Origin of the sequence: Marinifilum fragile JCM 15579, assembly GCF_001310955.1 — a bacterium.
GTDB lineage: Bacteria > Bacteroidota > Bacteroidia > Bacteroidales > Marinifilaceae > Marinifilum > Marinifilum fragile.
Map to the genome: position 1 here is coordinate 57,672 of NZ_BAZX01000013.1, position 57,671 is coordinate 115,342.

The 57,671-nt window shown below is 36.4% G+C and carries 40 protein-coding genes and 2 pseudogenes (2 of these 42 cut by a window edge); 22 read left to right on the forward strand and 20 right to left on the reverse strand.

Annotation, left to right across the window (positions count from 1 at the left end):
* A protein-coding gene (locus JCM15579_RS11110; RefSeq protein WP_054720021.1) for a T9SS type A sorting domain-containing protein crosses the window boundary here: on the forward strand, positions 1-1,147 show its 3' portion. Its footprint begins 944 nt before the window's first position; only the last 1,147 of its 2,091 coding nucleotides appear in the window; the start codon falls outside the window, past its left edge; its stop codon occupies positions 1,145-1,147.
* A 58-nt stretch (positions 1,148-1,205) separates the two neighbouring features.
* Here JCM15579_RS11110 and proC read toward each other — a convergent pair whose 3' ends face one another.
* On the reverse strand, positions 1,206-2,003 hold the full coding sequence (gene proC, locus JCM15579_RS11115) for a pyrroline-5-carboxylate reductase (protein ID WP_054720024.1): 798 nt from the start codon (positions 2,001-2,003) through the stop codon (positions 1,206-1,208).
* 202 nt (positions 2,004-2,205) lie between these two features.
* On the opposite strand from proC, the gene JCM15579_RS11120 reads away from it, so the two are divergent.
* The 3 genes from JCM15579_RS11120 to JCM15579_RS11130 are packed head-to-tail and all read left to right on the forward strand — an operon-like array spanning position 2,206 to position 5,489.
* Positions 2,206-3,204: a LacI family DNA-binding transcriptional regulator gene (locus JCM15579_RS11120; protein WP_054720027.1), complete on the forward strand. Its 999-nt coding sequence runs from the start codon at positions 2,206-2,208 to the stop codon at positions 3,202-3,204.
* 10 nt (positions 3,205-3,214) lie between these two features.
* Positions 3,215-4,372: an MFS transporter gene (locus JCM15579_RS11125; RefSeq protein ID WP_054720030.1), complete on the forward strand. Its 1,158-nt coding sequence runs from the start codon at positions 3,215-3,217 to the stop codon at positions 4,370-4,372.
* Between the two features lie 19 nt (positions 4,373-4,391).
* Positions 4,392-5,489, forward strand: coding sequence for an ROK family protein (locus JCM15579_RS11130; protein WP_054720155.1), 1,098 nt, complete (start codon positions 4,392-4,394; stop codon positions 5,487-5,489).
* Positions 5,490-5,607: 118 nt separating this feature from the next.
* Here the strand turns inward: JCM15579_RS11130 and JCM15579_RS11135 are convergent, their stop codons facing one another.
* Positions 5,608-8,136 (reverse strand): hypothetical protein, encoded by a 2,529-nt coding sequence (locus JCM15579_RS11135; RefSeq protein ID WP_054720033.1) that lies wholly within the window; start codon positions 8,134-8,136, stop codon positions 5,608-5,610.
* A gap of 396 nt (positions 8,137-8,532) precedes the next feature.
* Here JCM15579_RS11135 and JCM15579_RS11140 point away from each other — a divergent pair, with 396 nt between their 5' ends.
* The 13 genes and pseudogenes from JCM15579_RS11140 (at position 8,533) to JCM15579_RS11195 (ending at position 30,911) form a co-directional block, all read left to right on the forward strand.
* Entirely contained in the window at positions 8,533-11,685 is a 3,153-nt protein-coding gene (locus tag JCM15579_RS11140) for a SusC/RagA family TonB-linked outer membrane protein (RefSeq protein WP_054720036.1), read from the forward strand.
* An 18-nt stretch (positions 11,686-11,703) separates the two neighbouring features.
* Positions 11,704-12,957 carry a SusD/RagB family nutrient-binding outer membrane lipoprotein gene (locus JCM15579_RS11145; protein ID WP_083464647.1) on the forward strand — a complete coding sequence of 418 codons (1,254 nt, stop codon included), beginning with the start codon at positions 11,704-11,706 and terminating at the stop codon, positions 12,955-12,957.
* 5 nt (positions 12,958-12,962) lie between these two features.
* Positions 12,963-13,262: a SusD/RagB family nutrient-binding outer membrane lipoprotein gene (locus JCM15579_RS21965; RefSeq protein WP_054720042.1), complete on the forward strand. Its 300-nt coding sequence runs from the start codon at positions 12,963-12,965 to the stop codon at positions 13,260-13,262.
* 20 nt (positions 13,263-13,282) lie between these two features.
* The gene (locus JCM15579_RS11155; protein WP_054720045.1) at positions 13,283-15,142 is read left to right on the forward strand and encodes a LamG domain-containing protein; all 1,860 of its coding nucleotides are present in this window, start codon (positions 13,283-13,285) and stop codon (positions 15,140-15,142) included.
* A gap of 217 nt (positions 15,143-15,359) precedes the next feature.
* Complete coding sequence (locus JCM15579_RS11160; protein ID WP_054720047.1) at positions 15,360-17,636, forward strand: GH92 family glycosyl hydrolase; 2,277 nt, start codon at positions 15,360-15,362, stop codon at positions 17,634-17,636.
* 81 nt (positions 17,637-17,717) lie between these two features.
* Positions 17,718-20,013: pseudogene (locus JCM15579_RS11165) on the forward strand (GH92 family glycosyl hydrolase).
* Between the two features lie 318 nt (positions 20,014-20,331).
* A pseudogene (locus JCM15579_RS11170) lies at positions 20,332-21,554 on the forward strand (glycoside hydrolase family 125 protein).
* A 64-nt stretch (positions 21,555-21,618) separates the two neighbouring features.
* Positions 21,619-23,601: a kojibiose hydrolase gene (locus tag JCM15579_RS11175; protein WP_054720158.1), complete on the forward strand. Its 1,983-nt coding sequence runs from the start codon at positions 21,619-21,621 to the stop codon at positions 23,599-23,601.
* On the forward strand, positions 23,598-25,604 hold the full coding sequence (locus JCM15579_RS11180) for a glycoside hydrolase family 97 protein (protein WP_054720049.1): 2,007 nt from the start codon (positions 23,598-23,600) through the stop codon (positions 25,602-25,604). Before JCM15579_RS11175 ends, JCM15579_RS11180 begins: the two co-directional genes overlap by 4 nt.
* A 185-nt stretch (positions 25,605-25,789) precedes the next feature.
* Positions 25,790-27,334, forward strand: coding sequence for a GH92 family glycosyl hydrolase (locus tag JCM15579_RS11185; protein WP_218186143.1), 1,545 nt, complete (start codon positions 25,790-25,792; stop codon positions 27,332-27,334).
* Positions 27,217-28,029 carry a glycoside hydrolase family 92 protein gene (locus JCM15579_RS21970; protein WP_262493517.1) on the forward strand — a complete coding sequence of 271 codons (813 nt, stop codon included), beginning with the start codon at positions 27,217-27,219 and terminating at the stop codon, positions 28,027-28,029. The genes JCM15579_RS11185 and JCM15579_RS21970 overlap by 118 nt, the downstream gene beginning before the upstream one ends.
* A 19-nt stretch (positions 28,030-28,048) precedes the next feature.
* Complete coding sequence (locus JCM15579_RS11190; protein ID WP_054720051.1) at positions 28,049-29,929, forward strand: sodium:solute symporter family protein; 1,881 nt, start codon at positions 28,049-28,051, stop codon at positions 29,927-29,929.
* A 13-nt stretch (positions 29,930-29,942) separates the two neighbouring features.
* Positions 29,943-30,911, forward strand: a complete 969-nt coding sequence (locus JCM15579_RS11195) for a glycoside hydrolase family 130 protein (RefSeq protein ID WP_054720054.1) — start codon at positions 29,943-29,945, stop codon at positions 30,909-30,911.
* A 72-nt stretch (positions 30,912-30,983) separates the two neighbouring features.
* Here the strand turns inward: JCM15579_RS11195 and JCM15579_RS11200 are convergent, their stop codons facing one another.
* The 14 genes from JCM15579_RS11200 to JCM15579_RS11260 all read right to left on the reverse strand — a co-directional run bounded on the left by JCM15579_RS11200 (position 30,984) and on the right by JCM15579_RS11260 (position 46,985).
* Entirely contained in the window at positions 30,984-31,529 is a 546-nt protein-coding gene (locus tag JCM15579_RS11200) for a hypothetical protein (RefSeq protein ID WP_054720055.1), read from the reverse strand.
* Between the two features lie 640 nt (positions 31,530-32,169).
* Positions 32,170-33,858 (reverse strand): asparagine synthase B, encoded by a 1,689-nt coding sequence (gene asnB, locus JCM15579_RS11205; protein WP_054720058.1) that lies wholly within the window; start codon positions 33,856-33,858, stop codon positions 32,170-32,172.
* 247 nt (positions 33,859-34,105) lie between these two features.
* Positions 34,106-34,573 (reverse strand): TlpA family protein disulfide reductase, encoded by a 468-nt coding sequence (locus JCM15579_RS11210; RefSeq protein ID WP_054720060.1) that lies wholly within the window; start codon positions 34,571-34,573, stop codon positions 34,106-34,108.
* A gap of 10 nt (positions 34,574-34,583) precedes the next feature.
* The gene (locus JCM15579_RS11215; protein WP_054720062.1) at positions 34,584-35,531 is read right to left on the reverse strand and encodes a DUF5106 domain-containing protein; all 948 of its coding nucleotides are present in this window, start codon (positions 35,529-35,531) and stop codon (positions 34,584-34,586) included.
* A gap of 240 nt (positions 35,532-35,771) precedes the next feature.
* A complete protein-coding gene (locus JCM15579_RS11220) occupies positions 35,772-36,506 on the reverse strand; it encodes a peroxiredoxin (protein WP_054720064.1) in 735 nt (244 codons plus the stop codon).
* Between the two features lie 225 nt (positions 36,507-36,731).
* The gene (locus JCM15579_RS11225) at positions 36,732-37,112 is read right to left on the reverse strand and encodes a hypothetical protein (protein ID WP_054720067.1); all 381 of its coding nucleotides are present in this window, start codon (positions 37,110-37,112) and stop codon (positions 36,732-36,734) included.
* Positions 37,113-37,165: 53 nt separating this feature from the next.
* A complete protein-coding gene (locus tag JCM15579_RS11230) occupies positions 37,166-37,999 on the reverse strand; it encodes an FRG domain-containing protein (RefSeq protein ID WP_054720070.1) in 834 nt (277 codons plus the stop codon).
* 142 nt (positions 38,000-38,141) lie between these two features.
* On the reverse strand, positions 38,142-38,945 hold the full coding sequence (locus JCM15579_RS11235; protein WP_083464649.1) for a DUF4382 domain-containing protein: 804 nt from the start codon (positions 38,943-38,945) through the stop codon (positions 38,142-38,144).
* Between the two features lie 309 nt (positions 38,946-39,254).
* A complete protein-coding gene (locus JCM15579_RS11240; RefSeq protein WP_054720075.1) occupies positions 39,255-39,593 on the reverse strand; it encodes a heavy-metal-associated domain-containing protein in 339 nt (112 codons plus the stop codon).
* 36 nt (positions 39,594-39,629) lie between these two features.
* Positions 39,630-41,411, reverse strand: a complete 1,782-nt coding sequence (locus JCM15579_RS11245; RefSeq protein WP_054720078.1) for an efflux RND transporter periplasmic adaptor subunit — start codon at positions 41,409-41,411, stop codon at positions 39,630-39,632.
* A 49-nt stretch (positions 41,412-41,460) separates the two neighbouring features.
* A complete protein-coding gene (locus JCM15579_RS11250; protein ID WP_054720081.1) occupies positions 41,461-42,696 on the reverse strand; it encodes a TolC family protein in 1,236 nt (411 codons plus the stop codon).
* The gene (locus tag JCM15579_RS21450) at positions 42,693-44,840 is read right to left on the reverse strand and encodes an efflux RND transporter permease subunit (RefSeq protein WP_245625877.1); all 2,148 of its coding nucleotides are present in this window, start codon (positions 44,838-44,840) and stop codon (positions 42,693-42,695) included. The genes JCM15579_RS11250 and JCM15579_RS21450 overlap by 4 nt, the downstream gene beginning before the upstream one ends.
* Before the next feature lie 17 nt (positions 44,841-44,857).
* Positions 44,858-46,450 (reverse strand): efflux RND transporter permease subunit, encoded by a 1,593-nt coding sequence (locus JCM15579_RS21455; RefSeq protein WP_245625878.1) that lies wholly within the window; start codon positions 46,448-46,450, stop codon positions 44,858-44,860.
* Between the two features lie 160 nt (positions 46,451-46,610).
* Positions 46,611-46,985, reverse strand: a complete 375-nt coding sequence (locus JCM15579_RS11260) for an HYC_CC_PP family protein (protein WP_054720085.1) — start codon at positions 46,983-46,985, stop codon at positions 46,611-46,613.
* A gap of 259 nt (positions 46,986-47,244) precedes the next feature.
* On the opposite strand from JCM15579_RS11260, the gene JCM15579_RS11265 reads away from it, so the two are divergent.
* Positions 47,245-47,727 (forward strand): hypothetical protein, encoded by a 483-nt coding sequence (locus JCM15579_RS11265; protein WP_054720088.1) that lies wholly within the window; start codon positions 47,245-47,247, stop codon positions 47,725-47,727.
* Between the two features lie 156 nt (positions 47,728-47,883).
* The gene (locus JCM15579_RS11270) at positions 47,884-49,005 is read left to right on the forward strand and encodes a DEAD/DEAH box helicase (RefSeq protein WP_054720090.1); all 1,122 of its coding nucleotides are present in this window, start codon (positions 47,884-47,886) and stop codon (positions 49,003-49,005) included.
* Between the two features lie 211 nt (positions 49,006-49,216).
* Here JCM15579_RS11270 and JCM15579_RS11275 read toward each other — a convergent pair whose 3' ends face one another.
* Both JCM15579_RS11275 and JCM15579_RS11280 read right to left on the reverse strand, forming a co-directional pair.
* Positions 49,217-52,231 carry a S8 family serine peptidase gene (locus JCM15579_RS11275; protein WP_054720093.1) on the reverse strand — a complete coding sequence of 1,005 codons (3,015 nt, stop codon included), beginning with the start codon at positions 52,229-52,231 and terminating at the stop codon, positions 49,217-49,219.
* Complete coding sequence (locus JCM15579_RS11280; protein WP_054720096.1) at positions 52,228-52,716, reverse strand: subtilase family N-terminal domain-containing protein; 489 nt, start codon at positions 52,714-52,716, stop codon at positions 52,228-52,230. The genes JCM15579_RS11275 and JCM15579_RS11280 overlap by 4 nt, the downstream gene beginning before the upstream one ends.
* Before the next feature lie 1,288 nt (positions 52,717-54,004).
* Between JCM15579_RS11280 and JCM15579_RS11285 the strand changes: the two genes are divergently transcribed.
* Positions 54,005-54,742, forward strand: a complete 738-nt coding sequence (locus JCM15579_RS11285; RefSeq protein WP_054720099.1) for a DUF6261 family protein — start codon at positions 54,005-54,007, stop codon at positions 54,740-54,742.
* A gap of 76 nt (positions 54,743-54,818) precedes the next feature.
* On the opposite strand, the gene JCM15579_RS11290 is transcribed toward JCM15579_RS11285, so the two are convergent.
* On the reverse strand, positions 54,819-56,033 hold the full coding sequence (locus JCM15579_RS11290) for a S41 family peptidase (RefSeq protein ID WP_054720102.1): 1,215 nt from the start codon (positions 56,031-56,033) through the stop codon (positions 54,819-54,821).
* The gene (locus JCM15579_RS11295; RefSeq protein WP_157471442.1) at positions 56,008-56,511 is read right to left on the reverse strand and encodes a hypothetical protein; all 504 of its coding nucleotides are present in this window, start codon (positions 56,509-56,511) and stop codon (positions 56,008-56,010) included. The genes JCM15579_RS11290 and JCM15579_RS11295 overlap by 26 nt, the downstream gene beginning before the upstream one ends.
* A 390-nt stretch (positions 56,512-56,901) precedes the next feature.
* Between JCM15579_RS11295 and JCM15579_RS11300 the strand changes: the two genes are divergently transcribed.
* Positions 56,902-57,477, forward strand: a complete 576-nt coding sequence (locus JCM15579_RS11300; RefSeq protein ID WP_054720108.1) for an RNA polymerase sigma factor — start codon at positions 56,902-56,904, stop codon at positions 57,475-57,477.
* 45 nt (positions 57,478-57,522) lie between these two features.
* Positions 57,523-57,671, forward strand: partial view of an anti-sigma factor family protein gene (locus JCM15579_RS11305; RefSeq protein ID WP_054720111.1) — the 5' end (the start) only. Its footprint extends 289 nt past the window's final position; only the first 149 of its 438 coding nucleotides appear in the window; it begins with the start codon at positions 57,523-57,525; its stop codon lies off the right edge, out of view.

Sequence of the window (57,671 nt, forward strand, 5' to 3'; positions counted from 1 at the left end):
TTCAGATACTCCGCCTGTATCTTATACTCCATATTATGCGGGATGGGATAGATCAGGAAGAGTTCCGACGAATACAGTATGTATTCATCATCCGAGTGGTGATGCAAAAAAGATTTCCATTGATAATGATGCTCCTGTAACTGCTACTTATTCGGATGCTCGTTACACTTTTGATGAGAATACAAGTTGGCAAATATTAGATTGGGAAGTTGGAACAACAGAGGGAGGTTCGTCTGGATCGCCTCTCTTTGATGAGCACCATAGAATAATTGGTGATTTAACAGGAGGTGATGCATTCTGTGGTAATTCTGTTAATGATTATTATTCAAAATTTTCAGAAAGTTGGGCAAACTATTCTAACATCAATGAACAATTAAAACATTGGTTGGACCCATTGAATTTGGGAGTGGAAACTTTGGACGGATATGATCCATCTTTTAAGATTGATGTAACTAGTAGATGCGTTGGTAATGATTTTACGGTGGAAGCTATCGTTAATGAAGGAGCGGAAAATATGCTTTGGGATTTTGGTGATGATGCTATACCAACACAAGCTGTTGGACCTGGACCTCATAATGTATCCTACAGTTCTGTGGGGAATAAATCAATTCTGTTTAGCTATACCTCAAATGGTACAGATATTACAATCAGTAGGGATGTAAAAGTTATTGATATGACAAAACTTGTTTTTGATTATACAATACAAAAAAGAGAGCTAAGCTTAATTAACCAATCAATAGATTTTGATTCTTTTACTTGGAATTTAGGAGATGGAAATACCTCAGATGAAGTTAGTCCAAATCATGAATATCTTAATGTTGGAGAATATACAGTGAGTTTGACAGGTACAAACGATTGTGGAAGTACAAGTATCTCAAAACAGATTGAAATGAACTATGACAGGCTTTTGACCATTTATCCAAATCCATCTGTCGATAAATTTACAATTGATCTAAGTAAAATTTTATATAGCGAAATAAGTTGGAGTGTATATTCAAGTACTGGTATGGAAGTGAGAAATGGAATCATACCTAGTTTTAGTAATACTTTGGTATTTAACCTAAAAGGTCTTTCGGCTGGAGTCTATATTCTGAAGATGAATGTGGATGGTGAGATATTAAAGCGAAAATTACTTCTTGTGAAATAAACGATGAGTCATTCTGTTTGGGAATAACTCATCATTTATGGTGCGTAAAAAAAATATACTACTTTTCAATTTTTTCAAAAGAAGTTACAATTCCTCTGATCAATGATGAAGAGAAACCTTGATGCTCCATTTCGTTTAAACCAACAATGGTACAACCTTTAGGTGTTGTAACTTTATCTATTTCAGATTCAGGATGATTATTGTTTTCTTGTAACATTTTGGCTGCACCTTTTACTGTTTGAGAAACAATTTGATTTGCTGTGTTTGCGTCAAAACCAATCTGTATGCCTCCCTGAATCATTGCCCGAATGAATCGAAAAACAAAGGCAATCCCGCAAGCTCCCAGTATTGTTGCAGCTTCCATTAATTCTTCATTGATGATTAAACTTTCACCTATTGCATCAAATATAGATTTTACTTTTTGAGTATGTTCGGCGGATGAGTTCTTACTACAAATGCAGGTAATTGATTCTCTAATATCGGCAGCAATGTTTGGCATAGCCCTAAAAACCGGAATTTTATGATCTAGCATTTCAGAAATTTCATGAGTACCTAAACCTGTAGCCAGCGAAATCAATATGTGTTTCCCTTCTTTTATTTCAGGTTTAATTTCACGAATGATTTTATCAACATTATAAGGTTTAACGGCTATTAAAATGATATTAGAGTTTTTAACGGCATATAGATTATCAGTTGTAATTTCAGCACCAGAAGGTTTTAAATCTTCGATAAATTTGAGTTTTCTTCTAGTTGCAATAACGTTTTCAGAATTAAAATCCTGATGTTCCAATAATCCTTTGGCTATTGATTTTCCAAGATTACCACATCCAATGATACAAATTTTTTGGTTTTTCATCTGTTATAATTTATTTTATATAATCAGGTAAAAGGTGTGAAAATACGCTTGATAATTAGATAAAAATACAATTTATTTAAAAAAGCCTTACTTAATTATCAATTAAATGATATGAGTTTTGGGCAAAAATTTTCATTCTTTCAAAAAATGTTATACTTTTGATAAATCGATTTAGTAAAACGGTTTAGTAAAAATAAATATCTTGAAAAAGAAATCTATAAAAGATATAGCTCAGGAGCTAGGTTATTCAAAAACAACGGTTTCTTTTGTTTTAAATAACAAAGGAGACGAAAAGAATATCAGCAAGAAAACACAAGAAAAAATACTTGCATATGTTCGCGAAGTAAATTATCAGCCCAACCAGATAGCTAAAAGTTTAAAAAAAGGTAAAACCAATACCATTGGCTATTTGGTACCTGATATATCCAACCCGTTTTATGCCAAAATTGGACGCCTGATTGAAGATTTACTGGCAGATAAAGGATATCATTTGATCATAGGAAGTACTGATGAAACTCAGGAAAAAGAAGATTTGCTGTTAAATATGTTTGTGAACCGACAGGTTGATGGACTTATTCTGGCTTCATCTTTCGAAAATTTAGGAATGCTAAATACATTAACCTCTCAACGTTTCCCAATGGTATTTTTCGATAGAGAGCATCCAGATTTTTTGGGAAACTATATTCTTGTTGAGAATAAAAAAGCGATGAAGAATGCAGTCCAAAAAGTGATTCAGCAAGGAGCTAAAAAAATAGGATTACTTTCCATTACACCAAATGTTTATTCCTTAAAACTTAGGATTGATGGTTATCGTGAAGCTTTAAGCGATAGTAATATACACATTGAAGATCGTTTGATTAGAATTGTTGATAATAATAATCTAAAAGAAAGTACTAAAGCTCAATTACAGTATTTGATGGAAGAGCAAGTGGATGCTGTTGTATTTACCAATAACCAGATTACCGCTCAAGCAATTTGGGCAATGAATATATTTCACAAAGAGAAAATTGAGAATGTAAAGTTTGTGAGCTTTGATAATTTGGATTTGTTCGATTATTCCAAACCAAAGGTTACCTCTGTTGCTCAACCTATCGAAAAGATAGCCAACTATACCGTGGATATTCTTGAAGAAGTGATGAATGAAAAAGAACGCATAAGCAAAAGAATTGTTTTAGAACCAAAATTAATAGAACGTTTATAATTAACTATTTATGAAAGAAAAGTCTTCAATTGCGAAAATCCTTCCTGTGATGTTTGGGTTTTTTATTATGGGATTTGTAGATGTTGTTGGTATTGCAACGAATTACGTAAAATCAGATTTTCAGTTAAGCGACACATTGGCGAATATTTTGCCGGTTATGGTATTTGCATGGTTCCTGGTATTTTCTGTACCAACGGGGCTACTTATGAATAAAATTGGTAGAAAAAATACGGTTTTATTAAGTATGGCAATTACTTTTCTTGCAATGCTTGTACCATTGATTTCGTACAACTTTACAGTTATACTGGTTGCTTTTGCATTTTTAGGTATTGGGAATACCATTATCCAAGTTGCATTGAATCCTTTGTTAACCAATGTGGTGTCAGGAGAAAAATTGGCAAGTAGTTTAACTTTAGGTCAGTTTGTAAAAGCAATTGCTGCTTTTTTAGGACCTATTATTGCTGGGTTTGCGGCAGGAAGTCTTGGTAATTGGAAATTGATTTTTCCACTTTATGCAGGGATCACTTTGATTTCAACTTTATGGTTGTGGATGACCTCAATCGATAAGGAAGAACAGGAAGAGAAGAATGTGTCTGTAATTGGATGTTTTAGTTTGTTAAAAGACAAGTACATTCTTGCCTTTTTTATTGGTATTCTTTTGGTGGTTGGTATTGATGTTGGTTTAAATGTAACCATTCCAAAATATTTAATGGAAAGATGTAGTATTCCTTTGGATCAAGCTGCTTTAGGAATTAGTCTTTATTTTGTTGCACGTACTGTGGGTACTTTCTTAGGAGCTATTATTCTGGCGAAATACGCACCGGGTAAAATTTTCATTTACAGTGTGATTCTTGGTATTCTTGGATTTGTTGGAATGTTGGTGGTTAGTAATCTTGTATTGCTTTCGGTATTTATTTTTATTGTTGGATTTGCTTGTGCTAACCTGTTCTCAATTATTTTCTCTTATGCTCTTAAGAGACAACCTGAAAGAGCAAACGAGGTTTCTGGTTTAATGATCATGGGTGTTTCCGGTGGAGCAATTGCTTTATTTTTAGGTGTTGTTTCCGATGCAGTTGGAAGTCAAATAGGTGGTGTAATTGTACTGTTGGTATGCTTACTTTACTTCTTGTATTTGGGTAATCTTTTTGCAAAATCAGATAAAAAATAAATTCTTAAAGAAGAATAGAATGAACATTTGGAGAGATGAGAGAGTTGTAATGACTCTTGATGCTGGAGGAACGAATTTTGTTTTTTCGGCGATGAAAAGTGGGGAAGAAGTAGTTGAGCCCATAAGAAAACCATCTAATGCAGACAATTTAGATTTGTGTTTGCAAAATATTGTTGACGGGTTTCAAGAAGTGTCCAATAAATTGAATGAGAAACCAGTTGCAATTAGTTTTGCTTTTCCTGGACCTGCGGATTATAAAAATGGGATTATTGGAGATTTACCTAATTTACCTGCATTTAGGGGAGGTGTTGCATTAGGGGCAATGCTACAGGAAAAATTTGACATTCCTGTATTTATTAATAATGATGGTGACTTATTTGCATATGGTGAAGCATTAGGTGGTGTCTTACCTGAAATTAATAGCAAGTTGGTAAAGGCTGGAAGTCCAAAACGATATAAAAATCTTATAGGAGTTACTTTAGGAACTGGATTTGGTGGTGGTTTGGTCCACAATGATGAATTGCTAATTGGGGATAACTCAATTGCTACTGAGGTTTGGTTAACAAGTAGTCGTATTTACCCAGAACGTTTTGCTGAAGAGGGAATAAGCACAAGAGCTATACAAAGAGAGTTTCTATCTAATGCAAAAAGCGAATATCCTATAGATTTAATGCCAAAAGATGTTTACGATGTGGCAATGGATCAGAGCAATCCTGATAGTGATGCAGCATTGGAATCATTTAAAATTTTTGGAAAATGTTTGGGTGATAGCTTAGCTAATTTATTGACAATTACAGATGGAATAGCTGTTATTGGGGGAGGCCTGACAGGTGCTCATGATTTATACATGCCAGCTGCATTGGAAGAAATGAATGGCAAATGTTATACTTCAAGCGGAGATGCTTTACCAAGACTGGTTCAAAAAGTTTATAATATTGATAATGAAAATGAATTCGCTGAGTTTGCAGCAGATCATTCAACAGAAATAAAAATTCCTGGTACTGATAAAACGATAAAATACGATCCAAATCCACGTTTGGCTGTATGCTCTAGTAAACTAGGAGCAAGCAAAGCCATTGGTATTGGGGCTTATGCATTTGCATTGAAAAATTTGTAGTAGTAGTGTGATATCCGGATTGAGAAATTTAGAAAACTCTTTCCGGATTTCTCATACAATAGTGTTAAAGATTAGATTAAAAAAGCCTGACTCGTAATGTGTCAGGCTTTTTATTTGATTAATTTTCTTTCGATACAATATCCTTAAATGTAAATTGGTATTCCTCGTTGTAGAATTTCAGATATAGTTTCCTATAGTGCTCAAATGTTTCTATTGCCAAACTGTGTTTTCCTTGCGATGCCAACAAATGACACTTTGTTTTTAGGGCAGTTTCATTCATTTGATCAAATACGAATATTACGTTGGATATAGCGAGACTAATTTTTTTGTCAAGATTTTCATCTTTAAGAATTTCTTCCAAAGTGCTAACTATTAATCCTGTATTAAAGTCCTTGAATGAATCTAACCACTCAGGGAAGATATCTTGTAGCATTGAACCTCGCTGAAGGATGATAATGATTTCGGCTAAATTTTCAATATTACCTTGTTCTCTTATTAATTTTATAGTATTTCGCACATATTCTAAATCGCAGAATATATTTTCAGGAAGAATTATTTTCCAATAATTATTATCAAAAACAACTTCTGTACCTGGTAAATCTTCAAGAATACTTCTCAGCTTTTTGATATTAACACCTCTGTTATTTTTTGCATTACTTTCTGATTTGTCAGGCCATAAATATTCCTGTATTCTTTTGGAAGATATTCCTTTCCCTTCATTAATTGTATTTAAAAGGATCAACAGAAATAGTTCTTTCAGAGTTGGACTAAATCTATAAGTAATATCTTTCCCTCTATTATCAAAAACCTGAAAGCCTCCGAATAAAATAATGGCATTGTGTTTGGGTGCTTGATAATCAGATATTGGGTCTTCAAATATTTCGGTAGAAGTATAATTTGTTTTGAATTCATTCTTTTTACGATCCATTCTAACTTTCCTGATAATAAATAATCCAAGAAGAATGATACAAATAACAAGAATTGAGTAAAAAATCTTAACCGAAAGAGGCAAGCCTACTCCGTTAATATCAAAATTGTCTTTATTTCCAGGTTCGTAACTTATTGTATAGATATTAACTTCATAGGTCATATCTTTTTTTCGGTGAGAGGTAACGGCAATAAGTTTATTCTCACTATTCCAGTAGTATAGATCCGCAAAAGATTCAATATCAAGAAAATTATATGGGATACTATCTCCAATAAATGCAATGCCTGGCTCGTTGATAAAACCTTTAATAGCCCTTAAATAGGTATTTTGTTTTGTTGATGGAAACATTAAAGTGTAGAAACTACTATCTGTTTCAGTAACCTTCAGGCTGTTAATTGGCAGATACTGAAATTGTTCGTCACATTTGTAGTCCCATAAATATGTTATCTCTTGATTTTTAAAATCGATTTTATGCAAATCGTAATAAAATTCCTTTCCTAAGATTTGCTTGCCCATAGAATTTCCCAGACCGCCAAAAAGGTAGTAACAGTTTGGGTTTTTTCCAGACTGTCCTAACGAAGCAAGATACCTTGGTTTAATTGTATCTCCAGCAAACTTTAATTTATCCCAATTGTTAGTTTCAGGATTAAATGATAGGATATCATTGAAGTAAGAATAATACCCATATCCACAAATAGTTGTAATGTTTTTAGTTTGGGGATGTAACAATTTGTTGTGATGCCACAGTTTTGGAGTGTCATGCTCTGTAGACTCAATATTGTTGTTCCACGAGTTATTAACCGAATCATAAGTGGAAATCAAGTTATGGTTGAAACTGTATGTTGTTATATCTCCACTATTGTTATAAATAATTTGCTGAGCTTTTTCAAAACAAGGAAACCCATTAACCTTTTCATTTACTTTTGTTAGACTTTTGCTTAATGGATCAAAGTTCTGTATTGTTCCATTCATGAAAATGAAATTGATTTGTTCATTTTTCTTGTCGTACAACAACGAAGGCAATGAAGAAAAATTCAAACTTTGTATTTTTTTCCACTTGTTGTGATAATCAATTACCCAATCAGGATTGTAAACTTTAGCAGTTTTACTGGAAAGAATGTCTTTAACCAAGAAATTATCTGTTTTCTTGAATGGCCATAGATGTTTAGGTGCACCATCTATTCTAATGCTTAAATCTTTTATCGAAATAGAAGGTACTTCATCAATAAAGAATCCGTATTTATTGATGACACCCAATGATAATGCAAAATCAGAATTCTGAGGAAAATTAAGATCTGATTGCAGTTTTTTGTCAGCAAATTGCAAATTAATTTTATTATTAATCGCATCTATATTTAGCTCAAAATCAACCCATCTGTTATTCTGTATTTCTTCTTCCTTCAGGTCTATATGAAATTTGGTTTCTCGCTTATTGTATATCACAAATAAGTCTGGCATTCGATAAGTAACCTGAATTAGATTTTTATTATGAGTTTCCTTAAGAGAAAGTATTTCACCATAATGAGTTTCAGATTCCCGAAAGGATAAATTAAAATGAATGGTAAAGTTATTGGTATAGGAAATATTGCCATTGTGTGTAATATCAATGCCAGTTCTATTTTCTTTGCTTACTTCATTAGATTTAAAATAAACTCCATGATCTGCGAACAAATCTGGAATAAATACTAACAGAAGAATTAAGAAATTAATTAATCGCATGATTAAAAAAGAGAGAGTTGGTTAATAATTAAATATCCTTTGTGAAAATCAAAGATATTCAAATCTTATTACAGAATAAAGAAAGATGCTATAAAAAACTTGTAGAAGGCGCAATTTATATGGTTGTTTAAGGAATTCCTGCCTCTTAAATTCACATCCAATGTTCATCCTCCAGTTTAAATAATTATAAAAGCAATTCAATTCTTCAGATTTTCAAAAAACAAATCGGAATTAATGAATCTAATCTGCTGAAAACTAACTTGTAGTGCGGTGGTTAATGTATTTGATTTAGTGATTAATTCAATATTAATCGTGAATTAATACGTTTGCGCTAATATTGGCTCCAGAAAAAATCACATGATTTTGTTTTCATTGTATAATTAATATTTACTAACTATGAAGAAATGCTATTTAAGTAATCTTCATTCCATCTTAACTAACCCATTAAGCTTTGGAAGGAAGATTAGCAGTTTAGCTTTGCTAGTTGCAGTTTTAGGTTCGCCTTTTGCCGCAAATGCAAACGTTAACAGTTTATTTGAAGACAATTCAACCGTAGCTGTGCAGAAAACTGTGACAGGTACAGTTGTTGAAGAGTCTGGAATGTCACTGCCTGGTGTGTCTGTTGTTGTAAAAGGTACAACAGTTGGAACTGTAACTGATGTTGATGGTAAATTTCAAATTGCTGTCGATGAATCAAGTGTATTGGTATTTAGTTTTGTTGGAATGACAACACAGGAAATTACAGTAGGTTCTCAATCTGTAATTGACGTTGTTATGGCAGCTGATGCTTTGCAGGTTGACGAAGTTGTAGTAACTGCTTTAGGTATTAAAAGAGAAAAGAAAGCTCTTGGTTATGCAGTACAGGATGTAAAGGCTGATGATTTAACTCAAACAGGTAATGCTGACCTTGTTACTTCATTACAAGGAAAAGTTGCTGGTGTTCAAATTAGTCAATCTGGAGGAGGCGTTGGTGGTACTTCTCGTATCGATATTCGTGGGGCCAGTTCGTTGATTGGAAACGATGAACCTCTTTGGGTTGTTGATGGAGTGCCATTTGATAATGGTAACAGCCGCGATGGTAGTGTCTGGGGAGGTACTTCTCGTGCTGGTGGTGCATTCGATTTGAATCCGGAAGATATTGAATCGGTTTCTATCTTGAAAGGTCCTAATGCTGCTGCGCTTTATGGAGAACGTGGTGGTAATGGAGTTGTATTGGTTACTACTAAAAAAGGTACCAGAGGTAAAGGATTAGGTATTTCTTATTCAGGAAGCTATACTATTTCTGAAGCTGCATATATGCTTGATTTACAAGAAAAATATGGTCAAGGTAATAATGGAGTATATGATAAGAATTCAACGGCTTCTTGGGGACCAGAAATGACAGGTCAAATGTTAGAATCTTGGACAGGGGAAACAATTCCTTACGAAGTTCAAAAAGATCGCTTGAAAGATTTTACCAGAACAGGAACAAACCAAAAACATAGCTTAGCCTTTACAGGAGGTAATGATGAAGGTTCGTATCGCGTGTCTATTGGTAAAGATATCATGAATGGCATTTATGAAGATCATAAAGTTGAAAAGTTAACATTTGATTTAAGAGCCGATTACGATATTAATACTTGGTTAAATATTGATACAAAAGTATCTTTCTTCAATACAAAAGGTAAGGAGAGACCAGAAATTGGAAATTATAGTTATGTGTCTTATTTCAACACCATGCCAATGAATATTCGCAACCAGGATTTGGCTCCAGGTTATGAAATTCTTGGTGGTAATCACGTTGAAAAATTATATACTACTGCAAATGCAAACTATAGAAACCCATACTTTTTGCAAGCTCAAACAACAAACAATGATGAGAAGAACAGAACCTTTGGGTATGTTGCTGCTAACTTAAAATTGACTTCAGATTTAAAAGCCAAATTCAAATATGGTATGGATTTCTATCAATTTGAAGCGGTTGAAGGGTATATGTTTGCTGATAATGTAGATTCTAGTAGACCAAATTATAACCCATCTCAATCGAATTTTAAAGAAGAAAATTATGAGTTTTTATTGTCTTACAATAAAGAACTTAACGAAGATTTTACTATTGGTTTAAATGTTGGAGCTAATAGTATGAAAAACAGATTCAGAGAGTTAAAAGCTACTTCTGGACATTTATCTTCTGAGAATGATTTCTTTTTAGGAGCTGGATCAAACATTAATGCTTCGGAAAGTATTGTAGAGGAAGAGGTGAGATCTTTATATGGTTTTGGTCAAGTGGCATACAAAAATATGATATTCCTTGATTTTACAGCTCGTAATGACTGGTCTTCAACACTTACTTCTTCAACCTCAGAATTTGATAATTCTTACTTCTATCCATCGGTTAGTTTAAGTGGTTTGGTATCTGATATGATTGATATGCCAGAATGGGTGTCATTTGCTAAGATTAGAGGTTCATGGGCAAAAGTAGGTAAGGCTACTGATCCTTTGTTAACTGCACAAACCTATTCTATTGGTAACTGGAACTATGGTCAATCAACAGGTAATGTACCAGAGAATGGTGTACAAAATAACTTAAAGCCAGAATTATCAACTTCATATGAAATTGGTGCTGATTTAAGATTCTTGAATAATCGTGTAGGAGTAGATTTTACATACTACAATGAAAGAACTAAAAACCAAATTCTTCTTGTACCAGCGGTACAAAGTTCAGGATTTAAGAATATTCTTTCTAATGCTGGTTTAATTGTGAACAAAGGGGTTGAGTTAATGTTGACAACCGTACCTGTTAAAACAAATGATTTAACCGTTGGCTTGAACTTTAATTTTGCTAAAAATGAAGGGATAATGGAGGAATTAACCAAAGATGTTCCAAGATATCCTTTTGATATGTCAGTATACGCCTATCCAGGTCAAAAGCTTGGTCAGATTGTTGGTAGTGTTTATGATCGCGATGAAAATGGTGAAATTATTATCGATAACAATGGTTTGATGACTCTTGCACAGGAGGATGAGATTATTGGTAACCTTCAGCCTGACTGGACAGGGTCTATTAATTTAAATGTTGATTATAAAGGTCTTTATTTATCTGCTTTAGTTTCGATTCAGCAAGGTGGAGACATTCTTTCATCTTCAGAACAAGGAGCTGTAAGTGCTGGTACTGCTAAACGAACACTTGCAAATAACCGTATGGCTTTCTTCGCTGATGGAGTTTCAGTTGATGGCGGCCCTAATAATGTTATTATATCAGCAGAGGAATACTGGAGACAATTGTCAAAGGTAGATGAAGAATTTATGTACGACGCCTCGCATATGAAGCTAAAAGAATTGGCAATCGGATATAATATTCCAAAATCGATTTTGAGTAAAATCCCTCACAATCCTGTAAAATCAGCAAGAGTTGCATTAGTAGGTAGAAATCTTTTCTATTTCTATAAAGATACTCCAGGTACAGCTCCTGATGCAAGTGCTTTTAGTACTCTTTACCAAGCACAAGCATATGATTTTTCTCCAGTTCCTTCAACCAGAACATATGGGTTCTCGATTAATGTTGGATTTTAATTGATAAAGAAATTTGTTATGAAAAAAATTAATATAATATTATTCGCATTAGGGCTAATCATGTTGGGCAGTAGTTGTTCTGATGATTTTGATGACTTAAATGTCCCTTCGGATGCGACAACTTCAGTTGAACCGAAGTTCTTCTTTAGTCCTTTAGTTCAGGCTGTTTTTGATAACTACCAGCGTAATGTAAACTTATATCCTGATTTGTATTCACAGTATTGGGCGAATACAGTTAGTGGTTTTGGTTCACCACGCTATGAGTATGTAGATGGTTGGATTGGAAACCAATGGAGTGAGCACTATACAAAAGATTTACGTAGAGCGAATTCAATTCAAGATTTATTTGGAGAAGACCCTTCATACGTTGATGCGATTGCAATCAAAGAAATTTGGATGTGTTATTGGTGGTCTAGAATTACTGATACATACGGTGATGTTCCTTATTTTGATGCAAGTAGCGGCGAGGCTGTTCCTTATAATAATCAAAAGGATATTTACTACGATCTATTTGCAAGATTGAATACAGCAATTAATGCAATTACTGGTAATGCAGATCAATACACATATAATGATGGGTATGACCTAATTTATGATGGTGATGCAATGCAATGGCAAAAGTTTGGTAATTCATTGCGTTTAAGATTAGCAATGCGTATTTCAAATGTTGATCCAACAAAAGCGCAATCTGAAGCTCAAGCTGCTGTTTCTGGTCCAGGTGGTCTTTTAGCAAGCAATGATGATGTTGCAAGAGTTGGAATGTGGAGCCAAGGATGGTACGACTATTTGCATCAAATGGCTTGGAATTGGAATAACATTCGCATGTCAAAAACCATGTCTGATAATCTTTACAATCAATCAACTGCAGGAGAGGATCCTCGTACCCCAAGATGGTTTGCTTACCAGGTAGAAGGAAAACCAACAAGCAAAGAGGATGCAGGATTTGACCGTTATTACGGAATCGAGAATGGTTATAACCTTGTTCCTTCAGATGCAGACGAAAACTTTGCGACAATTAACCTGGAAGGTGGATATATTGACTTCGTTGGAAATGGTACTGATGATAAAATGTATTGTCCTGTAATGTTCTATTCTGAAGTACTTTTCTTGCAAGCTGAAGCTGCAATGAGAGGCTGGATTGCAGGTGATGCAAATGCATTGTACCTAGAAGGAGTTCAGGCTTCAATGGATTATGTAGGGGTTGATCCAACTGCAGCAGCTGATTATATAGCTGGTTTACCAGCCTATCAGGTGCAAATGAAGCCTCATTAAAGCAATTGATTACACAAAAATGGGTAGCAAATTTCCCAAATGGTGTTGAAGGTTGGGCCGATTTTCGTAGAACGGATTATCCTGATATTACTCTTCCAAAGGATGGTGTAAGTGGTAGTGCAACCGTGGCACCTGGAACTTGGGTGAAGCGTGTTAGATATCCAATTAATGAGCACTTGCAAAACAGTGAGAATATGCCAGCTACTCAAAATACTCCAGAAACAGATAGAATGGATATCAAAGTTTGGTGGGATACTGCTGACACTAAAACTAAAACAAGTGGTTTAATGAGTAGTAATTTTTAAATCTAAGTCTGTTTAAAAATATGAAAGCAATAAAATTAAATATAAAATCGTGGTCTTTCCTAGCTGCCTTTTTGATGGTATTTACCTTCACAGCTTGTGATGATGACGATAATAAAGGAGGCAACTTCAATACTGCTTCTATAGAGACATTAATTACCGAAGCTGAAACTCTAATCGAGACTACAGAGGAAGGAATTAATGCAGGTGATCAAAAACCAGGTTCAAAAGCTGAGTTACAATCTGTAATTGACTGGGTGCGCTGGAAAATAGAAAATGCAGAAAATCAGGAGGATATTTCTGATGCAGCTGTGAAATTACAGCGCTACATCGATATATTTAAAGCAAATATTGTTGCTGTTGCAATGCCATGGATTCAGCAAGAAAATGAAACCTGGATACAAATTTCGGATAATATCAAACCGATATTTAAGGAAAGTTTTACCATTGAAACTCAGATTTATGTTGTTGACTTGAACCAAAAAGGTTATTCAAATAATATTTTCGCAACTGAGCAAGATGGTCCTGATAGTGGTTTTGTAATCAGATACTTTAATGACGGAGTTATTCATCTTAACGTAGGTACAGCTGATGGTTGGAGAGATGTTAAGACTGATCCTGGTGTAATGAAATCAGGTGAATGGATGCAAATTGCATTTGTTAACGAAATTACAAGTCAAAAACTATATGTAAATGGGGTTGAAGTGTTGTCACAAACACAAACTTATTTGCCAGGTGCTGACAAGAGCTTTGTTATTGGTAATGGACCAACCTGGACAGACCGTGTTGTGAATGCTGTAGTTAAAGATGTTAGAGTTTGGAAAGGTGCTCGTACTGATTCAGAAATTGCTGATAATAAAACAGCTACTTTAACTGGAACCGAGGCTAATCTTGAAATGTTTTTACCATTAAGCGCTGATTTAGGTTCTGAATTTAAAGATGTTACTGGTAATTATACTGCAAAATTTCAGGGAAAAATAGAATGGGTTGCGGAACCACCAGTGATTGTTTTAGACAAAACAAAACTTGAAGCTGCCATTGTTGAAATTACAGAATTTAAAGCTGAAGTGGTAGAAGGTGATCAGGATGGTGATTATCCTGTTGGAACTATTGCTTACATTGATGAGTTAATTGCAGATGCTAATGAAGCGCTTGCTAAAGAAGGTCGTCAAACTGCATTGGATGAAAAGGCTGAAGGTTTACAAAGTGCAATTAAACTGATAAATTCTATGTTGGTAGCTGATACTGATGGTATTCTAGTTGATAGAGACGTACCTTCTGCTATTGGATTAAGAATTACACCAAATTATACCCCACAAGGTGATTATACTGTTGAGTTTAATGTTAAAGTAAAATCATTGTTTGGTTATGGAACAGGTGAATTCTTCAACAATGGAGAATATGGAGTTTGGGTATATGGATATGATGAATTGACTGAAGAGAATGTCCTTAAATCAGGTGGTTTGTGGAATTTCACAAATGCTGGAAACGGATGGCAAGGTCCTAAGACAGATCCTTTGGTTATGAAAACAGGAGAGTGGCAACATGTTGCTCTTGTTCATGATGATACTGCTCGTACTACCAAAATCTTTGTTGATGGTGTTGAAAAAGCCGTATTTGAAGACATAGGTGCTCCTAATGTATCTGGATGGGGTGAAATGTGGCTAGGTAATGGCTGGGGTAAAATGGATGGCTACATCAAAGACTTCCGTTTATGGGATGTTGCTCGCGATGCAGCTGATCTTGATTCAGAAATTACTGGTACTGAAACAGGTTTGAATGTTTACTTACCACTTAATAGAGTTAAAGGCGTGAAGTTTACTGATGAAACTGGAAATTACAAAGCACATATGAGAGGAATCTCATGGAATGTTGTTGAATAATAATTACTTACAATTTATTTGGGAGCTGCCTTCCGGTAGCTCCCATTATCAATATAGCCTAGGGGTAAAAATCAGAATGATAGGTTTGCTTCTACCTAATATAAAAAGAAGGATTGTTTTGTAGCCTTTTATCAAAAGGTGTATTAAATTAGACAAATATTAGAGCGATAAGCTTATTATATATCAACCTTATTACAGAACTTTATAGTAAAACCAAATGCAAAAATTTAAATCAATCAAAACACTAGGATTGTCATTGTTGTTGGGTGCATTCGCATCCTGCCAGCTAACTGATGGTAAGACAAATGATGATAGTTTAACTCAATATGTCGACCCATATATTGGATCAGGTGGACATGGTCATGTGTTTGTTGGAGCCAGTGTACCTTTTGGGGCAATTCAGGCTGGACCTAGCAATTTTCATAAAGGATGGGATTGGTGTTCATCTTATCACTATTCAGATAGTATTATTAAGGGATTTTCACATCTGCATTTGAGCGGAACAGGTTGTACCGATTTGGGTGAGTTTTTAATTATGCCAGCTGTTGGTGAATTGAAAATAAATCCAGGTTCTCAAGAAAATCCAGAAGAAGGTTATGCTTCCTATTACAGTCATGATACTGAAAAAGCCGAAGCTGGTTATTATAAAGTGTTTTTGGATACCTATAATGTAGGTGTTGAAATGACAACTACCGAAAGGGTTGCCATGCATCAAATTACCTATCCAAAATCAGAACAATCCAGATTGATTATTGATTTAAAAGAAGGTAATGGAGATCAGGCAACAGAAACTTTCTTTCATAAGGTAAATGATACAATTGTGGCAGGCTATCGCTTTTCAAAAGGTTGGGCTGCAGATCAACGTGAGTATTTTGCAATGGTTTTGTCAAAGCCAATAAAAGATATCGTGGTTTATGATGCAGATGAAAAATTAAAGGGAGATGCAGGAAAAGGGAAAGCTATCAAAGCCTTTCTTAATTTTTCCACAGAGTCTTTTGAGAAACTTCAGGTGAAGTTTGGAATGTCTCCAGTTAGTATGGAAAATGCTTTGCTAAATATCAAAACAGAAATGCCAAATTGGAATTTCAATGAGATTCTTGCCGCGAACAAAGCCAAATGGAACAAAGAACTTGAAAAAATTCATATTGAGACTCAAAGTGAGAAGGATAAAAGAGTATTCTATACTGCTATGTATCATACACTAATTGCTCCTAACATTTTCGATGATGTGAATGGTGATTACAGAGGAACCGATAAAAAGGTTTACAACAATACCAACAGTACCAATTACACTTTATTCTCATTATGGGATACTTATAGAACTGCTCATCCATTGTATACAATTACACAACAGGAAAGGGTACCCGATATGATCAATTCTATGCTTGAAATTTACAAGCATCAGGGTAAGCTCCCAATTTGGCATTTGAGAGGAAACGAAACCAATACAATGGTTGGATATAGTGCAGTGCCTGTGGTTGTGGATGCTTGCCTTAAAGGTTTTACTGGTTTTGATATCAATTTGGCATATGAAGCTGTAAAAACTACAGCAATGGGTGATTTTGAACCAGGAGTTAAAGAATTACAGAAGTATGGATACATTCCTTGCGATATGATGCACGAATCTGTTGCAAGAGCCATGGAATATGCGATTAGCGATTGGGGAATTGCCCAGTTGGCGAAAAAATTAGGTAAGCATGAAGATGCTAAGTATTTTACAGAACGAGCTAAAGCTTACCAAAAATATTTCGATCCAAATGACAAATTCATGAAAGGTAGAATGAAAGATGGTAGCTGGAGAACTCCATTCGATCCTGTATCAGCTCAGCACAGAGTAAATGATTACTGTGAAGGAAATGCATGGCAATACCTTTGGTTAGTTCCTCAAGATCCGGAAGGACTAATTCAATTGTTTGGTGGGGATAAACCATTTCTAACAAAACTAGACAGCTTATTCTCTATTTCTTCAGACTTGGAAGAAGGAGCTTCTGCGGATATTACTGGATTAATTGGACAATATGCTCACGGGAATGAACCAAGCCATCACATAACCTATTTGTATGCATTTGCAGGAGAACAGTATAAAACTGCTGATAAAGTAGATTATATCCTTAACGAATTGTATACCGATAAGCCTGATGGATTATGTGGTAATGAAGACTGTGGTCAAATGTCAGCTTGGTACGTAATGTCGTCGATGGGTTTTTATCCAGTAAATCCTTCTAATGGTGCTTATGTATTCGGTAGACCTTTATTTGATAAAGTAAGCATTAATCTAAGTGCAGACAAATCATTTACCATTCTTGCCAATAACAATAGTAAGGAGAATATGTATATCCAGTCGGTGAAATTAAATGGCCAGGATTATACCAAGTCATTCATTACTCATAAAGACATCATGAATGGTGGTGAGTTGGTGTTTGAAATGGGGCCAAAACCAAATAAAGAATTTGGTTCTAAAATGAAGGATAGACCGAAATCAGTTGTATACTAAGGAATCAAGAAAATTATTGAATTGATTTTAATTGAAGAAAACAGTTGTATCACTTGTTGATTTAACTACTAAAAGATAAAAATGAAGAGAGCAAATATTCTATTAATTCTGATAGCATTTTTGGCATCGTGTGTGGGTGAAAAAGAGGCGATAAAATCCAATAAAATTTCCAGTGTAGACATGGTGAATCCGTTAATGGGAACAGATTCTGAACATGCACTTTCCAACGGAAATACTTATCCTGCCATTGCAGTACCCTGGGGAATGAATTTTTGGACACCGCAAACCGGTAAAATGGGTGATGGTTGGACTTATGCTTACGATGCAAAGAAAATTAGAGGTATTAAACAGACACATCAACCTAGTCCATGGATTAATGATTATGCAGCTTTTTCATTCATGGCTGTTACAGGAGATTTAAAGTTTAAGGAAGATGAGCGTGCTTCTTGGTTTTCGCATAAAGCTGAGGATGCTAAACCATATGCTTACGAAGTTTATTTGGCCGACTATGATGTAAAAGCTGAAGTAAGCCCAACGGAACGCGCTGCTATCTTTCGATTTACATTTCCAGAAAATGAGAACTCATACATTTTGCTAGATGCATACAATGAAGGTTCGGAGGTGAAAATTATTCCTGAAGAAAGAAAGATTGTAGGATATTGTCGTAACAATAGTGGCGGTGTGCCAGATAATTTTCATAACTATTTTGTCGCTGAATTCGATAAGGATTTTGAAATTGTTCATACCTGGAATGGCGACAAATTAAAATCAGGATCAAAAGCTGCTTCTGGCGATCATGTTGGTGCGGTTATTGGATTTAAAACTAAAAAGGGTGAAGAGGTCCACGTAAAAGTGGCATCTTCGTTCATTAGTAAAGAGCAAGCTCAATTGAATTTATCGAGAGAAATTGGGAATAAAAACTTTAATCAGGTTAAAGAAGAAGCAAAACATGCTTGGGAAAAGGAATTTGCTAGGATTAAAGTAGAAGGAGGAACAGATGACCAATTGAAAACATTCTATTCCTGTCTTTATAGAGTGTTATTATTCCCAAGAAAATTTTATGAGTACAACGAAAAAAATGAAATAGTTCATTACAGTCCTTATAATGGTGAAATACTGCCTGGCTATATGTTTACAGATAATGGCTTGGGATACATTCCGGGCAGTATTTCCATTTTTTACAGTAATGTATCCAGACCTGAACGCTCAAATTATGGAAGGATTGGTTAATACTTACAAAGAGAGTGGATGGTTACCAGAATGGGCAAGTCCTGGACACCGAGGTTGTATGATTGGGTCCAATTCCGCATCCCTTATTTCGGATGCTTATTTAAAAGGGATTCGTGGTTATGATATTGAGACTTTGTATGAGGCAATTGTCAAGAATACAAACGGATATAACAAAGAGATTACCTCAGTGGGTAGATATGGTGCAGAATACTATAATAAATTGGGATATGTGCCTTATAATATTGGTATTCATGAAAATACTGCAAGAACATTAGAATATGCTTATGCTGATTTTTGTGTTTGGAAATTGGCACAGGAACTAGGTCGTCCGCAGGAAGAAATCGATCTTTTTGCCCAAAGAGCTCAGAATTTTAAGAATGTATTTGACAAGGAATCTGGACTAATGCGAGGTAAAAATGAAGATGGCACCTTCCAGACACCGTTTAATCCTTTAAAATGGGGTGATGCATTTACCGAAGGAAACAGCTTGCATTATACATGGTCTGTTTTCCAGGATATTAATGGTTTGGTTAATTTGATGGGTGGAAAAGAACAGTTTATTTCTACTTTGGACGGAGTATTTGAAATGCCTCCAAAATTTGATGATTCCTATTATGGATTTACCATCCACGAAATTCGTGAAATGCAAATTGTAAATATGGGAAACTATGCTCATGGGAATCAACCTATTCAGCATATGATTTACTTGTATAATTTTGTGGGGCAACCATGGAAATCCCAGGCAAGAGTTCGTGAAGTGATGGACAAATTGTATACTCCTCAAGCTGACGGTTATTGCGGTGATGAAGATAATGGACAAACTTCTGCATGGTACGTGTTTAGTTCCATGGGATTCTATCCGGTATGTCCGGGAACTGACGAATATGTTTTTGGATCGCCACTATTTGATAAAGTGACCTTGACATTGGAGAATGGAAATACCTTTACTATTTCGAGTTCAAACAATTCAAAAGAAAATGTATTTATTAATGATATTAGTTTAAATGGAAAACAGCACAATTTGAACTATATCAAGCACTCAGACATTCAAAAAGGAGGAGAGCTTAGATTTGATATGTCTGCTCAACCTAATAAAGAGCGAGGAGTACTTCAAGAAAGTTATCCATACTCAATGAGTACTAAATAAGAATGTAGTATTAGAATAGTATTCTGATATAGTTAGTTTAAAAAGCTCATTGATTATTCTTTGAGCTTTTTTTTGAACATTTAGAACTATTATAGCCAACATAACTCAACCCAAATGAAAAGAAGAACCTTTTTAAGAAACTCACTACTATTTACAGGAGGTTTAAGCCTGGTAGGCACAAAAGGATTTGCCATTAGTAAGGATTTAAAATACATATCGAATAGGCCTGAAGCGAACAAAAGAAATTTTGTGAGTAAAGCTGTAGATAACAAGATAAGGGAAGTGAAAAAAGCCATTGCCAATGAGGAACTGGCCTGGATGTTTGAGAATTGCTTTCCCAATACTTTGGATACTACCGTAACTTATTCTGAAGAGAATGGCAAACCAGATTCTTTCGTAATTACTGGGGATATTCATGCAATGTGGTTAAGAGATTCTACAGCTCAAGTGTGGCCATATTTGCCTTTAGTAAATGATGATGATCAACTCCAGAAATTGTTCCAGGGACTGATTAATCGACAAAGCAATTGTATCAATATCGATCCGTATGCCAATGCGTTTAACAAAGGGGCAGAAGGTTCACATTGGGAGAGTGATTTAACGGATATGAAGCCCGAGCTGCATGAACGAAAGTGGGAAATCGATTCACTCTGCTATGCCATCAGACTGGCCTATCATTATTGGAAGAAAACGGGTGATACATCATGCTTCGATTCAGATTGGGTGAATGCCATGAAGTTGGTGGTGAAAACTTTTAAAGAGCAGCAGAGAAAAGAGAATCAAGGACCATACAGATTTGCAAGAAATACGAGTAAACCAACCGATACATTACCAGGCAATGGTTATGGAAATCCTATCAAACCGGTTGGATTGATTGTTTCTTCGTTCCGACCATCGGACGACGCTACCATTCTGCCATTTTTAATTCCTTCCAACTATTTTGCAGTGGTATCATTAAAACAGTTGAATGAGATTTTGAACCACCTGAATATAGAAAAAGAGCTAGCAGATTCGGCATTGGAGATGGCGAAGGAAGTGGAATTGGCACTTGAAAACTATGCAAGTTCGAATCATTTAAATAAAGGGGAAACATTAGCATTTGAAGTGGACGGTTTCGGAAACCAGATGCATATGGATGATGCAAATATTCCTAGTTTGCTATCTCTTCCATATCTGGGTGCATTGGATGCCAAATCATCCCTTTACCAGAATACAAGAATGTTTATTTTAAGTGACAATAATCCTTGGTTTTTCAAAGGAGAATATGGCGAAGGAATTGGAGGCCTCATGTTGGTGTAAATATGATTTGGCCAATGAGTATCATTATGCGAGCTATGACTTCCGATAAGGACATGGAGATAATAAATTGCGTGAAAACTTTAATGAGAACGCATGCGGATACAGGATTTATGCATGAAACTTTTCACAAAGATGATCCTATGAATTTTACAAGATCGTGGTTTGCATGGGCCAATACTTTGTTTGGTGAGTTGATATTAAAAATCTACAATGAGAGGCCACATTTATTAAAGCAGGTGTAATATGATTTCCTATTTCAATAAAATTAGGCTGCTATTTGGCTGTGTACTTTTTGTATTCAGTTCGATGGCTCAAAAACAAGAAGGAGATGAATGGAATATTGTAGCCAAGGATTACTCTAGTTATGCTGGGATCTCTGTAGCTAATGGTCGTATTGGAATTGTGCCATCGGAGCAGCCGGGTAAAACAAAATCCATCATTCTAAATCATGTTTTCGATAAGGAATCAGAAAATGGTGTGAGCAAAGTATTATTGGGAATTAATTTTGCCAATTTGGAAATTGTGATTCATGGAGACACGCTAAGCACCAAAAACTGTAGCAGATGGAAGCAGGTTTTGAATATGAAAGAGGCCGCTTTTATTACTTCTTGTAGGTATAGAGAAGACGTGGACTTTACTTTTACATATTATGCCTTACGAGGCATGCCTTACAGTGGAATGATAGATGTGAAAGTTACCCCTTTAAAGGACAATATAAAGATGCAGGTAGCAGGACAGATTATTTGTCCTGCAGAGTATAAAAATGTTGATTCCGCCTACAGGGTTATGAAAGATTTGGACGCCAGAATGCCTGTATTACAAACTATTGCAGATAGTCCTTTCGGAAAACACCAATTGGCTACAACTGCTTCCTTTATTTTTCAAGATAAAACACCAGATTTAAGGCACCAAGTTTGTGATTCGCTCCATCACGAATTGGTTTTTGATAAGAACTTGAATAGAGGTGAAAATTACCAGTTTGCATGGACAGGTGCAGTTTGTACTTCCCGGGATTTTTCAGATCCAAAGAGTGAATCGGAGCGATTGGTGATCTATCAGCTATTGGGTAATAAACAAGTAGTGATTGATCGTCACAAGAAGCTTTGGAATGATTTATGGCAAGGCGATATTGTAATAGAAGGAGATTTGGAATCTCAACAGGATGTTCGTTTGGCACTGTATCATTTGTATTCTTTTGCTAGAGATGATTCTAATTTAAGCATTGCACCTATGGGTTTATCTTCCCAGGGATATAATGGACATGTCTTTTGGGATACTGAACTTTGGATGTATCCACCCATTCTTGTTTTCAATCAAGCCATAGCAAAATCATTGTTGAACTATCGATTTGATCGATTGGAACCAGCAAAAATAAAGGCTCAAAATTATGGTTTTGATGGTGCAATGTTTCCATGGGAATCCGATGATACAGGGGAGGAAGCTACTCCAACCTGGGCTTTAACAGGAACTTTCGAACATCATATTACTGCAGATATTGGGATTGCTTTTTGGAATTACTATCGCATAACTGGAGATAAACAATGGCTGGCTTCCAAAGGATATCCTTTGTTGAAAGAGGTGGCGGATTTCTGGGTGAGCCGAGCAGTGAAAAATAATGATGGATCCTATTCAATCAATAATGTGGTTGGTGCGAATGAATTTTATCATCATGCCAATGATAACGCTTTTACCAATGGCTCTGTAAAAACTGTTTTGACTTTTGCAGAAAAAGCTGCAGGCCGTTTGGGAATAATACCAAATTCTATGTGGAGTGAAGTGGCTGATGGGTTGATGTTTTATTATACCAAAGATGGGGTGACAAAGGAGAACCGAGAATACAAAGGCGAAATCATTAAACAGGCTGATGTTAATCTATTGGCTTATCCGTTGGAAATTGTAACAGATCTTAAAGCCATTCGAAAAGATTTGGAATATTATGAGCACAAAATGGCCCCTGAAGGACCGGCAATGTCTCATTCAATACTATCTGTACTTTATTCACGAATGGGAGAAGCAGAAAAGGCTTATGAATTGTTCAAGAGAGCTTATGTACCCAATAAAAGAAAACCATTTGGGGCTTTATCAGAATCGGCATATAGCAACAATCCCTACTTTGCAACAGGAGCTGGGGGAATGCTACAGGCCGTGATCTTTGGATTTGGAGGATTACACCTAACAGACAAAGGAATAGAGCAAAAAAATCCATGCTTGCCGAAGCAATGGAAAAGATTAACAATTAAAGCGTCGGTCCTGATTTTAAAATATTTGAGGTTAAATAGAACGTTATGAAAAGAGTATTATTTGCACTGGCAATTTCATTATTTATTTGTGCATGTACCAGTATCAATCAGGTTGGTTTACAATCACCTTCCGGAAATATTGCTTTTGAGCTGAAAGTAAACGAAGTAGGTCAAATGTATTATTCATTGCAATTAGAAGATAAAAAGGTGATATCATCATCAAGCTTAGGAATGAGCTTGAAAAATGATTCGTCTTTTAGTAATGGATTGCAAATCATAGATGTTAAAAGAGAAAGTAAAAATGAAGATTGGAAGCCTGTTTGGGGACCTAACGAAAGCATCAATGAACATTACAATGAATTGATGGTTTCAATGCGAAATCATGCAGACAAGAAGTTGAATCTTTATGTACGTCTGTTTGACGATGGCTTGGGCTTTAGATATGAGATTCCAAAGCAGCCAGGAATTGATAGCATCTTCATTGTGAAGGAGCTGACTGAATTCAATTTTGTGAACAATGGAACAGCTTGGACCATACCTGCCAATTACGAAAGTTATGAGATGCTGTACAGAACCACCAAAATAGACCAGGTGAAGGATGCCAACACACCTGCCACTTTTAAAACAGACAATGGCAATTATTTCAGTATTCATGAGGCAAACCTGACGGATTATGCAGGTATGACCTTGAAAAATACAGGAGGTACAAATTTCCAGGCAGAACTGGTGCCATGGCCTGATGGTGTGAAAGTAAAAGCCAAAGGAAGTGTAAAATCGCCTTGGAGAACCATTACCATAAGCAAATCGGCAGCGGGTTTGGTTGAATCTGATTTGATTCAAAATTTAAATGATCCATGTGCATTGGATGATACATCTTGGATTGAGCCAATGAAATATATTGGTGTATGGTGGGGAATGCATTTGGGAGTTGAGACTTGGATTATGGGACCCCAACATGGTGCTACTACCGAAAACATGAAGAGATATATAGATTTTGCTGCAGAAAACGGTGTACATGCAGTTTTGGCTGAAGGTTGGAATACTGGATGGGAAAATTGGGGGAAACCACGAGCTTTTGACCAGCAAACACCTTATGCCGATTACGATTTTGATGAAATTGTAAGATATGCAAAAGAAAAGAATATTGAACTTGTAGGGCATCACGAAACAGGTGGAGATTACATTTTTTATGAAGAGTGCATGGAGGATGCCTTTGCCAAACTGCATGATAATGGCATCAGAACTTTAAAAACAGGTTATGCTGGTCCGATTCCAAATGGTCACTTTCATCACGGACAAAAAATGGTTCAGCATTACAGAAAAGTGGTTGAAACGGCTGCAAAATACCAATTAATGCTTGATGCACATGAACCAATCAAAGCGACAGGAATTAGTCGTACCTATCCAAATATGATGACACGTGAAGGTGCAAGGGGAATGGAGTGGAATGCCTGGAGCGAGGGAAATCCTCCTGAGCATCATGTAATTCTGCCATTTACAAGATGTTTGGGTGGGCCAATTGATTATACGCCTGGTACATTTGATATTCTCTACAAGAATAGGAAAGAATATACCAAATGGAACAGCAATGATAAAGGAAACAGCAGGGTAAACACAACAATTTCCAAACAATTGGCTCTTTGGGTTTGTTTGTACAGTCCTTTGCAAATGGCATCAGACTTGGTGAGCAATTATGAAGGTCATCCGGCATTTAAATTCTTTGAAATGCTTCCTGCCAATTTTGATGAATCAAAGGTCCTATTGGCCGAAATTGGAGACGTATATTCAGTTGCACGTCGAAAAGGCAAGAGCTGGTATATTGGAACCATTACCGATGAGAACAGGCGAAATGTTGAGCTTGAATTATCCTTTTTAGAAGATGGTAAGAAGTATATGGCAAATATCTTTGAGGATGGAGACAATGCAAATCTCAAAAATAATCCTACGGATATTAAAATTCGAAAAGTACAGGTTGATTCGAAAAGTGTTCTGCCTGTAAAAATGATAGAGAGTGGAGGTCAGGCTGTTGCAATTGTCCCAATTGTGGATTAATTTACCTTTTGATTTGATTAATGATTCATCTGTACGATTAATCTATATATTAATCATCATTTAATCTGGAAAAGCTTAATTTGAACCAAAGATTAGAAATTAGTGAACCGATCGGGAAGTGCTTGGCTAGCCATAATCCCGTTCGGTATTATTTTTAAACTCACGATTACAATAAAACCTAAATAATGAAGCGCTTTATAGGAATTTCAATTCTACTGTTTTTTTGTTTTAATGGCTTTGGCCAATATACCGAGTATGTAAATCCCTTTATTGGAACCACGAATTTCGGAACTACAAATCCAGGTGCCATTGTGCCACGAGGAATGGTATCAGTAACACCATTTAATGTTTCTGGATCGGTTATCAATAAATACGATAAGGATGCACGCTGGTGGTCTACACCATACTCTTGGGATAACTCTTACCTTACCGGATTTTCTCATGTAAATTTGAGTGGAGTAGGTTGTCCGGAACTTGGTGTTATTTTATTGATGCCTACAACAGGAAAGGTTAATGCAGATCACAAGCAATATGGTTCCGTCATGAAAAATCAGGAAGCAACACCTGGTTATTATGCTACAGAACTTGAAAAGTATAATATAAAGGCAGAATTGAGTTCTACAAAACGAACAGGAATCAGCCGCTATACTTTTCCGAAAGGAGAAGCCAATATTCTTTTAAATCTTGGTTTAGGATTGACCAATGAGGTAGGTGCCAAGATAAGAATCGTCAATGACAAAGAAATTGAAGGTTCAAGAATGACAGGTACTTTCTGCTACAATGATGGGTCGGAACGTCCGGTTTATTTTGTTGCCCGATTCAGCAAACCTGCAAAGAAATTCGGTGTATGGAAAAATATGCCTGAACTGCAGGCAGAAGCAGCCTGGAGTAAAACTTCAGGGGAATATAAATACTATAATGGATTTACCCGCGAAATGTTTGGTAACGAAATTGGAGCTTATTTCACATTTGATACGGAAGAAAAAGAACAAATTATTGTAGAAGTTGGAGTTTCCTATGTTAGCATTGAAAATGCTCGATTAAACCTTAAAGCTGAATCGAATAATTTTGATTTTGAGAAAACAAGAGTGCAAGCTGAAAAAGAGTGGAACGATATTTTAGGAAGAGTTAAGGTTGAAGGTGGAACAAAAGATCAGAAAACCATTTTTTACACAGCTTTGTATCATACTCAAATCCATCCGAATATCATCAACGATGTCAATGGACAATATCCGGCCATGGAATCTTTCGAAATTAAAGAAACAAAGGATTGCAATCGATATACAGTTTTTTCCTTATGGGATACTTACCGAAATTTTCATCCATTAATGGCACTGCTTTATCCACAGGAACAGTTGGATATGGTACGCTCAATGGTTGATATGTACAAGGAAAGTGGATGGTTGCCTAAGTGGGAGTTAAATTCAAAAGAGACACACGTAATGGAGGGTGATCCATCAATTCCGGTAATTGTTGATTCTTACTTGCGCGGGTTAACCGATTTCGATGTGGAAGCAGCATACGAAGCAATGTATAAGTCGCTACCATCGAAGGTGCCAAAAACAAGTTGCGTCCCGATATCGATCATTACCTGGCAGAAGGATATGTGCCAATTGAAGAGGAATTTGATAATTCGGTATCACATGCGTTGGAATATTATATTGCTGATTGGAACCTGGCTCAATTTGCAAAGGCATTGGGAAAGAAAGCGGATTATCAGAAGTTTTTAAATCAATCCTTAGGATATCAAAACTACTATTCGAAAGAATTTGGTGTATTGAGACCAAAGCTTGCTGATGGTACTTTCCTGAAGAATTTTGATCCGAAACAAGGAGAAAACTTTGAACCATGTCCAGGATTCCACGAGGGAACATCATGGCAATATACTTTTTGTGTACCGCACGATATTGAAGGTCTAACGAAGTTAATGGGTGGCAAAAAGAAGTTTGTAAACAAGCTTCAGAAAGTATTTGATGAGAATCTTTACGATATGGCAAACGAACCAGACATTCATTACCCATTCCTATTCAACTATTTTAAAGGTGAAGAGTGGAGAACTCAGAAAGAAGTTCGCCGTTTGATTAATAAATACTATAAAAATGCACCTGATGGAATTCCAGGGAATGATGATTGTGGAACGCTTTCGGCCTGGATCGTTTACAGCATGATGGGAATGTATCCGGTTTGTCCAGGTAATACAGACTACGCATTAAGCTCACCAGTTTTTGATAAAATTACCATTGAACTGAACCAGGAGTTTTATCCGGGAAAGAAGCTGGAAATCCTTTCGAAGAAGGGCAATGCAGATGATATCTTCATTAAAAGCATTAAACGAAATGGTTCAAATCATTCAAGCTACTTTATCAATCATGCTGATTTGGTAAAAGGAGGAACAATCGAATTTGAATTAAAATCAAGCAAGTAAAAAAACTAAATAGAATATAATGAATCTATCAGTACTCGACATATCCATTATTATCGGATACATTGTTCTAACCATTGTAATTGGTTACTTGTTGTCGGCAAAGGCATCAAAAAACTTATCGAACTACTTTTTGGGAGGAAATAAAATTCCCTGGTACATGCTTGGAGTTTCCAATGCATCGGGAATGTTCGATATTACCGGAACCATGTGGACGGTTACCATACTGTTTGTTTATGGTTTAAAATCGGTTTGGATTCCTTGGCTATGGCCAGTTTGGAACCAGATTTTTTTGATGATGTTTTTGGCCATTTGGTTGCGTAGATCGAATGTAATGACTGGTGCCGAGTGGTTAAAAACCAGGTTTGGAGATGACAAAGGTTCACAATTATCACACCTAATTGTGGTACTATTCGCCATTGTTAGTGTTGTTGGTTTTATCACTTACGGATTTGTTGGAGTAGGAAAGTTTGCACAAACATTTTTTCCTTGGAATCTGCAAACCTATGTGATGGGAATTACCATTAGCTCGGAAAATATGTATGCCATTATCATAATGGGTGTAACCACACTTTACGTGATAAAAGGGGGGATGTATTCGGTGGTATTTACTGAAGTTTTACAGTTTGTGATTATGACTATTGCCTGTATCATGGTAGGTGTAATTGCTATTTCTTTGGTGAGTCCTGAACAAATATCTGCAGCAATTCCTGAAGGATGGAAAGATATATTCTTTGGTTGGAACCTGGATTTGAATTGGGATCATTTGATACCTGCCGTAAACAACAAAATTGAAACTGATGGTTATTCATTGTTCTCGGTATTGATGATGATGATGATATTCAAAGGAATGTTAGTAAGTATTGCTGGTCCTGTTCCTAGCTACGATATGCAGAGAATCCTGTCGACAGAAACACCTAAGGATGCTGCAAAAATGAGTGGTATTGTTTCCTTGGTACTTTTTGTTCCAAGATATTTGATGATTACTGGTTTAGCCGTACTTGCCTTGGTGTATCTCGCACCTGAATTCAATAAAATGGGCGACAATATCGACTTTGAAATGGTATTGCCTTATGCACTGAATAATTTTATACCTGTGGGAGCAAAAGGTTTGTTGCTGGCAGGTTTGGTGGCAGCCTTCATGTCTACCTTTGCTGCAAATGTCAATGCAGGTCCAGCTTACATTGTAAACGATATTTACAAGAAATTTATCAACCCGAATGCATCGCAAAAGAAATACATTCGAATGTCGTATTTGGCATCCTTCGCAGTAGTTGCAGTTGGTATTTTCTTTGGATTCTTTGCAGAAAGTATCGATACGGTAATGAAATGGTTGGTAGGAGCATTGTTTGGAGGTTATACTGCTTCCAACCTGTTAAAATGGATTTGGTGGAGATTTAATGGATATGGCTACTTTACTGGAATGTTAGCTGGTTTGTTGGCTTCATTAATTGCACCATTGGTTTTCCCTGAGGTATCACCAATTTATGCCTTCCCATTCATTTTCATCTTTGCTTTGGCAGCCTCTATTATTGGCAGCTTGGTGACCAAACCAGAACCGGATGAGGTACTGATTAAATTCTATGACAGCGTTCGCCCTTGGGGATTTTGGAAACCAGTTTATCTTAAATTGAAAGAACAAAAGCCAGAGGCGAAACCCAATAAGGATTTCTGGAGAGATATGATGAACTGTACAATTGGTACAGGTTGGCAAATGATGTTGGTTCTAATTCCAATCTATTTGGTGATTGGTGAATTCATGTCATTAACATGGGTTATTGTGCTGTTTGCCGTTTCGAGTGTTGTGCTATACTTCACTTGGTACAAGAGATTGAAAGACTATCCAGATGATTACAAGTGTGAAGTAAAAAAAGAAGAAGTTAAAGAAACAGAATTGGTTTAATACTAAAATCAAAATGACTAATAAAATTAATATGCCGTGGGAGGAACGTCCTGAAGGATGTTTGGATGTGATGTGGAGATATTCTCAAAATCCTGTAATTGGTAGGTACGATATACCTAGTTCCAACAGTATTTTTAATAGTGCCGTTGTACCTTTTGAAGATGGTTTTGCAGGTGTATTCCGTTGCGATAACAAGGCCGTTCAGATGAATATTTTTGCTGGATTCAGTAAGGATGGAATCAATTGGGAAATCAATCACGAGCCTATAGAAATGGTGGCTGGTAATACTGAAATGATTGAATCGGATTACAAATACGATCCACGCGTTTGTTGGATTGAAGACCGATATTGGATTACATGGTGCAACGGATATCATGGACCAACCATTGGTATTGCATATACTTTCGATTTTAAGACTTTCCACCAGTGCGAGAATGCATTTCTTCCATTCAACAGAAATGGTGTGTTGTTTCCTGAAAAAATTGATGGCAAATATGCCATGTTAAGTCGCCCAAGCGATAATGGCCATACTCCTTTTGGTGATATTTACGTTTCCTACAGTCCTGACATGAAGTATTGGGGTGAGCACCGTTGTGTAATGAAGGTAGCCGATTTTACCGATAGCGCATGGCAGTGTACAAAAATTGGAGCAGGTTCAGTACCCATTCGTACCGAAGAAGGCTGGTTGATGTTTTATCACGGGGTAATCAATACCTGTAATGGTTTCCGTTATTCAATGGGGGCGGCTTTGTTGGATTTGGAAAATCCTGATAAAGTATTGTATCGTTCTAAGCCTTATTTATTGGCTCCTGCAGCACCATACGAATTGGTTGGTGATGTACCAAATGTGGTATTCCCATGCGCTGCCCTAATGGAAGATAACAAAGTTGCGGTGTATTACGGAGCTGCTGACACGGTTGTAGGTATGGCTTTTGGATATGTTGATGAGATTATTGATTTCTTGAAGAAGAATTCATTATAGTTAGATTAGATTTAGCAAAAAAAAGGATGAGACCATTTGGTTTCATCCTTTTTTATTCAATATTGTTAAGCTTTACCCCAAAAGAAAAAAGTAAATTGCAGTTAATGTAAAAGGTATACTAAGCAACATCAGAATCATGAAGTTTTTCATTGTTGAAGGTTGATCTTCTTCATTGTATTGTGGATTTTCCTCTTTCATTCTTTCTTTAATAAAAGCAGTAATTGCATCGTCAGCCATGGTTCTTTTTTGAGTGTGGGAAGGCATGAAACAAATCTTTTTTGTATCTCCCGACTTTTGGTCAAAATACTTGATGGTCATGAACCATGGACCAGCCAAATCAAACTTGGAAACACTTTCGATGTCAGCATAGGGAATTAGCTTTCTTTCTCTGCCCTTAACCAGTATTCCTTTTTCTAAGGTGGTAATTTTCTTTAACCTAAATGGCACTTGAATAAAGAAAATAGAGAGCCATACTGACATAATTGCAAAGGCTATTTTAAAGCCATCTGGTGCTGTATCCACAAATCCAGAAGCCAGGAAGGATGTCCCAAATCCTAAAATAAATAGAAATGGAAAATAGTATTTAAAGAATACCGTTTGTTTTGAGCTTGCGTACATAGGTTTAGAGTGTTAGTAGGTTTGATTTCTGGTACAATATACATTTAAAATTTCTATTGTAAAAGAAGAGTTGTAACACTTAATTAGTGCAATATATAAATAGACTCAAAAGATAGATAAAGTCAATTGGTTTGAGTGCTTATGATATTTGAATGTAGAGTGGTTGGTATGATTTTATTTTATAAGATGTTCTGTGTAAGTATTGTTATATATTAACAATAATTTTTTAGGTCAGGAGTAAAAAAAGTTTAGGATTAATCGTGGTTCGAACCACGATGTAGTGTGTGTGTTAGGTAATTTCTTAAAAGTTTTAATAGCAGGTGTGTTTTTAACCACGATTTGGTGTGCTTTTTTTAATCAGAAGATTAAAATTTTTAAGCTACATCGTGCTTTTACCCACGGTAAAGGTGTCTCGAGCCATGAAATTCATACTTCGAAGCTTGAATTTGATATCTCTTTTTAAAATTAGAGTGCTTTAATGCTCGATTTTGATGCTTCGATTCCTGAATTTTATGAATCTATCTAAGAGAATAGGACCAAAAACATGAAAAATCAATTCCATATTAATGATTAAGTGGGTTTTATATAAAAAGAGACTCTCCATTTGGAGAGCCCCTGCTGAATATTTAAAAGAAAATATCTATTGAATTGTTTTCTTCTCTTCCTTATAGCCATCATTATGAACCGCATTTACGGCACGTCCTGAAGGATCTGCATTGTTCTGGAAAGATTCGTCCCATGCCAATGCTTCGGCAGTACTACAGGCTATCGATGGTACTGAAGGTACACATGCTGCTGCCGTATCTGAAGGGAAATGCTCTGCAAAAATCACTCTGTAGTAATACTCTTCCTTCGACATTGGTGGATTAACAGGGAATCGATAAGCTGCATTCTTCAATTGCTCATCGCTAATTTCATTCTCTGCAATATCACGTAAGGTATCAATCCAGTTGTATCCAACACCATCAGAAAATTGTTCTTTCTGTCTCCAAGCCACTTCTTCTGGCAAGTAATCTTCAAATGTTTTACGGATTATCCATTTCTCCATTTTTCCATCCTTGGCCATTTTATCCTCAGGATTAATTCTCATGGCAATGTCAAGGAATTCTTTATCAAGGAAAGGAACACGACTTTCTACACCCCACGAAGCCATTGACTTGTTGGAACGTAAACAATCGTACAAATGAAGTTTGCTTAGTTTACGAAGCGTTTCGGTATGGAATTCCTTTGCATTAGGTGCTTTGTGGAAATACAGGTATCCACCAAACATCTCATCAGCACCTTCGCCCGAAAGCACCATTTTAATTCCCATCGATTTAATCACACGAGCCATCATGTACATAGGAGTTGAGGCACGAACGGTGGTTACGTCATAGGTCTCCAAATGATAGATTACATCACGAACCGCATCCAAACCTTCCTGAACGGTAAATGTAATTTCGTGATGAACCGTTCCGATATGGTCTGCCACCTTACGTGAGGCAGCCAAATCCGGCGATCCTTCTAATCCAATAGCAAAAGAGTGCAACTGTGGATACCATGCATCTTGCTGATCACCAGATTCTACACGCTTGGAAGCATATTTCTTGGCAATGGCCGAAATAACCGAAGAATCTAATCCTCCCGAAAGAAGAACACCATATGGTACATCAGACATCAACTGACGGTGAACTGCATCTTCCAGTCCTTTGCGAAGGGCTGCCATATCAGTTTCGTTGTCTTTCACTTTCTCATAGTCCATCCAGTCGCGCTGGTACCATTCTTTAACTTCACCATCCTTGCTGTACAAGAATTTACCTGGCAAGAATTCTTCAATCTTATTGCAATAGCCTTCTAATGCTTTCAATTCAGAAGCTACATAGTAATTGCCATGCTGATCCCAACCCTGGTACAATGGAATAATTCCCATATGATCGCGACCAATCAAATAACAATCCTTCTCTTTATCGTACAAGGCAAATGCGAATATTCCATTCAAATCATCAATAAAATCAATCCCTTTTTGCTTGTACAATGCCAAAATCACTTCGCAATCAGACTTGGTCAAGAACTCATAGGATCCGTTCATCTGATTTCGAATGTCCATGTGATTATAGATTTCACCATTAACAGCCAAGATCAAATTACCATCTTTGCTGTAAAGGGGTTGTCCTCCCGATTGAGGATCTACAATCGATAGTCTCTCGTGCGATAAAATCGCTTTTTCATCACAAAATATACCTGACCAATCGGGACCTCTGTGACGAATTTTTTTGGACATTTCCAGTACCTGAGGGCGCAATTTCTGTGCATCCACCTTCAAGTCGAATACTGCTACGAATCCACACATAAAAATTTAGTTTAATAGTTACTTAAAAGTCGCCAAATGGGGATTTGACGACTGGTTAATTTTGATATACTATTTGAAAATACAACTTTATTATTAGAATACCTTGTAAAATTTATGCGTTATCGTTTGCGAATGATTAAAATCTACTAGTATGCCCTTATTGAGAAGGTGTGAGGGTGGGAAAATGTAGTTTTTCAAATTGATTTGAATGTAAAAAAAAGGACACTTTTTACAGTGTCCTGGGTGCTTAATTCTTTTTCAATTTGTTATCCAAAAATAATTTCAGATTATCAATATCGAGTCGCTTTGCTATAATTTTTTTGTCTTTATCGAGCAAGTACATGGTTGGTGTACTATATACATCATAGAAAATTCTGAAGTTGGTTTGAAATTCAGGATCATAACAATTGATAAAATCATAAATGTCGTAATCGTGAATGGCATTTTCCCACAATTCCTTCTGATCTTGAGTACAAACTGCAAATACTTTTAGGCCTTTGTCTTGGTATTTGTCTAAGATTTCTGTTTTCAATTTAGGAGTAACCTTCTTGCAGTGTCCGCAATCAGGTTCCCAAAAATAAAGTACTGTTAGTGGGGCCTCAACCTCGTGTAGTCTTACAAATTCGCCTTCAGGAGTTTGCATTAGCAAATCCTGCGATTTCATTCCAATTAGATTGAACTGAGTTTTGATAACCCTTTCTCTAATATTTGCCATTAGGGTAGAATCAGCATGTGGCTTGTCCACTTAAATAGTATTTCTTTGCCAGGTTTACAAAAGCAGCATCCATACCCATTACCTTACTCTTTACTGCGTAGTTTAAGGCATATTGAGTTAAATACTGGAAAAAAGTTGTGTCTGGACGTGCATTTTCAATCAATTTTACTGACTCCTTTACAATGGAATCAGGACTTTGAACGAGTATTTTTTCGTAAAAGAAATCCAGCTTCTTTTTTAATATTGGCGTTCTTAGGTACCTGTTATCAGTAAGGTTTACATGATCAAAGTAATGATCTTTATTGTATAAATAGGATTTGCGTTGAATTACTTTGTCACGATCAGGTGTATTTTCCGGAACTTCACTCTTGAAATCAGGAATTTTAGGAGACAAAGTAAACTGAGCAAATTTCTGGACAAATGAATTTTCTGGGAATTCAGACTTTAACTTTTCGATGTAAGCTCGTACTTCAATATCAGTATTTTTAAACTGCTTTCTGAAGTTCTCCTTTTCAGCATCGTTGGCTGCTTTTGTGTATGCTTCCTGTATGGCTTTCGACTTTTCATTCTGGGACTTCATAAACTTCTGAAAGTTGTGAAATCCATCAGTTTCTTTGGATCCCTCAACCGATATACTTCCAATAAAATCTTTTGGATCGGCCGAAATTGAGAATTCCTGATCTTCGCCGATCAACAAATCAAAGTATTTTTGACTTGGCAAATAAATTACATAGATGCCTTGATCTAGAACCTTGTTTTTGGAGAATTTACCCTTACCATTAACCAATTGTGTTGTGTCATCGGCAAAAATTCTACCATCGAAATAATGGGCCAGGTATGCTGTGGAATCATTACAGTTTAGTAATTGTACTGAGATATCGTATTTCTGAGCATTTAAATTAGTGGCTATAAATGTGCAGAAAATCAGTACACAAAGAGAATTGAATATGTTTTTCATTTGTAAATATCTATTGATAATTATAAAGTCAGCGAAAATTACAAAACTTTTTCAAGTGAATGGATATTTTTATTGACTTAAAAGTTTAACGATATCTTAAAAGAAATGTTAGGTGATTGTGTTGGTAAGTTTAATTTACTTGTAGTTTAGACCTTATTACCATTTGACTGATCCAGACTTTAAAAAGGAAAACCTGCCAGAAAACTCTGACAGGCTTAAATTTATTACCCAGCGTTAAAACTAGTGAGCAATTGTTTCCTTTTTTAGGATTTTATCCCAAATATCTTCTTCTTTCAGTTTTTTGGTACAGAAAAACCAATCGTAGCATTTTACATCTTCGTCAGTATTTTCCATTCTGTCTTTAGCCACACCACATGATCCTGCAGGTGGCACTATGACTTCATCTCCTGGTTTCCAATCAGCAGGAGTGGCAACAGAAAACTTATCCGCAGTTTGCAATGCTATGAGCACTCTGTAAATTTCATCAAAATTACGGCCAAGGCTTAGTGGGTAATAAATTATGGTTCGGATAATGCCATGAGGATCAATAAAAAAAACAGCTCTAACAGCCTTGGTGTTGTCTTCACCTGGTTGGATCATTCCATATTTGTTGGCCACCTCCATTTTGATATCTTCAATTAGCGGGAACTGTACCTCTATGTCCTTCATTCCTTTGTATTCAATTTTTTCCTTAATGGTTCTCAGCCAGGCAATGTGGCTATACAATCCATCTACCGATAGTCCGACCAAATCACAGTTGGCTTGATTGAATTGGTTTTCCATTTTTGCAAAGGTCATGAATTCAGAAGTGCAAACCGGAGTAAAATCTGCTGGATGACTAAATAGAATTACCCATCTACCTCTGTAATCATCTGGAAAGTGTATGTCGCCTTGAGTTGTAACAGCTCTAAATTCAGGTGCTTTATCTCCAATTCTTGGCATGTTAACAGTTTTAAGTTCTGTATGTTCGTTCATATTCTAAGCTTTTGATGTTTATTGGTTTGAGTTGATTTTGAATATGTTTTTCTCCAAGAGAAAACAATGCGTCTCATGATTCGAAACATCAGGGAATACAGATTAAGGTAATGATCTGCTGAAGTATATTAAAGTTAGTTCATTGACATATGGATGTCAATAGTTAGGTAGGTGTAATTACTTAATTTTAAATAAGTTTTAATTAAAGGCAAGTGTTCTTAAATACTATTTTTTTACATGAACTTGGTCTATATCCAGCCAGTTCAATGCTTCTTCTTCAGTATAAAATACTTTGGCATTTTGAATTCGTACCTGAATTTCGAAAAGCATAGCCATAGGAGTGTCGTAACTGTGGCTAACCAGAATAGCACATTTATTTAGGATTGGACTGTACTTTTCATACTCGTCAATATAGTCGTCTAAATCTTTAATATTCAAAAGAACTTTGGCCCGGGTAAAATCAGAAATCACATTGTAGGATTCATTAAATAATTCATCCTTTCGCGTGCTCAAGGTATGTTGAATTAAGTCATTCCATTTGAAATAACCATAGTAGTATTCCTTGATGAGTTTTAAATCAGGAAATATTTCGTATTTGAACTTCATACCTTAGCTTTTAATTAAAGATAGAAAGATCAATCTTTCCTAGCAAAAAAGATTTACTGATGGTTGGTTTCCAAACTTATATTTTTCTGTTTTTTAGGATCTGTTGGAGAATAATGTCTGGTTAGCCATTTGCTCAATCCATCCATTCCAGGGAAAAGAACTCGTTCGTTAATGTTTACCTGGTCTAGTTTGTCACGAATTTCCCATTTCATATCAGCTGGAATTCGTATCCTGAAATACAATTCTGGTTTATCCATCAACCATGAATCTAGTATTGAACTTGAATGTGACATGAAGGTAAATATTCCATATTGATTTACAATTCGATCATCCAATGAGGGAGGTTCAAATGCTACTACAAAATCACTTTTCTCATTCGACAATTCCCTTAAATCCTGATAAAGTTCGTGCAACATTTCAATGGTAAAACTGTTGGAACCAATTTGATTGAGCTTGTTTTGTAATTGTTCCGGCAAGTAATTCTTAAGGTTTTCATAGTTAAGCGCCCAAATTACACCGTCGTGATTGTATTTTTCGATTTCGGCGGTTGCAAAATGCAAAGCTACATAAGGAGAGTAGGTCCAATCTAATAATCGAGTTGGTAAACCATGATGCTGAGCCAGGGCCAACCATTCCCAATCTAATTTGTTATTGATATCAGGGCGAAAAGAATACTTTTTAAAATTTCTTAAAAGATGAAACTCCAATTCTTTAACGGGACCTTTCAAACGAATCAATGAAGTTTTTAGTTGATAGTCAAAATTTGATAGCCCTCTGTATATATAAGGGGATCTTATTCTGTTTATCTTGTGATTATAAGAATCGGTAAAGAGAACCTCTTGCAGTTCGGACCAAGAAGTAGGAACAATTTCTTTCTTCAATTCCATAGAATAGATTGTTAGTGATTTTACTACTTAAAATTGGGAATAATGATTAACATTTAAGTAATGAAAACCTTAATTTTTTGCATAAAAAAAGTTACTTCGATGTGAAGTAACTTTTTATTAATCTTTATTAAGCAGCTTAATACTAATTATTTTGTACTACAGCATCAATCTCAATGCTTCCAGCATCCGTAATGTTACCTATAGTTACTGCAATATTTTCTACTTCTTTTTTATTGTAGCCTTCAATAGGTTCAACTGCTAACTTATATGTTCCAGCTTCCAGGCCTTTGATTAGGAATTCCCCATTTTCCTCAGCTATTGTTGATATGGTATCCAACCCGATTACAGCATGAATTGTTGGAAGTGCTTCAGCAGGAGAGATGGTTCCACTAATAGCTCCTGTAGTGGCTTCATTAAAAGTTCTGATTACTGGTTTTAATTTATAAGTGCCATTACCGGTTGTAACAATTGAACGAGCCGCATCAAAGTCTATCCAAAGTTTGTATTCGATACCAGCAATAAAATCATCGTGAATCTGGAATTTCAAACCAGAAGTTTGAGCAGAAGGAGTATCTAAATCGTGTTCTACACCATCTACAACAATTGTGTTATTTTCGCCAAGAATCAATCTCATCTGAGAAACTTTACCACTAGGCATATCCTGATCAACCAAAAGTGTATCAATACCATTATTGAATTCAAGTAAATCATAAACCCCAGGTTTTAACAAGTTCATTTCTTGCCATCCATTTTCTTCACTTTCATCAGAAGAAGAATGAATTTGTATTGCTTGAATATCAATATTTACTTTATCAAATTGAGCAGGGGCATCTGTTAGTCTAATTTTAACCGGGGTTGTTGATTTCGTATCATCATCTGAGCATTGCACGAAAATCATGGCAACAATTAGCAGTGATAGAAAACTTAACGGTTTTAAAACTTTCATAGTATGTGTATTTATTTGTTAATAATATAGAAAATACAAACGATGAAAACATGAATTTGTTTCATCGTTGTATAATCAGAAATGCCAATATATATGCCAGTTTTAAGCCATAAACATACAATTGATGGATTATCAGTCTACTGTATTAGTCAGTAAAAATTATTCCTTGTGTTTAAGAAATGTAGAAATTGGGGAAAACTTCCCATAATTGTCCATTTTTTCTACAAATTTGGGGTATTCTTTTTACCTATGATTCTGTTGTAAGTAATGTATGTAGTAAGTAAATCACAAAGAATACCCCGTATCGTTTTATTTTCTTTCGTATTTGCAGCAAGAATGAAGCTTGTTATACACTTCATCTTTTGCCTTTACCTTTTCGGTGTCATATCCAACTTTAGCAATGGCTTTGTGAATTGCATCCAAGCTGGTTTTTTCAGTATCAAAACTTACTTTTATCATTTTGGTTTTCTTGTCCCAATCAGCCATTGTAACTCCTTCAACTGATTTTGCTGCAGTTTCAATTGTCTTTTCACACATTCCACAGTTTCCAAAAACTTTAAATGTAACTTGTTTATTTTCTGCATGTGCCGAGTATGAAAGACTTAGCATTGCAACGATACCTACTAATAATAAAAATTTCTTCTTCATTTTGTTCTAATTTAAATTTGACTTGTTTATTTATTTTTAATGTTGATGTCCCTGGTGTATTGATTTTGGTTCTTCTTTGATTAAAGTATCGGTTACTTCTCCGCAATGAAGCATCATATCTCCAAAATATGGATTCATGATTTGCTGCTCTAAACTTAACCAATAAGCCCCTGTATCATTGTCGGCCATTGGACAATATTGTATGTATAACTTCTCCGCTCCAGTTCCCAGTGATTTCAAGCTTGCAATTAATGCTTCATTAAATGGTTTGAATGCTTTTCGTTGCTCTTCCATGTTTTCATTTTTGAGAATATCAGCTAAATGAACATGAAGCAATTCATATTTTTCTGTCCAGAACTTCATGGCTTTTCCTTTAAGGTCAAGGTTGGAAGGCTTCATTTGCATTAAGGCTTTCATCACAGCTTTAGCTGCCTGACTGGTTTCTGTAGCCTTTGTTTCTACCATGGCTTCTTTCATTGTCAGATATGATTGTAGCAAATCTTTCAACTTCGCATTGAATGTCTCTGTTGCATATTGCTGAAGATTTGGAGTTCCAGGCTCACTTTCTGGGCGATTCATCATGCTATATTTGTTGTTCAGTTGTGCTGCAGCGTCAATGGTAAAGGTACCTTTGCTAACTACCTCTTCACCTTCTTCAAGTCCTTCCTTAAGGATATAGGATTCTCCCAATGATTCGCCAAGCTCAACATCGCGCATTTCAAAACCCCCGTCAACTTTAACATAGACAACAGATCGTTTACCCGTCCACATTACTGCCGATTTTGGAACAATCAATTCGCTTCCTTTATGTTTCATGTCTGCATAAATAATTCCATTAGCAAACATTTCTGGTTTTAAAAGAAGATCTAGGTTGTTAACTTCTGTTCTAACTTTTAGAATTCGCTTCTTTGCATCGATTACCGGATCAATATAGGTTATTGTGGAATTGAAGGTCTTTGAAGGAAAAGCCGAAATGGTGAATTCTATTTCATTGCCTTTTTGAATGAATGGCAAATCCTTTTCATAGGCATCAAAAACGATCCATACTTTTTGCAAATCAGCAATTTCAAATAGTTTACTCCCACCTTTTGCATATGCTCCTTCTGCTACATTTCGCTTGATAACATAGCCTGTTACATCGGCTTTAATCTCAAAATACTCTTGAATTTTCCCACTACTTTTGATTTGTTCAACTTCTTTTGTAGTAAGCTTCCAGAATTTAAGTTTTTGCTCTGCTGCTTTCACCAATTCAGGATAAGTATCCTTGGTTTTTAAAGCTTGAATCAGTTCTTCCTGGGCACTAATTAATTTAGGTGCATATACTTTTGCAAGTGTTTGACCTTTTCTCACCTTTTCACCTTCGAAGTTCACGAATAGCTTTTCAATTCTTCCATCAAAGTGAATTGCCTGTGAGCTGATTCTTCTCTCATCAATGCTAACTTTTCCATTCAAGTGAATTTCTTTACTGCTTTTACCGCTTTCTACTTTTGTGGTTTGTACATTGGCCAACTTAATGGCATCTGGATTCATTTCGATTACGGCAGGAGAGGAGTTTCCACCTGATTTGTCCAATGGAATTAAATCCATTCCACAAATTGGACAATCACCTTCATTGGGTTGTTGAATTTGTGGATGCATGGAGCAGGTCCAAACTGTAGCTTCAGCAGCACTACCTTCCTCCGCATGTTGATGTCCTTCATGTGAATGATTGCTTTCGGTTTTTCCTCCAAAAATCAACCATCCCAATAGCAATCCGACAAGTAGGACAATTAATTTTTGTTGCCAGTTGGTTGATATGTATTCTAGTATATTTTTCATTGTGCTTTATTTTTAGTCATAAGACAGAACTATTCGAATTCTCAAGACTTTAGTTTGCATCTAAATATTTAAACTGTGCCAAGCTTTTCTGTACTTGAATCTGTGCTTCAATTTGCTTCTGTTCATAAATCCAGATTTTTTGCTGCATATTCAGAACTTCTTCATAGCGCTTCACAGAACTTTCGTAGCTACTTGACAGGATCTCAAAAGATTGCTTTGCTTTGGTAAGCAGATTTTCATATAAAGCAACATCTCTGCTTCCAGTTCTATACTGTTCCAATGCTTGCTGTTTCTCAAGTTTTAATTGATTGAGTTCAGAAGTTTTCTTTTCCTGAAACTCCTGTTGTTTCAATTGATTGACTTTGATGGCAGCTTTGTATTTCTTTCGAAAGATTGGAATGCTTACAATAAGCATAGGCATTATTGCATCCTGACCATTGTGTGCTACATCCATATCATTTCGTTTGGATAGAATTGCATAATCCAATCCTAACCCAAATTTAGGCATAGCGTTAAGTTTCGATGCTTTCTCACCAAATTGAGACGCTTGTATCATTTGTTCCCAACTGTTAATTCTATTGTGATTGGCAAATTGCAAATCCTCATTAGGTAATGTGCTTGATAGCAAGAAAGAATTGTCCTCTGGAGTATTCACTTGCATGTTAAGATCCCGATTAAGGAGTTTGTTGAAAGCAGTCTGTTGTGTAAAACGCTTATCGTTGAACAGTTCCACTTTTGAAATCAATTCTTCTTTTAGCATTTGGATATACAATACATTTACCATGTCAGTTTGATCACTTTCATAACGTTTTAAGCCTTGCTTTTCCAATAAATCCAAGACCTCAACTCTTTTTTGCGTGAAGTGTATCTTCTGATCAGTTAAGATTAAATCCAACCAAGAGTTGGTGACATTCAATTCCAGTTTTGAGCGAGCATCTAGATAATTCAAATAGATAGCATGGGCCTGCAAACTGGCTTGTTGTTCTTTTGCACCCAAAGTTCCGAACCATGGAAACATTTGCGAAATTGACAGCTTAGCCTTCTGAGCTCCTACACGTGTCTCTATAGGTTGAATAAAAACACCCGCAGAGAAAGTTGGATCAGGCAAAGCTTTTACTTGTGGAATCTGTTCCAATGCTTGTTGGTATTTCAGATCCATGGCTTTTAAATCAGGGTTGTTTGCAATTGCATATTCAATATGGTATTGCAAGTCTGACTTACTTTCTTGTGCAAATAACTTGGTACCAGTCAGCAGTACCACTACGGTTATTAATAAAAATCTCATACCAAACCCCCTTTCTTCAGTTGGAATTCTTTGTACATGGCATATAGTGTAGGAACAACAAATAGTGTTATCAATTCAATTGTCATACCTCCGAAAGCTGGTATTGCCATAGGTATCATTACATCCGATCCTCTACCGGTAGAAGTTAATATTGGAAGTAAAGCCAAGAGGGTAGTGGCAGTTGTCATCAAGCAGGGACGTATACGTTTTGAACCTGCCTCGATTACCGATTGCCTGATTTCTTCCTTTGTTTTTGGCTTGTTCTTTTCAAATACCTGTTCAAGATAGGAAGCCATAATAACACCATCATCGGTAGCTATACCAAAAAGGGCTATAAATCCAACCCACACTGCAACCGACAAATAGACGGGATGTATCTGGAACAGTTCCTGTAAATTGATGCCAAGTACAGAAAAGTTCAGAAACCAATCTTGTCCGTAAAACCAGATCATGATAAAACCACCTGCAAATGCAACTGCAATACCACTAAATACCATTAATGTGGGAGCAATACTTCTAAACTGGAAATACAAAATCAAGAAGATGATTACCAATACAATTGGAATAACAATTCCCAATCGTTTTTCTGCGCGAATCTGATTTTCGTAATTGCCAGTAAACTTATAGCTTACACCAGCAGGTACTTTCAAATCACCACTTTCTATTTTATCTGCCAGATAAGACTGAGCAGCTTCTACAATGTCAACTTCAGAATATCCTTCCTCTTTATCAAAAATTACATATCCTACCTGAAAAGTATTTTCGCTTTTAATTACTTGTGGACCTTGTACATATTCTATGGTTGCCAGATCCTCCAAAGGAATAGATTTGCCTAAACTTGTTGGAATTAGAATTTTCTTCAATAGATCAGGATCATTCCTCAATTCACGCGGATATCTTACCCGAATCGGGTAGCGTTCTCTTCCTTCAACCGAACTCGTTAAAGTCATTCCGCCAACTGCAACCGATAAGTGTTTCTGCACATCTTCCACCTGTAAGCCAAAACGAGCAATAGCCTTTCGATCAATTCTGATTTCTAGATAAGGTTTTCCAATCATTCGTTCGGCAAAAACAGAAGCATCATTAACCCCTGGTATATCTTTCACCAATTTTTCAAGCTGTAAACCAAAATGTTCTATTTGTTTAAGGTTATTACCAGAAACTTTAATACCAATTGGTGCTCGCATTCCTGTTTGCAACATCACCAATCGAGTTTCTATTGGTTGTAATTTTGGAGCTGATGTAACACCAGGTATTTTGGTGGCATTTACAATTTCCTGCCAGATGTCATCTGGTGATTTGATATGATCTCGCCATTGACGGTAAAATTCTCCGAACTCATCAGGAATTAATTCACCATTCTCATCCTTAAGGAAGTTGCCATCATCATCAACGGCAAAGCGGATTTTTTTACCATACTTATCGGTTTTGTATTCGCTTTTGTAATTGATGACATTTTCATACATGGAAATAGGAGCAGGATCTAAGGCTGATTCCACACGACCCAATTTCCCAACGACCATATCTATTTCTGGAATATTGGCAACTGCCATATCCAATCGCTTTAACACACGTTTATTCTCTTCTATTCCTGCATGTGGCATAGATGTTGGCATCAAAAGGAATGATCCTTCATCCAAAGCAGGCATAAATTCTTTTCCGATGCCAGGATACTTGTGGTACATGCTCTTCCATGTTGAAGTGGAAGTAATGTTAATTCCCACTTTATCCAATCCACGAGCTACAAAGCCAAAGGTATTTCCAAATCCCAGCCAAATAATGACTCCCCACAAAATAAGAAGTGCTGGAACAGATAGAAACAGGAATTTAAAACGCAAGGCCCAGGATAAAATTCGCTGATAGTAGCGCATGAATAACAGAAATACGACTAGTAATAGTGTAATACTAAGAACTACAAACAAGAAATTCGAAGCCATTGAGTTGGATGCTCCCAAAGGCAACCATTCTCTAGCCAGAAGGAATGAAACAGTCAATGCAATTACAAGCAGATTGGCCTGAAATAAGTACTTTTGATATTTCTTGTAGAATTGCGCAGCAAGGTTGATTCCTCCCAAAACTACCAAGGTAATTCCAATCCAGGCTGATGAGGCAAAGATTATATATATTCCAATCAGGATCAGCAATCCATTAAGGGCAATTTTTATTCTTCTCTTTTCCGTTTTAATGGCGAATAGCAATGTGCCATGGCAGGCAGAATAATTATTGCAACCACCAGTGCCCCAAACAGCACAAATGTTTTGGTAAAAGCCAATGGTCTGAAGAGTTTTCCCTCTGCTGCTTCCATGGTAAATACCGGAATGAAACTGATAATGGTAGTTAATACCGCTGTGATCACAGCAGGTGCAACTTCTGTTGTTGCTTCGTATATTACCTGTTTGAGATTTTTATCGGGATTCTTCATTTCTAGATGTCGAATCATATTTTCTGACAATACAATTCCCACATCTACAATTGTACCAATGGCAATGGCTATCCCCGAAAGGGCAACAATATTGGCATCTACATTAAAGTAGCGCATTGCAATAAAGGTCATTAATACAGCTATGGGAATTAAGGCCGAGATTAAAATACTTGCCCTTAAATTCATAACCATAATGATGATCACAATAATTGTAATGATGATCTCCAGTGTCAATGCATCTTCCAGAGTTCCTAAAGTTTCATAGATCAACTGAGTTCTGTCGTAGAATGGCACAACCGTTAATTTGGAAATGGTACCATCAGCTAGTTCCTTTTCAGGCAATCCAACGGAAAGCTCTTCAATCTTGTCTTTTACATTGTTAATAACCTCTAAAGGATTTGCACCATATCGTGCTACTACAACTCCACCAACCACTTCGGCACCCATTTTATCTATAATACCTCTGCGGTCCGATGGGCCATAACTTACTTTGGCAACGTCTTGAATACGAACCGGTGTATTGTCTGTCATTTTAACAACCGCCTCTTCCAAGTCTGCCAATTGCTTTACATAGCCAATTCCACGCACAAAATATTCGGCCTGATTAATTTCTATGGTTCGGGCACCGATATCAAGATTGGATTTCTTCACAGCATTCATCACCTGCATAAGGTTGACCCCATGTGCTTGCATGGCTGCAGGATCAACATCTACCTGGTATTCTTTTACAAATCCACCAATAGATGCAACTTCAGAAACCCCTTTGGCAGAGGCCAAGGCATATTTTACCTGAAAATCTTGAATGCTTCTCAATTCCTGAAGGTCCCAACCTCCGGTTACTTCACCTTCGGGAGTTCGACCTTCCAATGTGTACCAAAAAATCTGCCCCAGAGCAGTAGCATCAGGACCGAGTGTTGGTTGAACACCATCAGGCAAAAGATTTTGCGGCAGAGAGTTCAATTTTTCTAGAATTCTCGACCTGCTCCAATAGAATTCAATCCCTTCGTCAAAAATGATGTAGATACTGGAAAATCCAAACATGGAGGAAGAACGTATGGTTTTCACCCCAGGAATCCCAAGTAATGATGTTGTTAAAGGATAGGTAATCTGATCCTCTATATCTTGTGGAGAGCGACCCATCCACTTTGTAAAAACAATTTGCTGATTCTCTCCAATATCAGGAATGGCATCAACCGCCACCGGATCTTTGGGCAGAAAATCGATCTTCCAGGGGAATGGCGATGTAATCAGTCCCCAGGCAATGCATACAACCAATAATATGGTTGTAATCAGTTTGTTCTCTAGAAAGAACTTAATGATTTTGTTAAGCATATCTTCTTGTAGTTTAACCACAAAGGAAGTTCAAAGAAAGCCTTAAATACACACAAAGGAGAATACAAAGTATTGAGTACTTTGTGATACTTAATGCTGCACTTTGGTATCCTTTGAGGTAAAAAATAATTTATTTATCACAAAGAATACAACTACAAAATCATAAACGAAATACCTGATTCAATATGCATAAATCAGGCAAGGGAGGAGGAAAAAATTCTTCGATTGTAAATGAATTTGTTGAAACTTCTGTTCTTACAAATTGTAGCAATACAGGAATACTTGCATATAGCAAATCCATCTGTGCAACATCGTCTAATTCAAAAGAAGAAGCCAAATAATCAGCTTCAACCTTTATGATTTCAGAAGATTTATCGCAACATCCACAAGGAGTTTCGCAACAAGAATCCGCTTCAACAAAAATAGCAGTAGAGAAAAGTTCTCCACCAGAATAATGCTTGTTAATGCTTACTCCAGCTGTTGAGATCAGCAGGAGAAAAACCAAAATGATATGTCCAAGTTTTTTTGATAGCATACAATTAATCGCATTATTTAATACAAAGCTAGTTTAATTTACAAATAACAAAAGAAAAATTTATACTCTTAACAAAGGATTAACTTTTAACCGCATATTCCCATTGGCTGGATTTCTTTTGATTCGAAAACGTTTGAATGTTAAATAAGCTTAAACGATCTCATTTTTTGAGACGATGTTGAAGAATAATAAAGGATAATAATTAAAATTGTTGACCATCCCACTCAAAATAGTTTAAAGTACACACAAATTTTAAAGTATGGAAAAATTAAAAGCACTTGTCAAATGGACAAGATTGGGCTTATTGGGTCTATTTGTAATTGCAGTAGGAATAGAGCTAAGTTTGGGAATTTTAGTAAGTTATTACGAATTTGAAGCTCCAATTCTGATACCAGGAAATGAAAGGTTTTGGTTTAATCTCGTAGGTGTAGCAATAATTTTGCTTGAATTGGTAGCTGGGTGGGCCTTGTATCGAAGCAAGATAAAATACATTCAAGTTCTTGATCAATTAGATGAGAAATTGAAAATATTTGGTAGAATTTATTCCTTACAATTGCTTTTGGTTTGTGCTGGAGGAATAACTGCATTATTTTCATTTGAGATAACCCATGATATCCTATGGTATTTGCCTTGGTTGATTTGTATGTATGTGATTGGAAAAAACTTTCCGTTCAATCTTAATCTTTTTCATGCCATGGGAATTGTAGAAGAAGAGGAAAGAAAACTATTCTATAAAGGGTAAATTATCGACTTCCTTATTTATTTCATTGTTCATTTGTGTAATTATCTTGTAGGTATTACTCCCTTTCAGGTTTGAATTAATTGATAATTCATCATTTATAATTCATCATTCTTAATTGTTTGTATTACTTTTGCAGCCAATTTAATACAAAAAGCTGTGGAAACTTTTAAGGAACTAGGTGTAAATAAGAACATTGTTAAGGGATTAAACGAATTGGGAATTGTTAATCCTACTCAAATACAATCAGAAGTAATTAAGGTATTGTTGAATGCGGATACCGATTTAATTGGTCAGGCGCAAACGGGTACTGGTAAAACCGCTGCTTATGGTGTACCATTATTACATCGTGTGAACCCTAAGGTTGAAAAAGTACAAGGATTAATTCTTTGTCCAACGCGTGAACTTGGTTTACAGATCGCCAAACAGTTGTTTAAGTTTACAAAACATAGCGAGAAGACGTTCACAGAATGCATATATGGTGGAGCACCAATCGAAAAGCAGATTGCTAACTTGCGTCGTCCAACACATATAATTGTAGCTACACCAGGTCGTTTAATCGAATTGGTAAAGAAGAAGGCAGTTGATTTGACCCATGTAAAAACAGTAATTTTAGATGAGGCTGACGAAATGCTAAGCATGGGTTTCAAAGATCAATTGAATGAAATTTTGACTTACCTTTCGAGAGTAGAGAACAAATGGTTGTTTTCGGCTACCATGCCTGATGGGATTAAACAGATCATCAAACGACACATTTCAAAATCGGCTCATCGCATTCAGATCAGTGGAAAGAATGTGGTGAATAAGAATATCAAGCATCAATTTGTATTGTGCGATGATCATGAGAAATTATCAGTATTGATGCAATTCTTAAAATCGGATACCAAAGCCAGAGGTGTTGTATTCTGCAAAACCAAAGAAGCAGCTCAGAAACTGAATCAGCAGTTGCAATCGCAAAAAGTGAAAGTGGATGCCATTCATGGAGATCTAAAACAGATTGAGCGTAACAAGGTAATGCGTGCTTTTAAAAATGAGAAATTAAGAGTTTTGGTGGCAACCGATTTGGCCGCACGGGGTATTGATATTGAAGGACTGGCATTTGTAGTACATTATCAGTTACCTGATAAAGAAGAGTATTACACTCACCGAAGCGGAAGAACTGCTCGTGCCGGAAAAGAGGGAGTTTCTTTATCATTGGTAAACCACAAGGAGATGAAGAGCCTGCGTTATTTCCAGAAAGCATTGAATATTGGTTTTAGCCAGATTCGTGCAAAACGTTAATAAAACCATGAATATTTAATTTATTCATGTAACAATAATTATTGGTGATGATACGTATTGCGTATCAGATAATCATATAAAAACCTCACTGAAATATAATTTTCAGTGAGGTTTTCTTTTATAGGATGTACATTAATCATCAATAATGATTTGAACAAAAAAGCTGCCTCAAAATGATATTGAGACAGCTTTCGATGAATCTACTTAATTATTAACGTTTGATTAATTTCTTGGTTTCACTGTTCCTTTCATCTTCAAGGATGATAAGGTATGTACCTGAAACAAGATCAGACACATTTACTTCAGTAGTGTTAGATACTACCGGAATTATTTTGATTAGATTACCATGCATACCTACAATTTTAATCTTACCTCCAGCACTTCTGGTTTCGATTTTTACGTAATCACGTGCTGGGTTAGGGCTTAATATTAGAAGATCAGTTGGAGCTTCGTTACCCAGAGGATCTGAAATTGTAAGATTGGTCAACTTAGCGGAAGAAGAAGTATTTGTAATGTTAACGGTGTAATCTTCTACTTCACCATAGCTAAATGTTTCGCAAGGATCCGCTGCAGAGTTGTATTTCATGGTCACACGCATTCGGGTGTTCCCAAGACTTGCATCGCTAGGAACCATAAATGTTCCTGATAAAGTTCCGCTACTGCTAGATGATCCACTTACCATTAATTCGTTGGAATCGAATGTGCCATTTTGATTAAAATCGATCCACACGTGCCAGAATTCTGTATAAGTGGTACTGCGGAAACCAGCACTAAAGTAAATGGTTTGAGAACTACCAGGAACCAAATCAGTGCTCAGGTTTGTATAATCGGCATAACCACCATCGTTTCCTGTGCTGTTATTGATATTTCCCAATTGAACCAAATCGATCCATTCGTAGCTCGAATTGTTTCCTTTAGAGGAACAATAGTTCAGGCTGGCAGCATTTGTAGTTAAATTATAGGTGCTTGAATAGTCGCTTGAACCGAAACTGTTATTGGCTCTTAGTCTGTATTCATAGGTAGTTGATGCATTTGCACCAGTATAATCGTAACTTGTAGATGTTGTGTTGAATGAACTCCAATTTCCGCCTTGCTCCCTGATATCGATATCGTAAGAGCTGGCAGTAGAAACTGCATTCCAATTGATTGTAAAAGAATTGGTCGTAATGTTGCTGGCCGTAATTCCATCAGGAGTTGGAGGAGGATTTTGACTGGCTGCCTGAATATTTACCGTATAATCCTCAACTTCGCCATAAGAGAAAGACTCGCAAGCGGTTTGAGAAGCATTGTATTTCATGCTCACACGCATTCTGGTTGTTCCCGAAACGCTTGAAGGAATGGTAATGGAACCAGTTACAGTAGTTTTGCTCAAGGAACCGGCATCAAAGGCCAACTCATCGGAATCATTAAACGTACCATCCTGATCGTAATCAATCCATATTTTCCAATACTCATTGTATGAAGATCCTGAGAAAGCAGGACTCAAGGAAATATTATACTGATCGCCTGCATTCAAATCAACAGTCAATGATGTGAAATCTGTATAATTGGCTGCTCCCGATGTATTATTGAAAGTTCCAATGGTCACATCCGAAATCCACTCGTAAGTGGAGTTGTTGCCTTGAGAATCACAATATACCAACTGAACGTCAGAGGTGGTAGTAGAAGCGATTGCAGAATAATCACTACTTCCGGTATCGTTGTTCGAACGAACTTGATACTCATATACAGTAGAAGCCTGTAGGTTTGTTATGTTCTGACTGAGGTTACTGGTATTGTAATTGACCCAGCTTCCGCCTTGCGGACGAACCTGTACATCGTAATCATTCGCATAATTGGCAGCATCCCAACTTAGGCTAAATGAATTGGAGGTAATGTTGCTCACTGCGATATTTGCAGGAACATCTGGTAGAGGAGGCAAGGCAGAGGTGCTTACATTGCCAATGGATGTATAATCACTATTGCCGGCACTGTTAACGGCTCTTACCTGGAATTCATAAGTGGTTTCGGCGGTAGCTCCCGTGTACGAATAAGCATTGCTTGATGAAGTATAATTACTCCAAATTCCGCCACTTTCTCTTATCTGAATATCATATGAACTTGCTCCTGAGCTTGCATCCCAGTTAAGATCAAACGAAGTAGCTTTTACGTTACTTGCTACAAGACCAGTTGGAGTTGCAGGAGGGTTGCCGTCGGAAAGAGCTGCAAAAGCATTCATTCGCCCACTTCCCAATTTACCTATGAAAGTAGGAATGGTAGCATCGATATTGTCAGCAGTGCTCATCAATTTGTTGCGCACCTCTTGAGGAGTGATGTTGCCATAGTATTTTGAAACAATTAATGCCGCAACCCCTGAAACGTGAGGGCAAGCCATTGAAGTTCCCTGCATCACACCATATTGGTTATTCGGTAGTGTTGAATGAACAGCAGTCGGATCGGTGTTTGATGAAATTAACTCACCACCCGGAGCCGCAATATCCACCCAAGTGTCGTAATTGGAATACCATGCTTTCTCGTCTTTGCAATTTACTGCACCAACAGCCAAAGCACTTTCATAACATCCCGGATACCATAAACCAGAGTCATCATCATTACCTGCTGCAATAACCACCAAGCCTCCATTCATTGCTTCACCAGGACCACCTGCATTGGCAATAAAATAATCGATCGCATCCAGCACAGCCTGATCGTAAACACCTTTATTGCTATATCCCCAACTGTTTTGAGAGATTACAGCACCATTATCAGCTGCATAAGTAAATGCTTCGGCAAATCCACCATTTGAGGTGTCGGTGAAAACATTACAAGACATCAGGCGAACCCCATTGTTGTTACCATTACCACCAGCAACACCAGCAACACCAATACCATTATTGGTTTCGGCAGCTACGGTTCCTGCTACGTGTGTTCCATGATCTCCAACCGATATGGTTCCCGTGTTGTTAGCAAAGTTGTATCCGTAAACATCATCTACATAACCATTGTTGTCATCATCAATACCGTTTCCGGCAATTTCTCCTGGGTTAACCCACATGTTTCCGGCCAAATCTTCGTGGTCCCAATCCACGCCACCATCCTCGATGGCAACAATTACATTGGGATTACCAGTTTCAATTTCCCATGCTTCCAATAAGCTGATATCAGATCCTGGTGTACCACCGTTTTGACCTGTGTTTTCATAGTGCCATTGATCTGGAAAGCGTGGATCGTTAGGGGCTGTACTCAAGCTTGGAGGACTTGCCTTTGGCAATTCGGTAGGGGAGTAATGCTGTGCGAAACCAGCTTTGCTTCAGGAATTGCCTGCGCCATCGAAATTTCAGCAATGTTACTGTATTGCGCAATCAATTGCTTGACAGGCGTGCTGGAATTGAACTCGATATCGTACCATAGGTGCAAACCAAACTTACGGTGCCTGGCCTCATGTTTACCCGCATCGCGGAAAACGCGTTTCATCTTGTAAGCTGCGAACTTTTCATTCAGCTTATCTACGGCCTTCATTTTGGTTACAACATAAGCATCCTGAGGTCGAGCTTTTAGTTGGTGACCTTTTTCAAGATTTTCTGAAAGTACATCCACTTTCGCTTGAATGGTTTCTGAGAATTTTACCCGGATAACACCTTTGTAAAGGCCTTCGGAATTAACAGCACGCTTTTGCGCAAAACCTACTTGAAAGAGCAGTAGTAGGACAATAAAAAATGTAAAATTTTTCATAGAATTAAATTTAAATTGTGATTGGTTTTCGTTGGGCAATGGTCAATTTATGATATTTTTTCGAAATGATGAAAAATATTTATTGTCTAATATGTGATTTGTTGTCGAAAAATTATAAATGAAAATTCTGTAAGCCTGATGATATAAGAGATTGGTGGGTTTGAAAAAATATTAGGTTAATGTTGAATTTTTTACAAATTGATTTTAGTATTTATAAAAAGTCATTTGGTAATCAGAAAAAGTTCGTTGGTGGTTGTTTTTGTATTTTCTGAGCCGAAATTTATAGGGTGATTAGAAATCAAGGTTAAGGAGGGTGGATTTTGTGGAATGTTAGGGTGTTATCGGTCTGAAATGCTGGGAAGATATGGTTTTTGTTGATTTACCTTTAAATATATGTTTATATATTGCGACGCATTTGTTCTGTTTTTCCTACAAATGCAATTGAACGATATGTTGTATGATTTTTTCGATGCTTTAGGGAGGATTACTTAGTTTTTAAAAAACGAATCATCCCATAAAAATGCATCGGACAGGAAGATTTTAGATCGATTTACTTTTGTAGAAGGGGATAAAATGTTGCCGATATGCCCATTGTTTTTTGCAGAAGGCTCTGCGATGAGGAATTGATATCCTTCAATTTTTAAAAATGCATTCGTCACTAAGATGATACAGTAATTTATTTTTGTAGAAGCCTATAAAATCCAGCCTATGTTCCCATTATTTTTTCACGATGCACCCTTCATGATGATTTTATACCCATCTACTTTTGTGGGAAGGGGTAAAATGGTGATAAAATGGCCTTCCTTTTTTTGCAATTCGTAGGTAGCTATGATTTGATATGCTTCAAATTTTTTAGAAGGCAAATAAATGTAGCTGGCAAATCCATTTTAGAAAAACGAAAGGGGAATTGATGGGATTTGATATACTTCTCAAAAAAACGAAGGAGGTATCAGCAGCATGTTGAATCCTATTTTATAAAAAAAGAATGAAAGCAGTTAGATCATATATGCTTTTGGAGTAAAATTGGACTTTTAAAATATGTTATGCAGCATAATGTTTTGGTGGAAGAACGGTTTGTTTAGGCTTTTTAAGTTGATTTTGATTGGCGTAACGTATTGATGTTTATTTTATTGTCTTGATAAAAATGGAAAGTCTGTTTAATTTTATATGGTGTATGTATCACATACATAATTCAACCATGACAATGTGAATCAGAGCTGTTTATTTACCCACAGGTAACCCCAAAAGTGATGAGGTTGCTTATTTTTTAATTTTAAATTAGAAGCAAATGAAAGTGGAAAAATTTAGTGCTGCACGATTCAGAAATGCAGAATTGATTTCATTGGGTGATGACAGTGTGCGTATTTGCAAGGTACACGATTGGAGTACATCACCGGTTCAAGCTCTTTATGCGAATACAGAAAGTTCGTTGAGCAAGTTTAAAACTCAGGTTAATAAGGCTTCAACAACGAGTGAAACCGCCGAGGTTCGTGAGTTGGATGCACAATTTAACCATTCGTGGCGGGCTGGTAAACTGTATTGCCAGGCCTACCTGTTAAGTCCGGTTAAAGCTGAACGCGAAGCTGCCACTGTATTGTATGATTTGGCAAAAACACATGGTATTAATCTACACAACGAAAGTTTACCGGTGCAAAATGCCAATGCTCGTTTGTATTTAAAAGATTGTGAAACGATTCAAAACGTAAAGGATGCCATTGCTGCGATTCAATTCCAGCCTTTTGTAGATCGAATCAAAACCAATCTTGACAATGTAGAGGCAGGCATCGTAAACCGTGATGAAAAAGCGAGTAGCGAACATCGCGAAATCGACATCAAGGAGTTTCGTGTGAAACTGACCAAGGATCTCAATAGCCTTTATCAGTATCTGGAACTAATGTCGGAGTTGAACGGCGAAGGCGAATTTACCGATATGCTCATGCTAATTAACGAAAGCATCCGCAAAATTGAGCATTCGATTAGCATCAGAAGCAAACAGGCGAAAGAGGAGGAGGTAGTAGAAGAATAGTTTGAAAGTAATGGATATGAAATCGCCCCACTGGATTTATTCTGGTGGGGCGAGTTTTCTATGATTTAGTTCTTTTTTATTTCTGTGTAATACCCTTATCAGTTGTATTTTTAATTACCACAATAGCCTTTTCCAATACTTCATCTTTTTGGGCTTTTATACCTTCAAGAGTTGGTTTTACCTCAATATCGGGAATAATCCCAATGCGTTGTGTTTCCCTACTATCAGGATAAAATACGCCAATGCCGGTCATGTAGCTTTTAAATTCACCTGGAATATTTAACAGGGAAACATTACCATCGGCACCTGAGGTCTGACTTCCTATTACAATTGCGTTAGGAGCAGTTTGCAGACACATGGTGGTAAATTCGGCATGGCTTTGTGTTGTTTCATTCACTAGAATTACAACTTGTCCATTGTATTTAGGACCTTCCTTACCACCACATTTTATGCTTTGAGTCCAGGTGAATTTACCTGGATAATTCAGATTGGGTATGGTAAACTTCACAAATTCCTTCGGTTTTTCATTCAGATAGTTGGAAATATCGTACATGCTTCCTCTAGGATAGTTTCTAACATCAAAAACAATGGCTTTGGTATTCATCAGGCTGTCCATCATAGCAGGAACATCCTTGCGATCCAGTATTCCCATATTTACGTATCCTATGTTGTTTTCTAGTATTTTCCATTTGGGATCATTGCTCTTTTCAGGACTGAATTTACTAAAAGGATACCTTCTGATGATTTTACAATGACTCTTTCCTTCGCGAATAAATTCAATATTAAGGGAATCGGTAGAACCGTTGAAAATGCAGTTGTATGCATTTCGTAATTTCACCGAAGCATTGGATGCATGAATGTATTTGTTCCTTTCTTGAAGAATTTTTGATATGGATTTACCATCAACTTTTGTAACGATATCACCTATTTGTAAATCATCTTCTTCAGCAAGCATTCGGTCATAAAATCCTGTAATTATTGCCTGATCATCTATGATTTTAAATCTTGCGGGTATCCATTGCAATCCAAAATACTGATTGGTGTGGCAGGTTCTTAATCCTGCATGACTGTCGTTAATCTTTACAACCAGTTCCAACATTGCCAAATGAAATTCCTCTTCCGATTGGCAGTTCGTAAACTTTGGAATCATTTCCAATAATACTTCATCCCAATTCTGATCCATCTGGTATTTGTATGGGAAAAAGTACTCAATGATGTTCCAGTATTTGAACAAGCTTAATAATCTGTACTCTTTTTTTGTCCAGTCAAAGTTGTTGTGTAAAGGTCTCATTTTTCAGTTGAATGTTCCCAACATATGGTGTAGAAGAAACATAGTAATGATCTCCCTGCGCGCGATTTTCTTCTATGAATTTTAATTTGGTACACAACTCTTTGCTAAATATTTCTTCGTTGCTAATCCAAGCGAGGTTGAAGTTCTTGTTAAAATATTGATCCGCAGGTATTGTATCTACAATGGTAATGTTTGGTACTTCCCCTAAAGAGTTGATTAGTTCTAAGTATACTTTCGATAATTCCTCTCGGTTGCCTGCTTCTTTTATTTGAGGCAGGACGGTGAACAATTGTTTGTCCCAATAAAAAGGATCCTTTCCAATATTTGGGTGATAATATTTCAAAAAGCCCCAAATCTTTGCTGTGCTTGCTAATTTTTTGGTTTCCCAAAGTCTGTTTTGTGTTTGAAAATAGGAAACAGTAAGATAGGATAACAGACCAATAATTATAATGGTCATCAGTAATCTTGATCTCTTCATGTTGTGTATAGTATTTTGTTTATGTTGAAATGATTACCTAAAACTAATAATTATTATTAGTAAATATTGTTATGGTTAAATTAAAAAAAGTTAAAAAAAGTATTTATATGTATCCTATTGGGAAATATATGTTTATACGATTGTATTTGAAATAAACATCAGTAAATAATATAAGAGTCCACCAATTGTTTTTGCAACAAATGCCAGGCGAATTGAAAGTATCGCATGCAAAATTGCCTGTTGAACTTATTTTGTTGGGGTGGTTTGGAAAGGAATCAATACCTTAGTAAGGCGTTGTGATGAAAAATAAAATATTTTGCATCAAGCGCAAGTTTTTTTGTGAATGGGTGTCTAAGCTATTAAATTCACAATCATAGTATAGAAATCTCAATGAAGGAACAGGAGTTAATCGAAGAACTCAAACTTGGAAATCAAGCAGCCTTTCGCCATTTGGTGGAAAGCTACCAATCGATGGTAGTGAATACCGCAATGGGGATGATCCACAATATGGCAGATGCCGAAGATGTGGCACAGGAGGTTTTTATTCAGGTGTACAATTCCATCTATGATTTCAGGCTTGAGTCGAGTTTAAAGACCTGGATCTACAGAATTACTATTACTCGTTCGCTAAATGCTATTCGCAGTAAGGGAAGAAAGAGTTTCTTTACCAGATTGGAGGATTTATTTTTTACGAAACGTGAGGTTGGTATTGGAGAAAGTAGCTTGCCTAATCCTCAAAAGAGATTGGAAGAAATGGACCATAGCGAAGCCATTCAATCGGCAATGAATACACTTCCTGATAATCAGAAAGTAGCTTTTACACTTAGTAAGTATGAAGACTTAAGCTACAAGGAAATTGCGGAGGTGATGCAGGTTTCGAAATCCTCGGTAGAATCATTGCTGTATAGGGCAAAGGTGAATCTACAGAAAAAATTATTGGATTATTACAAAAATTTTAATGAGTAGCGCAAGTTTTTTCTCAAGTTAGTGTCAAATACTAAAACAAGAACAATGAACTGTAAGGATTTAAAAAGCAAATTGATTTTTTATGTGGAGGGGGAACTCTCTGCAGATGAAATGAGAAGCTTTCGTCATCACCTTAATCACTGCAAGGAATGCAGTAATAGTGTGAGTTTGCTCAAGGAAACCTTTGGTGCCAT

Bases quoted from the DNA above. Each gene is read 5' to 3' on its own strand.
- proC (WP_054720024.1), bottom strand. From the start codon at position 2,003: ATGAAAAACCAAAAAATTTGTATCATTGGATGTGGTAATCTTGGAAAA.
- JCM15579_RS11125 (WP_054720030.1), top strand. From the start codon at position 3,215: ATGAAAGAAAAGTCTTCAATTGCGAAAATCCTTCCTGTGATGTTTGGG.
- JCM15579_RS11130 (WP_054720155.1), top strand. From the start codon at position 4,392: ATGAACATTTGGAGAGATGAGAGAGTTGTAATGACTCTTGATGCTGGA.
- JCM15579_RS11135 (WP_054720033.1), bottom strand. From the start codon at position 8,136: ATGCGATTAATTAATTTCTTAATTCTTCTGTTAGTATTTATTCCAGAT.
- JCM15579_RS11140 (WP_054720036.1), top strand. From the start codon at position 8,533: ATGAAGAAATGCTATTTAAGTAATCTTCATTCCATCTTAACTAACCCA.
- JCM15579_RS11145 (WP_083464647.1), top strand. From the start codon at position 11,704: ATGAAAAAAATTAATATAATATTATTCGCATTAGGGCTAATCATGTTG.
- JCM15579_RS11155 (WP_054720045.1), top strand. From the start codon at position 13,283: ATGAAAGCAATAAAATTAAATATAAAATCGTGGTCTTTCCTAGCTGCC.
- JCM15579_RS11160 (WP_054720047.1), top strand. From the start codon at position 15,360: ATGCAAAAATTTAAATCAATCAAAACACTAGGATTGTCATTGTTGTTG.
- JCM15579_RS11175 (WP_054720158.1), top strand. From the start codon at position 21,619: ATGGCTCAAAAACAAGAAGGAGATGAATGGAATATTGTAGCCAAGGAT.
- JCM15579_RS11180 (WP_054720049.1), top strand. From the start codon at position 23,598: ATGAAAAGAGTATTATTTGCACTGGCAATTTCATTATTTATTTGTGCA.
- JCM15579_RS11185 (WP_218186143.1), top strand. From the start codon at position 25,790: ATGAAGCGCTTTATAGGAATTTCAATTCTACTGTTTTTTTGTTTTAAT.
- JCM15579_RS11190 (WP_054720051.1), top strand. From the start codon at position 28,049: ATGAATCTATCAGTACTCGACATATCCATTATTATCGGATACATTGTT.
- JCM15579_RS11195 (WP_054720054.1), top strand. From the start codon at position 29,943: ATGACTAATAAAATTAATATGCCGTGGGAGGAACGTCCTGAAGGATGT.
- JCM15579_RS11200 (WP_054720055.1), bottom strand. From the start codon at position 31,529: ATGTACGCAAGCTCAAAACAAACGGTATTCTTTAAATACTATTTTCCA.
- asnB (WP_054720058.1), bottom strand. From the start codon at position 33,858: ATGTGTGGATTCGTAGCAGTATTCGACTTGAAGGTGGATGCACAGAAA.
- JCM15579_RS11210 (WP_054720060.1), bottom strand. From the start codon at position 34,573: ATGGCAAATATTAGAGAAAGGGTTATCAAAACTCAGTTCAATCTAATT.
- JCM15579_RS11215 (WP_054720062.1), bottom strand. From the start codon at position 35,531: ATGAAAAACATATTCAATTCTCTTTGTGTACTGATTTTCTGCACATTT.
- JCM15579_RS11220 (WP_054720064.1), bottom strand. From the start codon at position 36,506: ATGAACGAACATACAGAACTTAAAACTGTTAACATGCCAAGAATTGGA.
- JCM15579_RS11225 (WP_054720067.1), bottom strand. From the start codon at position 37,112: ATGAAGTTCAAATACGAAATATTTCCTGATTTAAAACTCATCAAGGAA.
- JCM15579_RS11230 (WP_054720070.1), bottom strand. From the start codon at position 37,999: ATGGAATTGAAGAAAGAAATTGTTCCTACTTCTTGGTCCGAACTGCAA.
- JCM15579_RS11235 (WP_083464649.1), bottom strand. From the start codon at position 38,945: ATGAAAGTTTTAAAACCGTTAAGTTTTCTATCACTGCTAATTGTTGCC.
- JCM15579_RS11240 (WP_054720075.1), bottom strand. From the start codon at position 39,593: ATGAAGAAGAAATTTTTATTATTAGTAGGTATCGTTGCAATGCTAAGT.
- JCM15579_RS11245 (WP_054720078.1), bottom strand. From the start codon at position 41,411: ATGAAAAATATACTAGAATACATATCAACCAACTGGCAACAAAAATTA.
- JCM15579_RS11250 (WP_054720081.1), bottom strand. From the start codon at position 42,696: ATGAGATTTTTATTAATAACCGTAGTGGTACTGCTGACTGGTACCAAG.
- JCM15579_RS21455 (WP_245625878.1), bottom strand. From the start codon at position 46,450: ATGCTTAACAAAATCATTAAGTTCTTTCTAGAGAACAAACTGATTACA.
- JCM15579_RS11260 (WP_054720085.1), bottom strand. From the start codon at position 46,985: ATGCTATCAAAAAAACTTGGACATATCATTTTGGTTTTTCTCCTGCTG.
- JCM15579_RS11265 (WP_054720088.1), top strand. From the start codon at position 47,245: ATGGAAAAATTAAAAGCACTTGTCAAATGGACAAGATTGGGCTTATTG.
- JCM15579_RS11280 (WP_054720096.1), bottom strand. From the start codon at position 52,716: ATGAAAAATTTTACATTTTTTATTGTCCTACTACTGCTCTTTCAAGTA.
- JCM15579_RS11285 (WP_054720099.1), top strand. From the start codon at position 54,005: ATGAAAGTGGAAAAATTTAGTGCTGCACGATTCAGAAATGCAGAATTG.
- JCM15579_RS11290 (WP_054720102.1), bottom strand. From the start codon at position 56,033: ATGAGACCTTTACACAACAACTTTGACTGGACAAAAAAAGAGTACAGA.
- JCM15579_RS11295 (WP_157471442.1), bottom strand. From the start codon at position 56,511: ATGAAGAGATCAAGATTACTGATGACCATTATAATTATTGGTCTGTTA.
- JCM15579_RS11300 (WP_054720108.1), top strand. From the start codon at position 56,902: ATGAAGGAACAGGAGTTAATCGAAGAACTCAAACTTGGAAATCAAGCA.